50 protein-coding genes and 1 tRNA gene (1 of these 51 running past the window's edge) are annotated in these 57,671 nt (G+C 45.0%); 32 read left to right on the plus strand and 19 right to left on the minus strand.

The genetic code is table 11. The features are described 5' to 3' along the window. Positions 1–241 precede the first annotated feature (241 nt). The 4 genes from HDT28_08655 to dnaN form a co-directional block, all read right to left on the minus strand. Positions 242–916, minus strand: a complete 675-nt coding sequence (locus tag HDT28_08655) for a hypothetical protein (protein ID MBD5132637.1) — start codon at positions 914–916, stop codon at positions 242–244. A 68-nt stretch (positions 917–984) separates the two neighbouring features. Next, on the minus strand, positions 985–1,416 hold the full coding sequence (locus HDT28_08660) for a hypothetical protein (protein MBD5132638.1): 432 nt from the start codon (positions 1,414–1,416) through the stop codon (positions 985–987). A gap of 18 nt (positions 1,417–1,434) precedes the next feature. Continuing rightward, positions 1,435–2,553 carry a hypothetical protein gene (locus HDT28_08665; protein MBD5132639.1) on the minus strand — a complete coding sequence of 373 codons (1,119 nt, stop codon included), beginning with the start codon at positions 2,551–2,553 and terminating at the stop codon, positions 1,435–1,437. Between the two features lie 100 nt (positions 2,554–2,653). Further along, the gene (gene dnaN / locus HDT28_08670; GenBank protein MBD5132640.1) at positions 2,654–3,757 is read right to left on the minus strand and encodes a DNA polymerase III subunit beta; all 1,104 of its coding nucleotides are present in this window, start codon (positions 3,755–3,757) and stop codon (positions 2,654–2,656) included. Positions 3,758–4,096: 339 nt separating this feature from the next. Here dnaN and HDT28_08675 point away from each other — a divergent pair, with 339 nt between their 5' ends. Genes HDT28_08675 through HDT28_08685 form a run of 3 tightly spaced genes read left to right on the plus strand, consistent with a single transcriptional unit; the run spans position 4,097 to position 5,934 of the window. Continuing rightward, entirely contained in the window at positions 4,097–4,459 is a 363-nt protein-coding gene (locus HDT28_08675) for a metal-dependent transcriptional regulator (protein ID MBD5132641.1), read from the plus strand. Between the two features lie 22 nt (positions 4,460–4,481). Next, positions 4,482–5,693, plus strand: a complete 1,212-nt coding sequence (locus tag HDT28_08680) for a serine hydrolase (protein ID MBD5132642.1) — start codon at positions 4,482–4,484, stop codon at positions 5,691–5,693. Positions 5,694–5,703: 10 nt separating this feature from the next. Then, positions 5,704–5,934 carry a helix-turn-helix transcriptional regulator gene (locus HDT28_08685; protein MBD5132643.1) on the plus strand — a complete coding sequence of 77 codons (231 nt, stop codon included), beginning with the start codon at positions 5,704–5,706 and terminating at the stop codon, positions 5,932–5,934. A gap of 56 nt (positions 5,935–5,990) precedes the next feature. Here the strand turns inward: HDT28_08685 and HDT28_08690 are convergent, their stop codons facing one another. The 4 genes from HDT28_08690 to HDT28_08705 form a co-directional block, all read right to left on the minus strand. Next, positions 5,991–7,199, minus strand: coding sequence for a hypothetical protein (locus tag HDT28_08690; GenBank protein ID MBD5132644.1), 1,209 nt, complete (start codon positions 7,197–7,199; stop codon positions 5,991–5,993). A gap of 11 nt (positions 7,200–7,210) precedes the next feature. Further along, positions 7,211–9,202 carry a hypothetical protein gene (locus tag HDT28_08695; GenBank protein MBD5132645.1) on the minus strand — a complete coding sequence of 664 codons (1,992 nt, stop codon included), beginning with the start codon at positions 9,200–9,202 and terminating at the stop codon, positions 7,211–7,213. Then, positions 9,195–13,031, minus strand: a complete 3,837-nt coding sequence (locus HDT28_08700; protein ID MBD5132646.1) for an InlB B-repeat-containing protein — start codon at positions 13,029–13,031, stop codon at positions 9,195–9,197. The genes HDT28_08695 and HDT28_08700 overlap by 8 nt, the downstream gene beginning before the upstream one ends. 130 nt (positions 13,032–13,161) lie before the next feature. After that, positions 13,162–14,340, minus strand: a complete 1,179-nt coding sequence (locus tag HDT28_08705; protein ID MBD5132647.1) for an NADP-dependent malic enzyme — start codon at positions 14,338–14,340, stop codon at positions 13,162–13,164. 126 nt (positions 14,341–14,466) lie between these two features. On the opposite strand from HDT28_08705, the gene HDT28_08710 reads away from it, so the two are divergent. Then, on the plus strand, positions 14,467–15,357 hold the full coding sequence (locus HDT28_08710) for a LysR family transcriptional regulator (protein ID MBD5132648.1): 891 nt from the start codon (positions 14,467–14,469) through the stop codon (positions 15,355–15,357). A 115-nt stretch (positions 15,358–15,472) separates the two neighbouring features. Here the strand turns inward: HDT28_08710 and HDT28_08715 are convergent, their stop codons facing one another. Both HDT28_08715 and HDT28_08720 read right to left on the minus strand, forming a co-directional pair. Then, positions 15,473–16,123: a hypothetical protein gene (locus HDT28_08715; protein MBD5132649.1), complete on the minus strand. Its 651-nt coding sequence runs from the start codon at positions 16,121–16,123 to the stop codon at positions 15,473–15,475. Between the two features lie 12 nt (positions 16,124–16,135). Beyond that, positions 16,136–16,669 (minus strand): inorganic diphosphatase, encoded by a 534-nt coding sequence (locus tag HDT28_08720; protein MBD5132650.1) that lies wholly within the window; start codon positions 16,667–16,669, stop codon positions 16,136–16,138. Between the two features lie 186 nt (positions 16,670–16,855). Here HDT28_08720 and HDT28_08725 point away from each other — a divergent pair, with 186 nt between their 5' ends. Then, complete coding sequence (locus HDT28_08725) at positions 16,856–17,002, plus strand: hypothetical protein (protein MBD5132651.1); 147 nt, start codon at positions 16,856–16,858, stop codon at positions 17,000–17,002. Between the two features lie 1,203 nt (positions 17,003–18,205). Here the strand turns inward: HDT28_08725 and HDT28_08730 are convergent. Beyond that, a complete protein-coding gene (locus HDT28_08730) occupies positions 18,206–19,654 on the minus strand; it encodes a hypothetical protein (GenBank protein MBD5132652.1) in 1,449 nt (482 codons plus the stop codon). Between the two features lie 116 nt (positions 19,655–19,770). Between HDT28_08730 and HDT28_08735 the strand changes: the two genes are divergently transcribed. Continuing rightward, a complete protein-coding gene (locus HDT28_08735) occupies positions 19,771–21,027 on the plus strand; it encodes a hypothetical protein (GenBank protein MBD5132653.1) in 1,257 nt (418 codons plus the stop codon). 167 nt (positions 21,028–21,194) lie between these two features. Here HDT28_08735 and HDT28_08740 read toward each other — a convergent pair whose 3' ends face one another. Then, positions 21,195–22,073 (minus strand): ParB/RepB/Spo0J family partition protein, encoded by an 879-nt coding sequence (locus HDT28_08740; protein MBD5132654.1) that lies wholly within the window; start codon positions 22,071–22,073, stop codon positions 21,195–21,197. 177 nt (positions 22,074–22,250) lie between these two features. Between HDT28_08740 and HDT28_08745 the strand changes: the two genes are divergently transcribed. The 11 genes from HDT28_08745 (at position 22,251) to HDT28_08795 (ending at position 33,530) form a co-directional block, all read left to right on the plus strand. Further along, positions 22,251–23,816 carry a hypothetical protein gene (locus HDT28_08745; protein MBD5132655.1) on the plus strand — a complete coding sequence of 522 codons (1,566 nt, stop codon included), beginning with the start codon at positions 22,251–22,253 and terminating at the stop codon, positions 23,814–23,816. A 1-nt stretch (position 23,817) separates the two neighbouring features. Then, positions 23,818–24,465, plus strand: a complete 648-nt coding sequence (gene lepB / locus HDT28_08750; protein MBD5132656.1) for a signal peptidase I — start codon at positions 23,818–23,820, stop codon at positions 24,463–24,465. A gap of 32 nt (positions 24,466–24,497) precedes the next feature. Continuing rightward, the gene (locus tag HDT28_08755; GenBank protein MBD5132657.1) at positions 24,498–25,358 is read left to right on the plus strand and encodes a DegV family protein; all 861 of its coding nucleotides are present in this window, start codon (positions 24,498–24,500) and stop codon (positions 25,356–25,358) included. 1 nt (position 25,359) lies between these two features. After that, positions 25,360–26,013, plus strand: a complete 654-nt coding sequence (locus HDT28_08760; GenBank protein MBD5132658.1) for a 16S rRNA (guanine(527)-N(7))-methyltransferase RsmG — start codon at positions 25,360–25,362, stop codon at positions 26,011–26,013. 296 nt (positions 26,014–26,309) lie between these two features. Then, positions 26,310–27,662, plus strand: a complete 1,353-nt coding sequence (mnmE, locus tag HDT28_08765) for a tRNA uridine-5-carboxymethylaminomethyl(34) synthesis GTPase MnmE (GenBank protein MBD5132659.1) — start codon at positions 26,310–26,312, stop codon at positions 27,660–27,662. A 2-nt stretch (positions 27,663–27,664) separates the two neighbouring features. Then, positions 27,665–28,162, plus strand: coding sequence for an SsrA-binding protein SmpB (gene smpB / locus HDT28_08770; protein MBD5132660.1), 498 nt, complete (start codon positions 27,665–27,667; stop codon positions 28,160–28,162). 70 nt (positions 28,163–28,232) lie between these two features. Continuing rightward, entirely contained in the window at positions 28,233–28,526 is a 294-nt protein-coding gene (locus tag HDT28_08775; protein MBD5132661.1) for a hypothetical protein, read from the plus strand. A gap of 773 nt (positions 28,527–29,299) precedes the next feature. After that, positions 29,300–29,390, plus strand: a tRNA-Ser gene (locus tag HDT28_08780). A 301-nt stretch (positions 29,391–29,691) separates the two neighbouring features. Further along, a complete protein-coding gene (locus HDT28_08785) occupies positions 29,692–30,819 on the plus strand; it encodes a DUF4268 domain-containing protein (protein MBD5132662.1) in 1,128 nt (375 codons plus the stop codon). Positions 30,820–30,890: 71 nt separating this feature from the next. After that, positions 30,891–32,210, plus strand: a complete 1,320-nt coding sequence (locus tag HDT28_08790; protein ID MBD5132663.1) for a hypothetical protein — start codon at positions 30,891–30,893, stop codon at positions 32,208–32,210. A gap of 576 nt (positions 32,211–32,786) precedes the next feature. Continuing rightward, a complete protein-coding gene (locus HDT28_08795; GenBank protein MBD5132664.1) occupies positions 32,787–33,530 on the plus strand; it encodes a class I SAM-dependent methyltransferase in 744 nt (247 codons plus the stop codon). Positions 33,531–33,590: 60 nt separating this feature from the next. Here the strand turns inward: HDT28_08795 and HDT28_08800 are convergent, their stop codons facing one another. Genes HDT28_08800 through HDT28_08815 form a run of 4 tightly spaced genes read right to left on the minus strand, consistent with a single transcriptional unit; the run spans position 33,591 to position 35,652 of the window. Further along, positions 33,591–34,085 (minus strand): DDE-type integrase/transposase/recombinase, encoded by a 495-nt coding sequence (locus tag HDT28_08800; protein ID MBD5132665.1) that lies wholly within the window; start codon positions 34,083–34,085, stop codon positions 33,591–33,593. Between the two features lie 15 nt (positions 34,086–34,100). Then, the gene (locus HDT28_08805) at positions 34,101–34,751 is read right to left on the minus strand and encodes a transposase (GenBank protein ID MBD5132666.1); all 651 of its coding nucleotides are present in this window, start codon (positions 34,749–34,751) and stop codon (positions 34,101–34,103) included. A 12-nt stretch (positions 34,752–34,763) separates the two neighbouring features. Beyond that, a complete protein-coding gene (locus HDT28_08810) occupies positions 34,764–35,549 on the minus strand; it encodes a tyrosine-type recombinase/integrase (protein MBD5132667.1) in 786 nt (261 codons plus the stop codon). Continuing rightward, positions 35,491–35,652, minus strand: a complete 162-nt coding sequence (locus tag HDT28_08815; GenBank protein ID MBD5132668.1) for a site-specific integrase — start codon at positions 35,650–35,652, stop codon at positions 35,491–35,493. The genes HDT28_08810 and HDT28_08815 overlap by 59 nt, the downstream gene beginning before the upstream one ends. Positions 35,653–36,168: 516 nt before the next feature. Between HDT28_08815 and HDT28_08820 the strand changes: the two genes are divergently transcribed. The 3 genes from HDT28_08820 to HDT28_08830 are packed head-to-tail and all read left to right on the plus strand — an operon-like array spanning position 36,169 to position 39,453. After that, positions 36,169–37,089 (plus strand): glycosyltransferase family 2 protein, encoded by a 921-nt coding sequence (locus HDT28_08820; GenBank protein MBD5132669.1) that lies wholly within the window; start codon positions 36,169–36,171, stop codon positions 37,087–37,089. After that, a complete protein-coding gene (locus HDT28_08825) occupies positions 37,086–38,222 on the plus strand; it encodes a glycosyltransferase (protein ID MBD5132670.1) in 1,137 nt (378 codons plus the stop codon). Before HDT28_08820 ends, HDT28_08825 begins: the two co-directional genes overlap by 4 nt. Before the next feature lie 4 nt (positions 38,223–38,226). Beyond that, complete coding sequence (locus HDT28_08830) at positions 38,227–39,453, plus strand: aminotransferase class III-fold pyridoxal phosphate-dependent enzyme (protein ID MBD5132671.1); 1,227 nt, start codon at positions 38,227–38,229, stop codon at positions 39,451–39,453. Here the strand turns inward: HDT28_08830 and HDT28_08835 are convergent. After that, a complete protein-coding gene (locus HDT28_08835; protein ID MBD5132672.1) occupies positions 39,440–42,940 on the minus strand; it encodes a hypothetical protein in 3,501 nt (1,166 codons plus the stop codon). The two genes, HDT28_08830 and HDT28_08835, sit on opposite strands and share 14 nt — an antisense overlap. A 1-nt stretch (position 42,941) precedes the next feature. Continuing rightward, complete coding sequence (locus HDT28_08840) at positions 42,942–43,526, minus strand: hypothetical protein (protein MBD5132673.1); 585 nt, start codon at positions 43,524–43,526, stop codon at positions 42,942–42,944. Between the two features lie 616 nt (positions 43,527–44,142). Between HDT28_08840 and HDT28_08845 the strand changes: the two genes are divergently transcribed. Beyond that, positions 44,143–44,979, plus strand: coding sequence for a DUF1963 domain-containing protein (locus HDT28_08845; protein MBD5132674.1), 837 nt, complete (start codon positions 44,143–44,145; stop codon positions 44,977–44,979). A 207-nt stretch (positions 44,980–45,186) separates the two neighbouring features. Here the strand turns inward: HDT28_08845 and HDT28_08850 are convergent, their stop codons facing one another. Next, entirely contained in the window at positions 45,187–45,678 is a 492-nt protein-coding gene (locus HDT28_08850) for a GNAT family N-acetyltransferase (GenBank protein MBD5132675.1), read from the minus strand. 318 nt (positions 45,679–45,996) lie between these two features. Here HDT28_08850 and HDT28_08855 point away from each other — a divergent pair, with 318 nt between their 5' ends. From HDT28_08855 to HDT28_08905, 11 genes are all read left to right on the plus strand, one after another. Then, the gene (locus HDT28_08855) at positions 45,997–46,128 is read left to right on the plus strand and encodes a hypothetical protein (GenBank protein MBD5132676.1); all 132 of its coding nucleotides are present in this window, start codon (positions 45,997–45,999) and stop codon (positions 46,126–46,128) included. 109 nt (positions 46,129–46,237) lie between these two features. Next, positions 46,238–47,101, plus strand: a complete 864-nt coding sequence (locus tag HDT28_08860) for a GNAT family N-acetyltransferase (protein ID MBD5132677.1) — start codon at positions 46,238–46,240, stop codon at positions 47,099–47,101. 280 nt (positions 47,102–47,381) lie between these two features. Beyond that, on the plus strand, positions 47,382–47,846 hold the full coding sequence (locus HDT28_08865; protein ID MBD5132678.1) for an HD domain-containing protein: 465 nt from the start codon (positions 47,382–47,384) through the stop codon (positions 47,844–47,846). Positions 47,847–47,896: 50 nt separating this feature from the next. After that, positions 47,897–48,259, plus strand: a complete 363-nt coding sequence (locus HDT28_08870) for a hypothetical protein (GenBank protein ID MBD5132679.1) — start codon at positions 47,897–47,899, stop codon at positions 48,257–48,259. 70 nt (positions 48,260–48,329) lie between these two features. Further along, on the plus strand, positions 48,330–48,899 hold the full coding sequence (locus HDT28_08875) for a hypothetical protein (GenBank protein ID MBD5132680.1): 570 nt from the start codon (positions 48,330–48,332) through the stop codon (positions 48,897–48,899). A 148-nt stretch (positions 48,900–49,047) separates the two neighbouring features. Continuing rightward, on the plus strand, positions 49,048–49,707 hold the full coding sequence (locus HDT28_08880; GenBank protein MBD5132681.1) for a CatB-related O-acetyltransferase: 660 nt from the start codon (positions 49,048–49,050) through the stop codon (positions 49,705–49,707). A gap of 154 nt (positions 49,708–49,861) precedes the next feature. Beyond that, entirely contained in the window at positions 49,862–50,866 is a 1,005-nt protein-coding gene (locus tag HDT28_08885) for a hypothetical protein (GenBank protein ID MBD5132682.1), read from the plus strand. After that, positions 50,863–53,244 (plus strand): AAA family ATPase, encoded by a 2,382-nt coding sequence (locus HDT28_08890; protein ID MBD5132683.1) that lies wholly within the window; start codon positions 50,863–50,865, stop codon positions 53,242–53,244. Before HDT28_08885 ends, HDT28_08890 begins: the two co-directional genes overlap by 4 nt. Then, the gene (locus HDT28_08895) at positions 53,241–53,957 is read left to right on the plus strand and encodes a hypothetical protein (protein MBD5132684.1); all 717 of its coding nucleotides are present in this window, start codon (positions 53,241–53,243) and stop codon (positions 53,955–53,957) included. The genes HDT28_08890 and HDT28_08895 overlap by 4 nt, the downstream gene beginning before the upstream one ends. Positions 53,958–53,960: 3 nt before the next feature. Continuing rightward, positions 53,961–56,255 carry a hypothetical protein gene (locus tag HDT28_08900; GenBank protein ID MBD5132685.1) on the plus strand — a complete coding sequence of 765 codons (2,295 nt, stop codon included), beginning with the start codon at positions 53,961–53,963 and terminating at the stop codon, positions 56,253–56,255. Positions 56,256–56,316: 61 nt separating this feature from the next. Then, a protein-coding gene (locus HDT28_08905) for an ABC-F family ATP-binding cassette domain-containing protein (protein MBD5132686.1) crosses the window boundary here: on the plus strand, positions 56,317–57,671 show its 5' portion. The gene runs 268 nt beyond the window's last position; only the first 1,355 of its 1,623 coding nucleotides appear in the window; it begins with the start codon at positions 56,317–56,319; its stop codon lies off the right edge, out of view.

Below are 57,671 nucleotides of genomic sequence, written 5' to 3' on the forward strand. Positions count from 1 at the left end.
TAAATCGACAAACCCCAATTTCAGTAACCTACTTGACGAGTATTATAAATAGGCTTTTACTTTCGATATCACTATTGTATAATCGTTATCCGCGGGGAGATTTCTCGCAAGCTCGAAATAACAAGGTTATTTTACTTTACCCTCAACAAAAAAGCTGCATCGGGAGTATAAGCCCAATACAGCTTTTTTTAACACAAAGTTTTCTTCGCTTCCTTCTTGTTCACAAGAAGGAAGAAAAAACCTACTCTTTCGCTTCGATAAGCTCGGCGTTTTTAAGGGTCTGCTGCGTGATCACACGCGCGGCGACGGCGCACCCGACGGCGAGCGCGGTTATGAACATACCGACCAGCCCGATACCGTCGTAATGGATACACACAAAACTGAGCTCAAACAAGAATATGACCGCATTGATCGCAATAAACAGCTCGCTGCCGAAGTACGCGCGCCGCTTAAACCCGTTTTTCGGCGCATACTCTTTAACGATACGCTTGGCTATTTTATAGCGCAGCTTGATCATAATAAACAACCATATCGCGATCCCGACGAGCACGAACACCGCCCACATATACGCATAAGCGAGCGACGGAATATTATAGGTAACGTATTCCAGCCCGCCCTGCGGCAAAAGCAGCACGACAAATTGCAGCATAAACCCGATCACGCACAGCATAGTCCGCGCAAACGCCATGTCTTTGAGCTTTTGTTCGTCCTTATCCACGTAATAGTACGCGCCCGACAGCTTTTGCTTTTTGTCTTTCTTCTTAGCCTTAGTCGCGCCGTCGGCGGTTTCGACAGCCTGCGCCCCGTCCGCTTCGCCCACGGCTTCGTCGGTCGCGGTTGCGGTTTCCGGCTCGGGCTCGGGCAAAACGCCGTCATCCAGTTTTTTGTATTCGCTTGTATCGTGCGGATTTTTCATTATATACGTAATTTCTTTATTTTTTAAAAATATATTCGCCGAAGCAAACGCCTCGACGAACGGAAAGGCTAGTTACAAACCTTTTTGATAAGCGACTCCCAATACTTGGCTTCCTTGTTCTTGCCCTTGACCCGATAGTACGCGGAGAGCGCGGCGCACGCCGACTTGACCCCGTTCTCGGCGAGGTCTTCGAGCTCGCGCACCGCTTTTTCCTCGTTGGTTTCGAGCTCCATAGCGGCGAGCTTGACCGAGCAGTCCAACATTCCCACGCGCGCGCCGCGACGGTAGAATCTAGCCGCAGTCACGTAATCGCCGTCGGCGTGGCATTTGTCGCCGTACGCTTCCTGCGCCTGCGGCTGACCGAGGTATGCGGCAAGCAGAATATACTTATCCGCGCCCGCGGGATCGGTCGGGCGCAAATACTCGGCGTAAATGAACATCGCAGTCGGGTCGTTGGCTTCGACGCTCGCTATGAGTTTGTTAAGATCGGCCTGGTTCATGCTTAACGTTTTTTTGAGTTATGCGAAAAGCGCCTTGACAGCCGCTTCGGGCGTGGTCGCGGAAGCTTGAAGCGCGGGCTTGAAGATTTCCGCGAGCGCGCCGCCGAGCTCCGCCGCCGCCTTTGCGCCGAGCTTAACGCCGCCGATCTTGTCGTAGATGGGCTTGAACGCCGAAAGGTCGGTGGACAGCGCCGTGCCTTTTTCGAGCACGCTGAGAAGTCCCGAGCAGTCGACCGTTTCGAACACGCCGCACGCAGTGAGCGCATCGGTCTTGCCGATAAACTTGTTGGGATCGGTCACTTCGCCCGCGAAAACGAGATAGAACGTTATGCCGTCCTTAGCCGCGGCGGCAACGACGGGTTTAAGCCCCGCGGGCTCCGCCGCCTTAATGATCCGCGCAACCTCGCGCGCGACCGTGTTTTTGGCAATGCCGTTGAACGCAACGACGGGCACGGGATAATCGAGAATATCCGTTTTGACCGCGCCGCCCGAGATCTCGGTCTTGACCTTGGCGTGAGTGAGCGCACAGTCCGCGCAGGTCAGGTAGCCGTCGATATCGCCGACCGACTTAGCCGCGATCACGCCGCCGTAGGTCGTAACGTACGCCGCCATACGCGAAAGCGTATCGTCGGCGGTAACGTCGGGCTTTTCGAGCTCGGCAATGCGCCCCGCAACTGCGCGCGGGATATACGCGAGCGCTTCGCCCTTAACGTCGAGGGTAACGCCCCCCGCCGCCTCGGCGGTACGCACGTATGCGAGGTATCCGTCCTTAGCGACAGCTTCGCCTGCCGAAGCCGCGCCGCCGTTCGCGTAAAGCTCGAACAAGAAGTCGAACGCCTTGTTTTTGTTGCGCCCGAGCGCGTCGCCGAAATACATATTGACGGTGCGCGGCATGGGGAAAAGAATATCGCGGACCGCCGCCTTATCGGCAGCAGGGCAAGCCGCGGTAAGCTCGTTTAAGAGCGCGGCGAGATCGGCTTCGCCGTAGTCGGCGTCCTGATCACGCGATACCGCGCCCGCGCCGCATACTACAGACAAGCGGTTGAGCGTGTACAGCGCGTCGAGTTCGTCGAGCAAAAGATTATCCGTCGCATAGCTGACGAGCTTGTTTAATATAAGATTGATGTCGTTTTTCATAGTTCTCCTAAATTCAGAATTCAGAATTATTGACCGCTTTGCGGTGTTTTTATTTAATTCGTCCGCAATTCTTAATTATGAATTCTTAATTCTTAATTTATTACACGCTTCTTACCGGAAGCACGAGATAGATATAGTCCTCTACTCCGCCGACGGGCGCGACAACGCACACCGAGGTCGAGTTGGTAAGGTTGAGCACGACCGTCTCGCAGTTCATGCAATGCAGGAACTCGGTGAAGTACCGCGCATTGAACGAGATCGAAAGGTCGGCACCGTCGGTATTGACGGGAAGGTTTTCCTCGACGGTACCCGCCTCGCTGCGCGAGCTGACCGTCATGTTCGTTTGCGAAATATCGAACCGAACGAGGTTGTTGTTCTTCTCCGATCGAGCCATAAGCACCGCGCGGTCGATAGCGTCCTCGAACAGGTTTTTGGGAATGTACACGAGCGTGTCGAAATGCTGAGGAATGATCTGACGATAATTGACGAACGTGCCGTCGATGAGCCGCGTGGTGATCGTCGTCGCGTCGACCTGGACCATGAGGAAGTTCTTGTGAAGATTGAGCTTGACTTCGTCGTCAATATCGGTCAAAAGCCGCGAGATCTCCATGACCGCGCGAACGGGCACGGTAATGCTCGTAGAAGCAGTCGTCGCGATAATCGGCTTAACGCATTTGGCGAGCCGATAGCCGTCGGTCGTGACGGCGACGACTTCGCTGTCGTTGATTTCCAAGAGCACGCCTTTGAGCGTGGGGTGCGAATCGTCGGTGCACACCGAGAACGCAACCTTGTTTACGAGGTCTTTAAGATCGCAGCTTTTAAGCTCGAAGTGCTGCGTGTCCTCTATGCGGTTGACCTCGGGATATTGCTCGACAGGGAAGCACCCGAACTCGCCCTCGCTACGCTCGTAGTCGATTTTGAGCCGCGACGGAGAAGCGGTGAGCACTATCGTCTGCGAGGTAAGCTTTTTGACGAAATCGCCGAACAGCTTGCCGGGCACGACCGCCTCGCCCGTTTCAATAACGTTGGCGCGGATCATGTGCTCGATCGAAAGTTCGAGATCGGTCGCGGTCAGCGTGAGCGTGCCGTCGCTCGCCGAAAGCTTAATGCCTTCGAGCACGGCGTTGGTCGAGCGCGCGGGAACAGCCTTTATTACGCGTGCGACCGCGTCGCTTAAATCATTACCGTTGCATTCTACTTTCATTGGTTTTTTCCTCTCATGCTTTTTCTTTAATTATACTATACCTCGGGCGAATTGTCAATTATTGCGCGACCTGTCGATTAAGAATTTTGTCATGAGTGGGCAAAAAGAGATGATTATAATATTTCGAGCGGATTTCGGCGATAAAAGGCGGCAAAAATTCGCGCTCGTAGCGGCGCTACGCGCAAGAATTTTCGGCGTTTACGTCATTGCCGCCTTTTTGCCCGAAAGACGCCGAAAGATTTTTCATCACGATTTGCCCACTCATAGTTTAAAACCGCTTTACTTTGCGACGGCAAAATGCTATACTTAATATATTAGAAGAATTATCAAGGCGAAACCATGAAAATCCACGAATCGGAAGAAATGTACCTCGAAACGATCCTCGTTCTTAAAAGCGAACGCCCCGCCGTCCGCTCGATAGATATTGCCGAAAAACTCGGCTACGCCAAGTCGAGCGTGTCGCGCGGCGTGAGCCTTTTACAGGACCGCGGCTATATCCGCGTGGGTGACGACGGGTTTATCGAGTTCACCGCCGAGGGCGCGAAGAAAGCGAATACTATTTACGAAAGACACAACGTGCTGACCAAGCTTCTCGTTTCTATCGGCGCAAACCAAGAACTCGCCGAAGACAACGCCTGCCGCATAGAACACGTTATCGACGACGAGCTGTTCGATATTATTAAGAAGAAAATCGACGGCTGATTTGCCAACCGCAAGCCGTTTTATGAAAACCAAGCTGAATAAAAAACAAAAAACCCTTATAGGAATTTTAACGCCGATCATCGCATTGATTTTGGCGTTTTTAATTTTGTGTTTCGTGACTATGGGAATATACTCGCCCGCATTCTTGGGCAGAGTTCTTACGCATTTCGATTCGAGCGTAAACGATTATAAAATATTCCCCGAGCGAGTTATACAAAAGAGCGAACAGCCGTATTTATATGAAAAACGCATAAATGCCGCTATCGGCGAATTAACAGTCGACTACGGAAGCAAACAAAAAACTCTTAGCGAGTTCGTTAAAAGCACCGACACTTGCTCGTTTATAATAGTTAAAAACGATAAAATCGTTTACGAGCAATACGCAAACGGCTACGACGAAAACTCGATAAACACATCGTTTTCTATGGCGAAATCGGTCGTTTCGCTCCTGATAGGCAAAGCGATAGAGAACGGTTTTATCAAAAGCGTGAGCGAACCTATATCTAATTATATTACCGTGTTCCAAACCGAAGAAATCGGTAAAACGACGATAGAAGATCTACTTCTAATGCGCTCGAATATCGTTTACGACGAAGATAAATTTTTGTGGTTCGGCGACGACACGCTCACCTATTGGCACGACGATTTAAGAGCGCTCGCTCTATCGCATACAGACTTAACAAATGAGTACGGCGGCAGATTCAGGTACAATAACTATCACCCGCTGCTACTCGGCATTATTTTGGAACGCAGTACGGGCGTGACAGTTTCGCAATTTTTCGAGCGCGAAATTTGGCAAAAAATCGGCGCGGAGCACGACGCGTCGTGGAGCCTAGACGGCGATAAATCGGGTTTTGAAAAGATGGAGAGCGGAATAAACTTCCGTGCGGTCGATTTCATAAAAATAGGCAGTATGATATTGCGCGACGGGTTTTGGAACGGGTCGCAGGTTATAAACAAAGATTGGCTAGACAAATCGACTTTGTGCGATTTTCCTATAAACAAAACGGACTACGAAAATTCGTTTTTGGCAGGTAAGAATATAGGCTACAAATATATGTGGTACTCCGTTCCGTCCGAACAGTCACCCGATATAATCGCTTGGGGCAAGTCCGATCAAATACTGTATATATCGCCCGCCAACGACTTGGTAATATTGCGCACGGGCAAATCGGACGGCGGCGTACAAAATTGGGCGGAAACGTTACAAAAAATAATAACCGATATTAATTAAAGGAAGCTATATGAATATTCAAATAGAAAAGCGCGTCGGCAATAATATTCGACGGTTGCGTGAAAAGGCGGGCTTTACGCAAGACTATCTCGCGGCACAGCTTCAATTGCTCGGATGTGATATAACGCGAAGCGCAGTCGCCAAAATCAAAGTCGGGCAACGCCATATTTACGCCGACGAAATAATTCTAATCAAGCAAATACTCAACGTAGACTATTCCGATATTTTCGCGCAAAATTAAACTTCCGCCGTGACTTAGCGGAAGTTTTTTATTTCTTAATATTTAATTATTAATTTTTATTTCATTTCCAAACCGAACGCCGCTGAGATCTCTGTTGCAACTGTTTCTGCGTTCTTTCTTTGCGTTTCAAGGCCTGCGTGGTTATCCGCGCCGTCCTTGGCGTTATCGATTTCTATAACTACTATTTGCGAACGGTACGACAGCTCGTCGATAACGCTTTTGGCGAGCGCGCCGTTGCCCGTCGTTTTGCTGTTGCACGTCCAAGCGATATCCGCCGCAGGGTGCAGACCGTGTATACGGTCGAGCAGTGTTTTTACCGCCGTGCAGAACTCGTTCTCGGCGGTCTTGCGCTCGGCAGAGCCCTCGTCCAAAAGACTTATATGACTGTTCCAATCGTTGCCGCCGATATTGATTATAACTACGTCGGGCGAGCTGCTTTCGTGATCCCACTTGCTATCGGTAGGCGCGACCGATTTAGTCGAGCCGTCGGCGTTGTATTCGGCGGTCAGTCCCGTCGCTTCGTACGCGTCGATAAGGCTCGCCACGCCGCGGTAGCCCCACTTGATTCCCATGCCGCTGTTGCTTACAAACTCGCACTCGCCGCCGAACATACGCGCGGCAAGGTACCCGAACCCATACATTGACGACGAGTTCTCGGTCGTCCAGCTCTCGCCTTCCTTGCCCAAGCACCCGTGCCCCGAAATGCCCGAGCCGCCCAAAATCTGGAACTTGGGCGCGGAGCTTTTCTTGGGCTTAATAAAATCGCCGTCGGTCAATATCGACTTTACGGAAGTGCGCGAGTTTTCGGGCTCGCTCGCTTTCAGCACCATCACGGTATGCACCTTGTTTTCGTCCAGCCCGTCGACAACGGTCACCGTTTGAACGCTCTCGGTAAGCGGATAGACCTTGTAATAGTTCTCGTTCGAGTCCTCGATCTGCGTATCGCCCGAGCCGTCGACCGAAACGTAAAAATACGGGCGGTTGTACGCGCTGTCGGTATTTGTAGCGGTAAAGGTCACGTCCAGCCGAGTGCCGATAAACCGCACCTCGAACCCCGTAGCGGTATACGAGCAGTCGACAGTCTGCGTTTCGGCGTCGTACTCCGTCCGCCCCAACCATTTAACGTTGTTCCCGACGAGCCGCTTGCCGCTCAGCTCATTCATGGGTATAAGCGGATCGCTATCGCTTGCGCACGCGATAAGCCCCGAACACGCGAGCGCGCCCGCCGCCGCAAACGCCAAAATTTTATATAGTTTATTGTTCATAGCTTTGTCCTCTACAACGGCAAATACGTGACCGTATTGAGCATGGAGATCATAATAAATATCATGCAAGTGACGAACGCGCCGAGATACACTTTGCCCGTTTTGTTATAGAAATAACGGTTGTAAATGGGCAGAAGTATCATCATGGGCACGACGCCCCACAAAAGGTTTACGTACAGCCAGGTATCGGTCAGCCACACCGTGCCCGTCGCCGAGAACACTATGTATTGAAGCCCGATAATGCCGATAAGACCTATGCAGTTCGCCACGCACGCGATAGCAACGCTTCCCACCTTGCCCCAGCGCGCGTTGCGCATTGAGCAGTTCACGCGCACCGAGTTGGTGAAATAGAACAGGAAGAACAGCGGCATATACATTAGTGCGAGCACGAGTATTTTCCAGTTGGTATTGAGGAAAAGCGGGCGCACGCAAACGAAGAAGAACCGCGGGTCGACGTGGAATATGAGATACAGAACATCAACTATCGCGTAGAACGACACGAACGTTATAAACGCGAGAAGAAGATTTTTGAACACGTTGCTCGGCTTGTCTTTCAGGTTGATAAGCGTCGCGCCGCGCTTTCTGTGCCGTAGGAAGTGCGCCAATAGGAACAGCCCCATGCCGACCGCGGCGTTCATGACCGCCCACAGCATGACGGCGTTTGTCATGCGCTGCGGGAACAGCCAGGTCAAGCCGCCTTTGTTCTCCGACGGTCCGGTCGTGAACCAACCGGCGGCAAAGGTCGCCGCCCACTTGTACGCGAACAGCGCGAACACGGCGCAAACGGTGAAGATCCCCCAGAAAATGAGCTTATCGACTTTGCCGTCGTTGTGCCCCATGGGCTGAACCTCGTGCACCGCCGTCTTGAAAAACTTGGTGCGGAGCAGCAGGGTCGGGAACGCGAGCACGAACAGGAAAACGCCTATCAGCATAAAGCCCTGAAAAATCTCTTTCACCCACCACACCTGCGAGTAGGGCGAAACGCCGCTCGCCTCGATCGCGCCGTCGGTGAACACGTAGTCGAAGAACTCTACCACGTGCGCTATCGACAGATTGTCGTACGGTTGCAGTGCGTGGATGGTGCGCTCGTTGTGCACAACGCGGAATGTATGGTCGTCGGGGCTGCCGTAATAATCGTCGATGGAGACCTCGGTAACGAAGTTTTCTTCCGTGCCCTCGTGCAGATATATGCCCGAATTGACTATATTTATCGCCGACTTGGTGTAGCGCATATCGGAATAGTCGAGCGAGGTCGCGGCGTCCGCGTCGACGACGGTGCTCGTTCCCGAGTTTTGGTACGCGCCCTCGTCGAAGCGAGCGTACGCCACGCCGAGGTTGCACGCGAGGTTTTTGAGCGTTTTCATGTCCGAATCGGTAAACACCGAGTTACGCACGTAGCCCGAAATATACGCCGCCTGTATCCTTTGATTATTGTGCGTGCCGTACTTGCTCATGGCATAGATACAAGCGTTGCCGCCCGCCGAGTGCCCGGCAATGCCCACGCGCGAAAGGTCTATGTAATCGAAGTTGACGGGCGCGCCGCTCTCGTCGACCTCCGTCACGTGCTCGATTATCGCGAACAGCCCGTAGCCGACCTCGCTCGCCGTTTGGTCGGTAGTGCTCGACTCGCCCTGACTGTACGGATCGAGACACACGACCGCGAACCCGCGCCGCGACAGTTCGAGGTTGTACGCCGCCTGCGTTTCCTTGGTGCGCTGGTACCCGGGGCAAACGATAACGCACGGAACCCTGTTATCCGCGCTCGCGTTTTTAGGCTTGTACACGTCGGCGACCACCCAGGTGTCGTCGCCCGTTTTGAGCTTGAACGACTTAACGCTCACCCGTCCCCAGTCGGTATTTACGGCAAACGCGAACAGCGAACCGATAAGCAACAAGCATATAGCAAGCGCCAAAATAAACTTAGTCTTGTCTTTCCAAACGCCGATAAAGAATTTTTTGAGCCACGCGCCTGATTTTATAAAGAAGCTTTTAGCCTTATTCATTTTCGGTCGCCCCCGTCTGCATGAATTGATAGAACAGTAAAGCAAATTGGTTTTCCGCCGAACCGCTTATTACGCCGACTTTTCTATTTGTACTTGCGAAGAAACTTTCGGCAACATCGACTTTTGCTTTTTGAGTATCAAAAAGAGATTTATTGACTGCATTTCCACAAATAGCAACATTTACCTTTCCGTGAGTATTAACCGCCTCCGTAAATCCGGAAACATCTTTCCCGGTGACGATAACCCACTCTATTTGATCTGCCGTCAAGGACACTTGATTGACCGTTAAATATTGGTTAAATGCTTTTTTAAGGTTTTCTATTTCTGTTTCCGTAATATATATATCTTTTGCGGCTTCGCTTGCATTAGCGTGTATCGCCACAACCAATTTATATTCAGCTGTCGGCGGTTCTTCGCCTATCTCACTAAACCGCGCATAAAGGGGCAAAGCCTTGCTCGTGCTTAAATTCGCCAGCGCGGAATAGGTCGCCGAGGTATTAAGGAACGTTTCGCCCTCGACAGGTTCGGGATTGACCGACCAACCGTCGAACTTATAATCTTCTTCCGCTTCGAGAGTGTCAAGCGCAAGACTTCCACCCGAGAACACGAGCGCGGTATCTATTTTTTGGTCGCCGTTATAGAGCGTAACTTCTACGTAGTCGGGGCACATTATCTTTTGGGCTTCGACGGTTTCGAGGAATTCCGCGAACTTGGCAACCGCTTCGTCGCTACCGTTATAACCGACGTACAGCGTATCGTACTTTTTCTTCGAGTCGTTTTGGTTGGCGATAAACACGCTCGGGTGACTGCCGAATGATGAATGCAAATTGGTAGATTTGTACGCAAACGCCATGTTCGCGCCGGCTCCGGCATATTCGGTTATGAACGCATTGTTGTCGCCTGCCGTCAACTCGACCGTGGTCGATTTTCCGTACTTTTCTGCGTCGTAGAAAGATGAGTTCTCGAACGCCGTCACAAGCGTGTCCACGGTCGTCTTGTCTACGTATCTCGTCCATACGGCTACTTTAAGCGTGGGTAAAGTCGGCGCGGTGCTCTTTTCGGTAAACCGCGCGTACAGCGTTACCGCTTTTTCCTCTGCTATTCCCGCAAGCGTTGCATAGGACACGATTAAGTTATACAGCGTTTCGTCGTCCTGCGGCTCCTTTTCTTTCGCCCAACCCGCAAACTCCATATCTTCTTCCGCTTCGAGAGTGGTAAGATTGAGATTGCCGTTAGATAACACGAGCACGGTATCTAATTTTTCGTCGCCGTTGTAGAGAGTGACTTCAACATAGTTGGGGTTCATTATCTTTTTGGCGGTATCGGTCGCAATGAACTCTGCAAAGCTGCTTGCCACGCTGTCATTGCCGATTATGCCGACCTGTCGGTTAGCTACGTTGCCGTTATCTACGCGTATCACGCTAACCGAAACGTCCTCTCTTTGCCCGACGTCCAAATTGTTCTGACCGAACGAAACGTTATATTTGCCGTATTGCGCGTTGCCTGCTTTTACTGCCGCGGCGTAATCGTCTACGCCGTGTTCGGTGAGTACCGTATAGCGCGCGTCCTCGTATCCGTCGAAATACTGCGAGTTTTTGAACGCTTTGAGTAGCTCACCTACCATATCGCCGTCGATAAATCGACCGAAAACAGCCACGTTAAGCACCTTAGATTCGGGGCGCGTGCCGTTTACGTACACGGGATAAATGGTGACGGTCGAGCCGTACTCCGCAAGGTCCGCATAGCCAAGCGCCTCGCCGTAAGCAAAAGCTATCTTATTACCGTTCTTTAATAAGGTATAGCCCACCACGTAGCTCGTATCGGTATCGGGCGCCTCGGGAGTTATCTTGTTCTTGCTCGCCCTGCTCACCGAATAATCTATATCGGCTTGCCCGTCGATTTTGAGCACTACGTTTATCGTTCTGTCCTTGACCGCCGTCGTCACCGTAAATGTAGGCGATTTCGCCGAACGGAACGCGCTGCTTTCGCCGTTGAGCGTTGCGAACTGTTCTTCGCTCAACTCGGGAAGGGTATAATCGTCTGTCTTATATTGTTCCTTAACCGCCTCGGTGATCTCGATAGCGATATTGTTGTCGCCCACGGGCGCGGTCAAAGGCTTAGCGGCGTTGTTTACGATTTCGTTGTTCGTGCAAACGGTAAAGTCGCGGCTGTCGAGATTGTCGCTAAGGTAAATACTGTCAGTCGCCGACTTGGCAAGCTTATACGCCGCGCCGTCGTAGGCGTAAACGTTGGAAAGAGCGTAGCAATTGCTCACCGTCGCACCGTCGTTGGTCAGCCCGACGATACCGCCGACGTTCGCTGTGCCGCCTATATAGTTATGCGCAGTAATATTCTTGCGGTAATCGGCGGTCGTGTAGCAGTAGGTTATTTCGCCGCTGTTCTCGCCCGCAATGCCGCCCACGTTGTTATTTCCGTAAACGCGCATACTCGCAGTCGAGCATTTCGTAATTTTTCCGTCCGCCGTGTTGAACGCTACGATACCGCCGATATTGTTGTTTGCGCCGCCGCCCGTGCGCGAACGCTGGGCAAGAAGCCTGCCCGTCGCCGTGCACGAAATTATTTCGCCGTAGTTAACGGAAGCGATACCGCCCATATAGCTCATTGCCGAGGTGGACGAGCCGCTTTCTATCGCGTTGCCCGCGCCGAGCGTGCCGCCGTACGTGCAGTTTTCTATTTTTCCGTTGTTGATAACGGCTATGCCGCCCGCGCCCACCTTAGCGCGCGCCGAGCCCGAATACGTAGAGTCGGCTACCGAGCCGTTGTTCACGCCGACGATACCCCCCGCGCCGCCGACTATTCCGTTCTTGTCGCCGTCGAGCACGCCCGCCGTGCCGATACTGCTTTCAATGCCCGCAGAAACGGTGCAGTATTGAACTTTTCCGTTGTTCACGCTCGCGACTATGCCTACGCAGTTTTCGGCGGCGTCGGCGATACTGCCCGCGACCGTCAAGTCCTCGACTACCGCGTTTTCACCGAGCGTGCCGAAAAGACCGCAGCCGCCCGCGTCGATAGTTACCGTTTTGCCGTTGCCGTCGAGATACCCGTCGAACGTGTTGCCGACTATATCCTGCGCCAAAAGCCTTACGTTTAGATCTTTTTCTATCCTATAGTAATTGTCCGCGCCGATATTCAACCCGTTTATAGCCGCAAGGTCCGTGCCGTCGACTACGAGATAGGGGTTCGCCTTAGTGCCGTTGCCCTTAAAGTACAACTCGGTTTTAACGGTCTTGCCGCTCTCGCAGCTGACTTCAACCGCGTACACGCCGCCCGCGGGGATAACGGTAGGCGTAAATTCAAGTTCGTACACTCCGTCGTGGTTCTTGTACGAGGTGAAAGTAAGACTGCCGTCGGTTACAGCACCGCTCGAATAATCGTACTCGCCGCCGCCGATATACGTGCCGCGCATGAGCTTGATTTCGAAAACTGTGTCCTCGTCGATACCGCGCTGCAACCATACGACCGAGTTGGAAAACGCCTTCCGCCCCGCCGTGATGTTATCGGGCACGTTGGAAACGTACAAAAAGTTGGACCACAAAACGATATCGCCCGTCACGCGTTCTTTGGAAATATCGTAGGCTTTAACGCCATCCTCGTCGAAATACCAGCCGTCGAAAATATAATTCTCGTCGGTACGCTCGGGGGCGGCGGGCAGCTCCACACGCTTGCCGCGCTCCACTTCCACACGGCTGAATACGGTATCGCCGTCAATGAACGTTACCGTATAATACCGCTTTTCGTCCTTTGAACACCCCACCGCAAAAAGCGCGCAAAATATACAAAAGACGAGCGCAAGAATAATATTTCTCAATCGTTTTCCCCGCGTCATATTCACACCCCGAAAGATTAATTTGAGTAACTTCGACCCAACCGAAATTTCGCCGTTTTAGGCGTTTTTTCGATTTTTCGCGTTCGAATTTGCGAAAAAACGGCGTTTTTCGCTATTTTTTCAGTTTGGACACGCCCGTTTTGACTGCCGCTTCGGCGACCGCTTTCGCCACGCAGTCATGCGCTGTTTTGTCGTAAGCGTAAGGCAATATGTATTCGCGCGACAATTGTTTTTCGGTCACGCAATTCGCAATTCCTTCTGCGGCGGCGAGCATCATTTCGGTATTGACCGTATTCGCCCGCACGTCGAGCGCGCCGCGGAACAGCCCCGGGAAAACCAAAACGTTGTTTATCTGGTTGGGGTACTGCGACGAACCCGTGCCTACTATAAATGCTCCCGCTTCGAGCGCGGCTTCGGGACTGATCTCGGGCACGGGGTTGGCGCACGGGAACAGTATCGCCTTTTCCGCCATCGACTTTACCATGTCCTTAGTCACGCAGTTGGGACCGGACACGCCCACGAACACGTCCGCGCCTTTCATGGCGTCGGCGAGTTTTCCGCGAAGCTTCGCGCGGTTTGTCGTTTTCGCCATTTCTTTCTGTACGGGGTTGAGCCACTCCTCGCCCTCGCACACTATGCCTTTAAGATCGCAGAGCGTAACGTCCTTTACGCCGTAGAGCATTAGAAAGCGCGCTATCGATATGCCCGCCGCGCCCGCGCCGTTGACTACGACCTTGATTTTGGTCTTGTCCTTTTTGGCAAGCTTCAACGCGTTGATAAGCGCCGCCGTCATTACGATCGCCGTGCCGTGCTGGTCGTCGTGAAACACGGGAATGTCGAGCTCCGCTTTGAGCCGCGTTTCTATCTCGAAACAGCGCGGCGCGGAAATGTCTTCGAGGTTGATTCCGCCGAACGAGCCCGAAAGAAGCTTTATCGTGTTGATTATCTCGTCCACGTCCTTGCTCTTAATGCACAATGGGTACGCGTCGACGCCGCCGTACGCTTTGAACAACGCGCACTTCCCTTCCATAACGGGCATACCCGCTTCGGGACCGATATCGCCGAGCCCGAGCACCGCCGTGCCGTCCGTTATTACGGGAACGGTGTTCCAGCGGCGCGTGAGTTCGAAACTTTTTTCTATATCGTCGTGAATAGCCATGCACGGCTCGGCTACGCCGGGCGTGTACGCGAGCGATAACGCTTCGCGGCTGTCGACGGGAACGCGGCAAACCGTTTCGATTTTGCCCTTCCACTCGCCGTGCAATTTCAAAGACTGCTCTCTTGTTGTCATTTTTCCCTCCGATAATTTCACAAGAAATTTTGGTTTTTCTATTTACATTATACAATAAATCTATTATAATGTAAAATGATAATATGGTATGCTTATCATACACTAATTGCATATCACGGGGTTTATATGAACTACGACTACTACCGCATATTTTATTACGTTGGTAAGCACAAGAACATAACGCGCGCCGCCGCCGAGCTGTATTCTTCACAGCCCGCGCTCACCCGCGCCATACAGAACTTGGAAAGTGAATTAAACTGCCGACTGTTCGTCAGGACGAAAAACGGCGTTGAGTTCACCAACGAGGGGCAACGGCTGTTCGAATACGTGAACGTGGCGCACAACCAGCTGTTAAAGGGCGAGGAAGAAATAAGCCGAGCCGTAAGCGTGGACGGCGGAACAATACATATCGGTTCGTCGGTCACTGCGCTTCATAACTTTTTGTTCAACGTTCTCGACGATTTTCACTATATGCACCCCGGCGTTAAGTTCAAAATAACGACGGGCTCTAATAACGGCACGGTGGAAAAGCTCAAAACGGGCTTGATAGACCTTGCGTTCGTGTCCACACCGTTCAATAATTCCAAAGAACTTACGACCGTAACCGTCGCAAGCTTTAACGACATTCTTATTGCGGGAAACAGCTTCGGCTATCTTAAAGACAAGCGGCTGTCGCTGACCGATATAAAGAACTACCCTTTTATATGTTTGCGGCAAGGTATGCAGCTTCGTCAGTTCATAGACGATATATTCATAAAGAACGGCTTGACCGTTTCGCCCGATATAGAAACCGACGGCGCCGATCTTTTGGTGTCTATGATTTGTCATAATTTCGGGCTTGGGTTCGTGCCGCAAGGCATGGCTGAGGACGCTATCGAACGCGGCGAAGTTTTCAGAATCGAGCTCGACGAAGAACTGCCCGAGCGCAGTATTTGCATGGTGTCCGACCCTCACCACCCGCACACCAACGCTTCGCGAGAATTTTATAAAATCGTCAAAAATCGCATTCGCAGCTGACAAAAATTCAAAAAACTGCCCAAAAATCGCAAAAAATTTTATTTATCGTTATAGAGTTTTTGTCCAAACAAAAAGCCCGCTATATTCTCAAAAAAGAAGTAGCGGGCTATAAATATTATATTCTCAATTTTATTACATTTCTAAAATATTCTTCATCGTTATTCATAAAAGCAATCATATCTTCTATTGCTTTTTGATACCCTCGCGGATGCCAATGCGTACCGGCTTTTTCTTTCTTTTTAGAGAATTTTTTAATCCGTAAATATTGTAATGAAAATACGTATTCCAAAAAATCGTTTTCGTCCTCTTGATATAATAACATTTCACCGATTTGGGATTTCCCTGTTATAACCAAATAATTTACATCGGGATAAAATCCTAAATCCGTGGACGCTTGTTGAAGCTTTATCGGTAAATTCAATTCCACGCCCTTCTTATAGATATATTCAATATCGCTCATTGAATATCCAAACTCTCGTTGCTTTTTGATATTTATGATAAGCACCCAAAAATCGCAAAATTCACCCCAAATAATCTTTTTTCGAATTGGCGATTTTGCATTATCTATATCATCACACAAAGATAAAATGCTATTTAAATCAATAATATTTTCCTCAATGTAAAACGGAGTACCTTTTGAATTCAAACATATATCATTGGAAGTTGCCTGTGCATCATCCAAAATCGTTACTTGGGAATCAATGCCGAATATCGGTAAATATTTTGTAAGTGTTTCTTTATTTATTTCCGTAACAAGTTTTTTCATAAATTTTTCAAATTACTTTTTATCGTATTTCGTTTTATACTTGGCAATGCACTTGCGCACGATCTCGATCGCGTCGTACTTGTGCGCGATCTCTTTGACCGTCGTCTTTTTATGTTCGAGCATTTTATAGACCTCGAAGAAGTGCATCATTTCGTCGAACAAATGCTTGGGCAGTTCGTTGATATCGTAATAGCATTTGTAATTGGGATCGTCGACGGGCACGGCGATTATCTTTTCGTCGAGCGCGCCGCCGTCAACCATCTTTATAACACCGATGGGCGTGCAAGTGACGAGCGTCATCGGATGAATAGTTTCGTTGCAAAGAACGAGAACGTCAAGCGGGTCGCCGTCGTCCGCGAGCGTGCGCGGAATGAACCCGTAGTTTGCCGGATACACCGTCGAAGTATAAAGTACGCGGTCGAGCCGCAGTAAGCCCGTTTCTTTATCGAGCTCGTACTTGGTTTTACTGCCCTTGGGTATTTCTATAAGCGCTTCGAACTTCTGTTCGGTAATGCGTTCGGCTTTTATGTCGTGCCAAATATTCATAGTCGCCTCTTGTCTTTTATTTTCATTAATTATATCATTTTAATTTTCGGTTGTAAAATGATATTACGGTATACGGGCTATAACTTGGGCGCATGAATTAGTAAGTTATTTAAATAAGTATGTATACTTTCAACTATACCCGACCATACTAAACTTGCGTAAAGAAAAAAACAAGGGGGAAATAAAATGGCTAATACGAAAAAGACTGCTTCCAAGAGCAATTCGACGCGCTGCTGCGGCGCCAAGAAGTCGAACAATGACGTTCAGGCTAAGAGCACCACGAGCAAGTCGACTACTCGCACTCAAAGCAAGAAGTCTACGACCGTTAAATAAATTAGGCATGGTTTATCGAAGCAAGCTTCGATACCGCGCATTCCGTGCGCTCTCCACAGCACGCTGTGGAGAAACCTAATTTGTTCTCGGCGCATTTTTGCCTTTGCAAGCAAGCAAAAATGCTTCTCGAATAAAGTAAACTAATATTCTAATGGTTTACTACTTAGCGCCAAGACAAAAGGGTCCCACGTGTGCCATTTTGTTGAGGGAATGACCTCGGCGCAAATCCACACTAACTAAATTTTTACGCAACGATCAGCCGAGCCACGCTCGGCTTTTCGCTTGTATAAAAATAGTAAAAAATCTTGATTTGCTAAACCGTCGGTTTAGTTGAACGGTAGGGTATCCGAAAGTTTATAAACTTCATTAAAAATTTCGAATGAGCGCGCGACGAGTTTATGGGCGAATAAGGATGCGGGCGGGCATTAGTTACTAAAAAATATTTTTGGGCTATTATGGGTTGACGACGGTCATGCGCAAGGGTAATAATCCGTCATTCTGAGCAACGCGAAGAATCTCACTTTGATTAAACCTATCTTTTGAGATCCTTCGCTCACGCTCAGGATGACGGGAACAAAAGAAGTGTACAGTTTAACAACAGCCCATTAATCAACTCGGCGGGTGAAATCGCACGCTCAAACTTTTTCGCATAAATCTTGATTTACTAAACCGTCGGTTTACCGTCACGGTAGGGTATCCGGAAATTTTCTTTCTTCATGCAAAATTCTGTCTCAGACCGCCAAAATAGGGTTGTTTTGGGATGCAATCGGTCAAAGAGTGGGGGTGAGTTATTTCTAAACAACCTTGCGGCTACGCCAAAGATCCCTCGACGTTGCTCGGGATGATGATGGTTGATATTTTCTTTTTGATAATATCGTCATGACAAGCGCGGCTTTTAATTCATCATCCCGACCGAAGCGGAGGAATCCAGCGGAACCCGCGCACTTTAACGGAATACATTTAAAAGGGTAATTAAGAATTGCCCTCATCCGCCCTTCGGGCACCTTCCCCATGCCCCCCCCCAGAGGGGAAGGCTAATAATTGAGATCCTTTGCTCTCGCTCAGGATGACAGGAATAGGGCTTCGTTTGCTCTTTTTTCCAATAACAATTAAAAAGCCGTATCGTAAGTTACATATCGATACGACTAAAACATTTAACACAAAAGTTTTTTGGTTACTTTTTTGCCTAAAAAAGTAACAAGATTAAATCAAACAACGGATAAGCCCGAGCGCGCTCAGGAACGCATACTTAAACTTCTTAAACCCGTCGGCATACCGCGCGGTAACGGTATCGGATGGAATATACTCGTTATCCGCGCCGACCTCAACGCTGTTACTTACAAACTGCGTTTCGATATAATCGTTAAGCACCCCGTTGAACGCCTCGCCGTCGATCACGACCACGCTCTCGGTATCGATATGCGCGCTCCGCTCGTCAAGATTGAACGACCCGATTACGCTATACCTATTATCGACCGAGAACAGCTTAGCGTGCGTCTGGTCGTCCGTCATGTATTCGAGCAGGGTAATGCTGTTATTAATATAGTCCGCACGCGAATAATAATAGTCCGCATACGCCACATTCCGCGTATTATACAGCGAATTGGTTATGATTTTAAAACTTTTATTCGTTTGCGCTATCTCGCGGATCTCTTGTTTTTTATCATTTTGGAGCAGGGCGTACGGGGTAACTATGGTCGAGGTTTCGGCGTTTCGCATAAGATTGCAAACGGCTTGCCACACGATAGGGGATTTCTTTTTATCGCTTATCTTGTTCGATACGAACGTAACGCGGTCGACGGCTGTGCCCTGTTTGGAGTAGTCGACCTCGGCGTTTGCGAACTCGCTCTTGGCATAGAACTCTTTGAACTGTTTTTCGTACTCGGCTTTTTTGTTCTCGGCGAACTTCTTGGACTTGATTCGGCGGGAAAGATTATCGGTTATCACGTGCTCGAAGTACCGAGTTGCCTGACCGCTCGCGCCGAACTCGCCGCTATTCGTGATCATGACTTCCATATCGAAGTTATCGAGATACCAGGAGCTGCCCATATTCACGCCGCCGACTATCACTGTCTCGCCGTCGACAATCGTCACTTTATCGTGCATGAGCGTCATCAGTCCGCCCGGGTCGAGGATATTTGCTTCGTTAAAATAATACAGCTCGATATTATCGTGGCTCGAAACGATCTTGCCGAGCGCGCTAAGCTTGCCGTTCAGCCTACCGAACTTGCCGTCCAGCACTATCCTGACCTTGACTCCGCGGTCGGCGGCACGCACCAAAGCGGTAAAGAAATAAAACGCATAGTCCTGTTTGCGCACGTCATAAACCATAAAATCGACGCTCTTTTTTGCGTCCTCGATAAGCCGCAGCCTGCGCGCAAACGAGCTCGCGCTCGACGGCAACAACAGCGCACGTTCCTTATCTCTTTCGTCGGCTGCCTGCTGTTCAGCCGTCGCCGACAATGCCGCTCGCGTTATAATTACGTTATCGCGCTCGCTCACCGTCACGGTATCGGCGTACGGCAAAATCACGGCGAGCAAGAACCACAAAACCGACGCAACCAGGTAAAGCACGAGGGTAGTAACCACGAACCCGACGCGCAATCTCGTTTCGTATAAAGCGATAGCTTTTTTGCGATAAAGCGTTTTCATAAATAGTTCTTGAAATATTATACAGTACGGCAACAAAAAATACAAGCAATTTACGGCATTTGAATAAATACGTTTTTGCGGGCAATAATTTCATGTAACATTACGGAGGTAATATAATGAATCCATTTAACGAAAAACCGTGCAAAATCGAAAAGTGCGTAGCCGATTGGCGTAAGCTTTATCCCACCGCGTACGACAAGAACGCCACCGACGCGTACACTAAGGTTCGCACGATCCTGCTCAACGGCGCCGAGTTCGAGGAATCCTGGTTCATGCACCAGCTCGCGCGGCACACCGCCGACAACAATCTTCGCCGCGACGTCGCGTTCCTGCGCAGGCTCGAACAGCAACAGCAAAAGCGCATTTCGTACTTCAAGCCCAAGGACGAAACGCTGCTAGAAACGACCATTTCATACGAACAGCTTGCCGTCGACCTCACCGCCACGCTCTCGCAAACCGAAAGCAACAAGTACGTTAAAGCCGCGCTCGACTTCGCGCTCCTCGAAGACTTCGACCACCTTTACAGGTTCAGCGACCTACTCGAAATGGAGCAAGGCATAGCGGGCGAGAAGCTCGTCGGCTCGTACACCGAAATCATGCCGGGTCGCCCGACGATTGCCGAGCACCGCCACCCGTTCGACGACGTGCGCCGCCCGATCGCTCCCAACGCGCCGCTCGCGACCAAGCTCCACACCATGATAATCACCGCCGCCGAACAGCAAACCATGAACTACTATATGAACCTCGGCACGTTCTATCCCACGTCGGATATCGGGCGCAAGCTGTTCCTCGAAATCGGCATGATAGAAGAACAGCACGTAACGCAGTACGAATCGCTCATGGACCCCACCGCCACCTGGCTCGAATGCCTACTCATGCACGAGTACTGCGAGTGCTACCTCTACTACTCGGCAATGAGCGAGGAGACCGACGAGGTCGCGAAAAAGATTTGGACGTCGCACTTCGAGCAAGAGCTCGCGCACCTGCACTACGCCGCCGACCTTCTCCAAAAATACGAGGGTAAGGAATGGGCGCAGGTCATTCCCAACGCCGAGTTCCCCACGCTTTTGACCTTCAACGACAACTGCGAAAAGAACAAGCACTATATCCGCAATATCTTAAAGAACACCGTAAACAACACCTCGGTGCTCGAAGAATACACCGATTTGAGCAACGTGCCCGACGATTACGAATACTTTAAGTACAACGGCACGGTAAACAAAACTCCGTCCGCCGTCGCCAGCCACAAGGTGATAGACAACTATATAGCCGAGTTTGGCGAAGATTACCGCTTTACGGTGGCGGAACACCCCGTTAAAGCCCTGCGCAACCGCAAAGAGGACAATACCGAGCTCGCTCGCAAGAAGCAGTAAGGCGTTCCACGTGGAACATTTTTAACGCTCGCCGTTCGGTTTTTCGACTTATTATAAATCAATTCCCACAAATTACGGCAAAAATTGTTTCACGTGGAACAAAAATTGCCGCCCGACGATCTTTTTCGGGTGGCATTTGCTTTTAAAATTGTTTCACGTGGAACAGTTTATGCCTTGTAGTTTTGCTCCAAGTAACTGAGCATACTCTCCAAACGGCTGAGGTCGTCGGGGGTGTAGTAGTCTATAAATATGCGCCCCTTATTGTCGTTACCGAGCAATGTGACCTTGGTGCCGAACGTGCGCTGCATACGAACGACCATATCTTTGAGTTCGAGGCTTTGCTTGACGGGCTCCGCTTTCTTTTTGGGGTTTATAGCGTTCTTTACGAGCTTTTCGAAGTCGCGCACGTTCATTTTGTCGTCGCAACCCTTTTGGGCAAGCTCGAATTGAAGCTCGGGGTCTTGAACGACTACCAAGCAACGCGCATGACCTGCGGACAGCCGTCCGTCCTCTACAAGCTTTTGCACGGGGGCGGAAAGGTCGATAAGGCGCAAAAGGTTGGCGACGGTGGGGCGAGCCTTGCCGATACGCTCGGCGGCTTCTTCCTGCGTGTAGCCGTAGTCGTCCATAAGCTTGCGTATGGCTCGCGCCACTTCGAGGGGGTTAAGGTCCTCGCGCTGAATGTTTTCGATAAGCGACAGCTCGTCGATTTGCACGGGGGTGCATTCGCGAACACACACGGGCACGGAAATGAGCCCTGCGGCGGTGGCGGCGCGGTAACGGCGTTCGCCCGCGATTATCATGTACCGACCGTCTTCCTTGGGCGTGACGATAAGCGGGGTAATAACGCCGTGCTTTTTAATGCTCGAAACGAGGGCGGTGAGCGCTTCTTCGTTAAACTGTTTACGCGGCTGATCAACGTTGGGGTCGATATTGGACAGCAGCATTTCCGAGGTTTCGGTCGAGTTGATGACCGATTCTTCTTCGATATCGCTGAGTAGTGCGCCCAATCCGCGCCCGAGACCGCTTTTTCTTACCATAGACATAGTGTTTCTCCGTGTTTGATTTAATATAGTTTTTATATATTATAATAGTAGCGCTCAAATAAGTCAACCGATTTGGCGGCGCGTAAACTTGGTTTATGAGTTTCATATGACTTGACAAACGCATTTAAATGATATATAATTCATAAAAGCTATTTGCAAGAAGGATAGGTACACGGTTTGGATATTACAAGCTCCAACAGCCTTTGGAAAGATTACGACGTAGCGGCGCTACCGCTCAACGAGTCGGCGCTCTCGGGAAAAATCGAAAACGGCATTACCGTTCGCGAATATTATTTCGACGGCTACACCACTGTCGACGGCAGGGTGCGGGCTTTTATAAAGATTTACGAGAACGCGGGCGATAAGGGAACTATCCTGTACATGGGCGGCACAAACGGCGAATACGGTAGCGAATTCATATCGTCGTTCTGCGAGCGCGGCTACACCGTCGCCGTTCTCGACTATTTGGGAAAAACCGAGAGCCTTGCGCACTACACGCTTTATCCCAAGTCGCTCGAACATTGCAACAGCCGCGGCGCGGAAAAATTCGAAATTACGGACGACGCGCTGCACAGCCGCTGGTATATTTGGACCTGCCTTGCGCGCCGCGCCGCATATCTTCTTAAAACTAAGTACGGCGGCAAGCTTTTCGCGGTGGGCGAGGGGCTGGGCGGCACTTCCGTTTACAAGCTTGCGGCATTCGATGACGGAATAAGCGCGTGCGCTACGCTCCTTAACATTATTCCTGCTGTGTCGGGCGAGGGCAACGGCATGATAAACTATCACGCGTCGCTCGAAAACTACGCCTACGCGTCAGTCTGCAAGGTGCCTATGTACATGGCTGTCGCGTCTAATGCGGAGGACGGCTCTCTCGACGATATGTCGGAGCTTGCCGGCGACACCGCTTCGCTCAAATGTTTCAGAGTGATCGAACGCGCGTTCTCGTGCGGTATCGGCGCGGTATTCGGCGAGCTCGACAGCTTTTTCACTACGCAGTACGACAGACCGATAATAAAGCCCGTTATCAAGGCGTCAAACTCAGAGGGCAATCTGTATTTCAATATCACGCTCGGCAAGGACGAAGCCGACGAGAACCATTACGATCTCGACCTTTACGTAGCGTTCTGCATAGATATACCGCAGTACCGCAATTGGATGAAGCTCAAAACGATCGGGCTCGGCGACACGTTCATGGCGAACATCAACGTTTGCCAAGCCGATAAACCCATTTACGCGTTCGCAAACGTAAAAACAGGCGACGGCATGATCATATCCACGCCGATACTTTCGGTCCTGCCCAAATCGCTCGGCATTGCCGGGCGCGCGGGTGTAAGCCACCGCCGCATTTACGAGGGCAGTATGGGCATGGACGGCTGGATAGCCCGCCGCAACGGCAAGCTCGCGCTCGTAAAGGGTCCGTACGACATTGACGGCATAACGAGCGACAACGGCTCGCTCATAACATTCAAGCCGGGCGATCCGCTTTTCAGGGTTCCCGCCGACACTTTGCTCCAACTGATGCTCAGCGGCAAGCCGCAAACGATAACAGTCACGGTAAGCGACAAGCAAAACTCATATTCCTGCCAAGTCGAAATAACCAATACCGAGGACTGGCATAACTTCTCGCTGTCGCACATGAACTTCAAGAGCGCGAACGGTCCGCTTTTCGACTGGTCGCAAATACTTATTCTCGAACTCACTTCCGACGAAAACTTCGTAATAGGCTCAGTGCTTTGGGTATAGCATGAACAGTGAAATAAACAGCGGCGAAGCGCTTCTCGACCAAAAAGACAAGCAGTCGAACGGTTTTCTGTACGCGATTATTTTCTTTCTGGTTGCGGTAATTTTAGTCCTGCAATTTATCGCATTGCAGCCGATCGACGGCGAAAGCATGGAAAACACGCTTCACGACAAGCAGGTTTGTTTGGTCCTACGCGGTATTCCGTTCAAAACCAATCGCGGCGATATCGTCACTATTAATACCGCCGAAAAAGGCGAAGCCGATCATATAATAATAAAACGTGTAGTAGCAATAGAGGGCGATCGACTTATATTCATGACCGACGAAACGGGCACGTACGTGGACCTGTATATCTGCGAGAACGGCGCGGACCGCTTCACTCTCAAAGATGAGCCGTATATCCGCGAGCGTATGTTGGACTCTGCTTCCGTATATTCAAAAGTCACTATTCTTAGCTACACCTCGTCGCTTACCGAACTCGACGCTTCCGACGAAACCGCAATATCCGGCTTAACCGATTTCATAATCGAAGTACCCGATAACAGCATTTACTTCCTCGGCGACAACCGCAACGTTTCGCGCGACAGCCGCTATTACGGCACACGTACCACCGATAAAATAACGTCAAAAGTTATAAGCACACTTAATTAAATATATTTTTATAACTATTCACAGGTGAAGAAATGTCCGGAACGAACAAAGTAAAAATAACTACCGACAGCGCCGCCGATCTCAACGGGTTATTTAAAGAGCGCGATATCGGCGAAATGTCGCTTTACGTCACGCTCGGCGAAGAACACTTTCTCGACGACGTGGACATAGACCCGATCAAAATCTTCGAGCACTACGAAAAAACGGGCGAGCTTCCCAAAACGGCGGCGCGCTCGACCGAAGATTTCTACGAATATTTCAAATCGTTTACCGACGAGGGGTATGCCGTAATACATATAACCATATCGTCGGGGATCTCGTCCACGTACGAATATGCGCTGAAAGCGGCGGAACGGCTACAAAACGTGTTCGTCGTCGACAGCCTTTCGCTATCGTCGGGAACGGGCTTGCTCGCGCTTGCAGCCGCAGATTTACGCGATAACGGCTTAACTGCCCACGAAATAGTGAACGTGCTCAATACACGCAAAACCTCGATACAGGCTTCGTTTATGGTAAATACGCTCGAATTTCTGTACAAGGGCGGCAGGTGCAGCGGACTTTCGGCGTTCTTCGGCAAAGCGTTATCGATAAAGCCGGTATTACAGCTGATAAACGGAAACATCACGGTCACGCGCAAATATTTGGGTAACTTTAACAAAAACATACTGAAATACGTAGATTACACGCTCAAACAATACGACACCCCCGACAAAACGCGTATCTTTATCACGCACTCCCACGCCGACAAGGAATCGGTCGACGCGGTACGAAACCTTCTTATCGAGCGCGGCTTCGCGCCCGACCGCATCCACGAAACGATAGCCGGCTCCACGATAACCAGCCATTGCGGCAAAAGCACGCTCGGCATACTTTATATAAACGACGGTAAATAAAATGACGGAAATAGACAAAACCGAGCTCGACGCCTCGCACGGCAGGGCAATATTCAAACAGTTCCTCGACGAGAATTTCGACGACAAAACGCTCATTGACGAATTCGACAAGCTGACGGCGCTCTACTTCAAAGTAAACTCCGTAATAAACATTTCCGCGCTGAAAACGCTCGACGATATCTATATCAAGCACTACTTAGACAGCCTTTACCCCTACGCACACTTTTCGGGCGCGTGCTGCGACGTGGGTTGCGGCGGCGGCTTTCCCTGCCTTCCGCTCGCGATCGCGACAAAACTGCACTTTACGGGCGTAGAAAGCGTGGGAAAAAAACTAACTCTCATCCACTCGGCGGTCTCCGAGCTCAAACTCGGCAATATCCGCGCCGACTACGCGCGGTCTGAGGATCTCGTCAAGCTCGGGCGGAAGTACGACACGGTATGCTGTCGGGCGGTGGCGGACTGCGAAAAGTCGATAAAGCTATGCGCGCCGCTCGTCAAATCGGGCGGAAAACTCGTTCTCTACCGCACTCAGAACGACGATCGGGCAAACCAAACGATTGAAATATCAAACAACCTCACTCTGACGGATACTATTGACTATCTACTTCCTCAAACGGATATTAAGCGTAGACTGTACTTATACACAAAAAATTGACTACCGCTTAGCGCTTAGTAGTGTTAATATATATTATTTATTTGATTTTTATATAGGTTATAAGCGCCGTGTATATGTTCATATACCACAATTTATACAATATAAGCGGTTAAAACGATAATCATAATACAAGATAAACGATAATTAGAGTCCTTGTAAATGTTCATATAACCGTTCATGTTTCGTTCATATCAAAGATAACTGTTCATAACAAAAGTAAGATAAACATAAAAATCCGAAAAATCGAAGAATAAAAACCTACTTATCAACAGATTGTTCAAATCATTCCGTAACTTATGCACAATAGCAACGTAAAATCCCAAAACGATAAACCCGATATCATAGCGGCGCTCGCTACGCCGTACGGAAAGTCGGCGCTCGCCGTTATTCGCGTGAGCGGCGAGGGCTGTATTGGGTTTGTACAAAACTTTCTTAAACGCCCGCTCGAAGTAGGGCGGCTTGCCGTGAACACCTTTATCGACGGGCTGTTTACGGAAAGATTGATGGCTGTGTGCTACAAAGCGCCAAGGTCGTACACGGGCGAGGATTTGGTCGAGCTTTATCCGCACGGGAACATGACGATTTGTGACGCGATAATAAAATCGCTTATCGACGGCGGGGCGCGGGCGGCGGAGCGCGGCGAGTTCACCAAGCGCGCGTTCCTGAACGGAAAACTCGATCTTATGCAGTGCGAAGCGCTTGCCGATATAATCGACGCGCAGACCAAAGAACAGCTCGATTACGGGAACAAGCGGTTCGACGGTCGGTTTAAGGCGCTCGGCGAGGTGGAAAACCTTCTTAACAGGGCGCTTAGCTCGGTGGAAGCTGTACTCCATTACAGCGACGAGCTCGAAGACGGCGAGATAGATCAAGCCGTTATGACCGACGTTTACGGCGCGATCGATATAGCCATAAGCACGCTCGAACCCGAAATCGACGGGTACGCGGGTGGAAAAATAATAAACGACGGGTTCAAGATCGCCATAATCGGCGCGCCCAACGTGGGAAAATCGACGTTGCTCAACGCGTTGACGGACAGCGACCGCGCGATCGTCACCGAGATTGCGGGAACGACGCGCGACACCGTAGACGGCGAGTACGTGTATAACGACCGTAAGTTCGTCGTAACCGACACTGCGGGACTGCACGACGAAACGACCGACCGAGTGGAAATTATAGGAATGGAGCGCGCGAAACAGGCGGCGAAGCGCGCCGACGGAGTGGTTTTCCTGGTGTCGGGCGGCGAGAACGCGCCCAAAATCGAGAACGTAGCTAATTATATAGTGGTAAAAAACAAGTGCGACGGGCTGACCGACGTCGGCGTCGAGTATAAAAAATGCACCGCCGCGGACGGAAAACTTGAAATAAGCGCGAAAAACAATATAAATATAACCGCGCTCAAACAAAAGCTGTACGAGCTGTGTCCGCGCGATTTCGGCGCGATATGCAATCACAGGCAGTACGATTGCGCCGTAAGCTGTATGAACAGCCTGAAAGCGGCAAGAATAGAAAAATATAAGGCAGGCGGGCTGGAAATCGTCGCCGCGCTCTTGTACGAAGCGTATTCGGCGATTGAGCAGCTTTACGGCGAACAGGCGGACGAAAAGGTCATTGCCACCGTGTTCGAGCGGTTTTGCGTAGGTAAGTAGTCATGAAAAGCAAGGTAGAACGAAAAAACAAACAAAAGTCGGCGCCCAAAGAGAGCATAAAAACGGTCGCCGTCAATAAGAAAGCGGTGTTCGACTACTTCTTCGTTGAGAGTATCGAGGTGGGAATAGCGCTCGAAGGGTCGGAAGTCAAGTCGGTCAAGCGCGGCGACGTGTCGCTTCGCGATAGCTTTTGTCATATCGAAAACGGCAATCTCGAACTGAAAAACTGCCAGATCTCGCCGTACGTCAACGTGGGCGCGTTCCCGCCCGATCCGCGCAGGTCGCGGCGGCTATTACTTCATAAATCCCAGTTGAAACGGCTCGCAGGCAAGGCGGCGGAAAAGGGTTTTACCATCGTTCCCGTCAAAATGTACTTTAAAGGACGGTTCGTCAAGCTCGAAATTGCGCTCGCGCGCGGAAAAAAGAACTACGAAAAGAAGCAGGTCATCAAGGAACGCGATATAAACCGTACCGCTCAGCGCGAAATAAGCAGGTATTAACTTGACAAGTCCGCGCAAAATAGATATAATAAGTTAAGTAAACGAAAGCTTCGACATAGGAGAACAACCGATGATAGCATTTTTGTGTAACCCGTTCAACGACCCGAGCAGCCCTTGGTACTACGTGATCGGCGTGATATTCCTTCTTTTGATATTCGCCGCGCTCGCCGTGTATATAATCCTGTCGGGCAAGAAGAATAAAAAAGCGGAAGAAAATAAGAAAGACGCCGCCACTCCCGAAACGGAAGCGGGCGATAACGAAAGCGCGCCGCCGACCGAGGAAGCGGAAAAGCCGGAAGAACCCGAACCCGCGACCGAGCAAGCGGAAGCTACCGAAGAACAGCAAAAACCCGAAAACGAATAATTTATAATCGCAGCCACAACGGTTGCGATTTTTTGTGCCGAAAATCTTTTTTACGGCGTTCTCACACGGAATTTTACATGAAGAAGAGAAAACTTTATATACCCCACCGTATCGCTAAACTCACGGTTTAGCAAATCAAGATTTTTTATAAAAAGTTTCTTGCTTACTTCTTTGAAAAGAAGTAAGCAAGAAACTTTTAGTGTCGTGTGTTTACGAGGGTAAATTTTTTTGTTACACCCGATTAACTTCTTGGCGTTATTTATTGCTCAACACTTTTCAAGCCCTCCCTAATTGGGGAAGGTGGCACGAGCGTAGCGAGTGACGGATGAGGACATTTCTAAATCTATCCTTATTTAACCTTCCCCTCAGGGGGAAGGGGAACCGCTTCGCGGTGGATGAGGTGATAAATTGCAACCTTATTCTCTACCTCCCCCTTTGGGGGGAGGGGGACCGCGTCAGCGGTGGTGGGGGCATTATGGGATTGCTTGAAAAAGTTGGATATTGTAACTCACGTCCTTACCGTTATGCCGAGAGTGTAACCGCCCCCCCCCGCTCTCACACAGAAAATCCCATGCCGAGTAACTTTCCCCGATACCCCTACCGTATAACTAAACCGACGGTTTAGCAAATCAAGATTTTTTAACATGAAAGTAAAAATCAAAAAATTCCGCCGAAACCGAAAAAACACCTAAACCCGCGCGATCCCCGCAAAAACCAACCCCGCCAAAACGCTTGACAAACCGACCGTATTTTCATATAATAAAGAAGCAATTGGAGAAGTACCCAAGAGGCTCAAGGGGCTCCCCTGCTAAGGGAGTAGTTCGGTAACACGGAGCGCGGGTTCGAATCCCGCCTTCTCCGCCAAGTGGAACTAAGTTGAACCCCAGGTTTGGCTTAGTTTTTATTTTTAAAACGATATCATGTGTTTTTGTAATTTACAATCTAATTACATATTAAACATCCAAATTATTAGCGTGAACAGGCATCAACGATTTGTTATTGGTATTTAAAATATGTTTCATCGTGCTTTGTTGTTTGAATTCTGTAAATGTTATTTGGTTTAACATATATGCAGCGGATGTGAATGCGTCGCATGTTTTATAAATACTTGTTTTTATATTGAAAATATGTTAGACTAAATTAAAGTAATGCTAGGAGAATGAGTATGTATAAAATCAATCAACAAACTAAAACTCTTGAAAAAGTCGAAGAAAAAACATTTGAAGATATAAAATGCAAGGAACGACAGGACCTACAAGAATGGATTGTCAGCAATCCTGCGATATTAGGGGAAGATTTATTAATTATTCAAAAAGAATTTTCTGATTTTGAAAACACTAATGAAAGGTTGGATCTTCTGGCCTTGGATAAAAATGGAAGATTGGTTATTATAGAGAATAAAACTGATGATACAGGAAAGGATGTTGTTTGGCAAGCAATAAAATATGCATCATATTGTTCCACATTGACGACTGTTCAGGTGAGAGAAATTTATAATAAGTATATAAATAAATATGGAATAGATTTGAATGCCGAGGAATCACTTTTAGAATTTCTAAATACAGATAGTTTAGAAAATACTGAAATTAATCCGGCAAATAGTCAACGAATTATGTTAGTTTCTCATAAATTTAGACCGGAAGTGTTATCGGCAGCGCAGTGGTTATTGAATTATAAAGTTGACATCGCATGTATTAAAGTTATGCCATTAAAACATGGTGAAGATTTGTTTTTAGATGCGGACCAAATTTTGCCACAAATAGAGACAAAAGAATATACGTTAAAATTGGCAGAGAAGGCTATAGAATCGCAAACTCAGCAAAAATCATTGGCTAAATCCGAAAAATTAAGGAATGAGTTTTGGAAATTTTTTATACCGAAATTCAATACTAAAAGTAATTTATTTAGTAATATTTCGTTTGATAGAAAAGATCATTGGTTGGGGACTGCTGCAAGAATGTTAAGTGGAATCAGCTACAATTTTTTGATATGTAAAGATTATTGTGGTGTAGAGTTGACAATTGCAAATGGGAACAAAGAATTGAATAAAAAAGTATATGATGTTTTGTTTGCACGAAAATCCGAAATCGAAGATAAACTTAAAGAGTACGAATTGGAGTGGGAACGATTGGATAGTGCATGCATGTCAAGAATATGCGTAAGAAATAAAGAATTTTCGTTGTACAGAACAGAAATGTGGGATGATATTGGAACATATTTAACAGATGCTATGATTCATTTTGAAAAAGTTTTTAAGGATTATACTTCCTTGGTTAAGGCACAAAATAAATAGCTATTATAGATATGGAGTTTCGTTTTCAAATCTACAAGCATATTAATTAAGAAAAATTAGGTCGATATAAAATGAAATTATTATTTGAAAAAATCATTGACGCGGTGAAAAGCAAAAATATAACTATTCATAACTATCATGAGAGCGAGTTGTTTAATAAATTTGGGAATAAGCTTTGGGCAGATGTTCAGAGATTTTCAAAATATACTCCGGATGGTAGATATGAGAAAATAGTTTTCGATGAACTGGATAATGCGGTAAATAATCAACTGGATTATGATAATTTTTTAAAAAGAATTGAAAATAGTTTAGAGTCACTTTCCGTTCCTTGTCTTATATTAGTACCATTAAATTTTATTAACGATGATGATATAGCAACTGATTTGACACTTTCGAACAATATAAGATTGTTTAAAACAGACAAGCCTCAAATTGATAAGGGGATTTGGAGAACTAAAAGCAAAAAGTCAAATTTGGAAGAGTATTTTGAACATACGGTTTATGCCCAACTCTCGCGAGAGCATATTGTCACTGCAAAAGATAGAAATTTCTTTAATTACCCAATATTAACTATATTTGTGAATAATATAGATTGGAAGGTTGAGATTGAATCAGGTCGAATAGTGAGTGCAGCGTATGCATTTATTCGCATGATTGAATTTGATACTAAATTAGATTGCGGCGGTTGGGGATATCTGATGCGGGCGGAACATAATCCGGCGCATGTGTATGGAGTATATTATAATGAAACTCATGTGTCACCTAAACCGCCGTATGACAGTGGATATGGCTATTCGTTAAGATTTCAATGTTCGCCTATTCTGGATATTTCAACTAAGGATTTTATAAATAATAAGGCGCATTTGACTGAATTTACGACATTATTAACACAATATATAAATTGTTGTTTTAAGGATGAAAGACTATTATCACAGTTCTCTTTAACAAAAATCAGACGGTGGCAAAACGCTATACAAATGTATAATTCAGCATACGAGAACGCCTCAATTGAAAAATATGACGAGGCATTAGTTTTATTGCTCGTAATACTAGAGTCTTTATTTATTTCTAATTCCGGAAATAAAAAGGAAAAAGTAATTAAAGCGTTAGTGGATTTTTTTCAAGGCGATTCTAATTTTAGCGAAAGTCTTATTAGACAACTTATTACAAGTACATATAAGTTAAGAAACAAATTTGTCCATGAAGGAATGGGTATAGATAATGAATATGTATATTTGAAGTCATTAAATGATTATCAAGGCGAGGTTATGGGAATGAAACCGTTTGCACATTCAGAATTGGGATTAGTTTCAAAGCATTGTAGAGAATTGTATGTTTTATTTATACTTGTCGGTAGAGTTTTAAGATCATATACTTGTGAGATTTCTTAAAGCATTATTATCGCAATCATATTGTAATACTATCAAAATATTATTAATGATCGTAGTGCATCGTAAAAGATTGCGACATTAATATCGGTGTTCTATTTGCTCCTCACTCGTCCCGCCAGCGTAAGACGCACCCAATCGGGTGCGTTTTTCGTTGGCAGAAAAGGTGAATAAGGTAATGAGAAGTGCGCCGTAGTAAATATAAAAATAATATGAAAAAAATAGTCAATACAACTTAGCGGTTATGTTTTTTTCGGGCGCAAGTAACTTGCGTGAGTACTGCGGCAAAAATATACGTGCAAGCAAATATTTTTGCCTTGTATTGACTGCTAGGCGCTCGGCGTAGCCGAAGCCCGTGCGCGATATCCGCGCATAATCTCGCTGTAAAAGCTATCAGCGTCGGTTTAGTCGTTCGGTCATATCAAAAGCGGCGGGTGAATGATCAAAGCCGCGCAGCGGCGCACTTGTTATATATCAAGCACACGCCATAGTGCCAACCATTGTTTCTATGATATATATGGTCGAAAATACAAAGTTTTTGTGTTATAATAAACCTAATTAAGCGTTGGAGGCGAAAAAATGTCCAAACAAAATATTTACGATAACGATTCTTTTTTTGAAAATTTCAAAAATATAAGGGATAACGATATCAATTTTAATGATTTAATCGAAACACCCATTTTACTTTCATTGCTTCCGGATTTACATAATAAAAAGATTTTAGATATCGGTTGCGGTATGGGGCAGCACGCAAAGCAATATTCGGATATGGGTGCAAAGTCAATTTTAGGCATTGACATTTCCGAAAAAATGTTGGCTTACGCCAAAGAATATAACGGTGCGGACAATATAACGTATACTAAAATGGCAATGGAAGATATAACCTCATTGCAAGAACGATTCGACTTGATAACGAGCTCGCTTGTTTTTGATTATATAGAAAATTTCGACGAGATGATGAAACGTGCTTATAACTTATTAAACGGCGAAGGTCAACTGATTTTCAGTATGTCGCACCCGATGGTAACTGCGTTGGACGGAAAATATCCAAGATATACAAGCTCCGAAACAGGCGAGCGTATATATGCAAATATACGCAACTATTGGGTAGAGGGCAAGAGAAAAATAAAGTGGGTAGTAGATGATTACGAGCTATACCATAGAACTGTTTCAAGCTTGATAAACTCAATTATAAAAGCGGGTTTCATAATAACCGAATGTCAAGAGTCTCGAATAACCGACGATATGCGAAAGCGCTATCCAAACGTGTTCGGCGGTACAATTCATCTTTCGGATTTTATATTTTTCAGTTGCAAAAAATAATTCGATGCAATATGTGAACAGTACGACTTTTCATGACAAAAAAATTGTACTGTTCATTTTTTATTTATCGGTTTTATTCGCATTGGTTTCTGTTATTTGTGAAAAATACTCACTTTCGTTCTGATCGGGCGTTTTATATCCAAGAGCCGCATGCGGCCGGTAAGAATTATAATGCTCAATAAAATTTTTGACGGCATCAACCAAATAATCAAAATATTCAAAGTGACGACTATGTATGTCATCTCTTTTCATATTAGAGAAGAACGATTCTATAACGGCATTATCATAAGGTGTCCCACATTGAGAAAAAGACTGTTCAACTTTTAAGGTTTTCAATAACGAAACATATTGATCGGAAGTATAGTTCGCGCCTTGGTCACTATGAACTGTTAAGCCTTTAGGAAAATTTCTTTTTTCATAAGCGTTTTTGAAAGTGTTGACTGTAAGAGCGCTATTATTTCTAATAGACAATTCATAGGCAAGTATTTTTCGTGAAAATAGTTCCATTACAACGTAAAGATAATATCTGTTCTTGTCAATTATAATGCAAGTTATATCGCCAACCCAAAATTAATTTGGAGCAGATTGATTAAAATTTTGTTCAAGCTTATTCTTGCAATAGAATGACTTAGGTGCATCATCATTAGTATGCATTGGAGAATTGCGACGATTGCTTTTGAGATTAGGTGTTTTCATCAATGATGAAACTTTACCCAAAGATGTATGTACTCCAAGACTTGTGAGTTTTTGAAAAATCTTATTAGCACTGAAACGCCCGTCACTTTCGGCATGGATACGCGTGATTTGTTCTTTTAAAAACTTGTCGTGTAGCTCATATTGTGTTACTAAAACCCTACACCTGTCATGATTATAGAATGTAGCGTGATGAATTCCTATAACTCGGCACATCTGTTTTGTTGGAAATTGCCCATTAAGGCTATCCGCTATTTCCAATCGTTGCGTTAAGTTCGGGTTCAAATAGTTGTAAGCTTGATGCAAGATAGTGTGCTCTCGAGCAAGCTTTGCTAGTTGCTTTTGCAATGAAATTATTTGTGAGTATGAATACTTAGTATTTCTATCCGTATCTCGTCTAACTGAGAATAGCTTAATCCAGTTGTATAAGGAGGAATGAGAAATACCGAAGGTTTTACAAATTTCTTTTGTTGTTACACCATTTGTATAAGCATTTATTGCTTGTGAGCGTGTTTCTAATGAGTACATATTATCCACTATTTACAGCTTATTTCTGTAGTTGAATTTATTAAGAACTTGCTTTTTTCGTTGAGTTGTAACTTCGGTATAGATTTGTGTTGTTGCCACGCTTGCGTGCCCGAGTATCTCTTGAATTGAACGGAGATCAGCGCCATTAGCAAGTAGATTAGTGGCAAACTTATGTCTAAGATAGTGTGGGGTAGAGTGAAATGTAATTTTAGCTCTTTTCAAGTATTTTTTGTATATGTACTCTATACCATGTATGCTTACTGGGTTGCCATAACGGTTAACAAATAGATTTGTGCCGTTGTCTATTTTTCGTTCTTTGACAAGACAAATTACGCTATTCCACGTAATAGGAGAGGATATATAAAAAAGACGCTGTTTGCGCCCTTTGCAGAGTACTAGAAGCGCGCGTTCAGAAATTATGATGTCTGACAATTGGATTGCGGCAGCTTCACCTATGCGTATACCGGTGCTTATGAGCAAATCGATTAGAGCCGCATCGCGTACATACTCGAACTTAGCAAACGTTGTTAGTCTATCGTAATTAACAGCATCAAAGTAATTAAGTATTTTGGAAATGTCTTTGACGGCAAGAGTTTTGGGTAATTTGCGTTCTTGTTTGAATCGAAACTTGAGCTTTGCAGAGGGTGATCGGTCGATGACTTCGGTATCTATTAGATATGAATAGAATAATTTGAGCGTGATTATTTTGCGCTGAACAGAAGTATCTTTAAGTTTTAGCTTAGATGTTAGATGGGAGACAAAAGAACAAATATCGGGGGTGAAGAATATCTTGCTCATAAGCAAAGAACTGTCGTAGATCGCTGCGATACGCAGATAAAGTTTTATCCGATAAGTTTTTTGTGGCTTGCAGGTAGTTGATAAATTTAGACAAATAGTCCATAATTCCTCCGAAAAGTTGTTTTCTATTGCACATTATACCATAATGGACAAGTTACCTTCCTAATTTAAATGAAAAAGCAAAAGTGAGATTAATTCATGTATGTAAATGAAGTGACGCCTTATCACAAAATATTCCAGAGACAAACATAACGTAAATTACAAAAATTAAAATATTGTGTGAGATGGAAAAAAATTCGACATTTTTCGTGTAGATATAAATAAAGCCATATACTTAATTATTGTTTTGTAATGGTTTTGTGTATCCGTAATGAACCCATCTTTTGATTTGCTGCATTACCATCATTCTAATATGTGTCTGCTAGATGAGGATTTAAATTGGAAAGACGAGTTTCTTATGTTTCTAATATGATAACTTCTGTACATAAGTGTTTACACTAAGCAAGGTAAATTTGCTCACGAATACAAGACATATTCTTAGAGGCGCAATGCATCAATCGAAGTAAAAAAGGTCTTACAATAACTTGCAATTATTTTAAGAAAATGTAGGAGGAGTTGTATGGAAAATCCTAAAGTTAGCGTTGTAATGGCTAGCAGGAACAATATAAAGTATCTTTTTCGGGCAGTTGAAAGTATACTTTCTCAAAATTTTTCTGATTTTGAGTTCATAATACTTGACGATTTTTCTGACGAGAATTGCGTGGATGAAGTAAAGAGATATGCAGACAATCGTATAAAATTAATTGAATTTAAAAATCGTAACGGAATTGCGCCTTTACTTAATTACGGGATATCAATCTCAAAAGGAAATTATATAGCTATCATGGATAATGACGATATCAGTCTGCGTGATAGACTTAAATATCAAGTTGATTTTATGGAGAGCAACAAAGATATAGATATTTGTGGCACACGTTATTATAGAATTAACGAAGATGATAGCTTAATAAATTTACATAACGGCAAGTATACTGATGACGAAATAAAAACTGCCCTACTGCTTGGCGAGACTAGCATCCATCATCCGACAGCCATGATAAGAAAAAGTTCATTGATGAAATCTGGAATGCGTTATGAGCGTGAATTTAATATGGCGGAAGATTTTCGCCTTTGGTGCAAATGCAGTATCACAATGAAATTTGCTAATTTACCCATTCCGCTTTATAAGTATCGTGTACACCCCAGATCAACAAGTGTAGAGTATTTCAAAACGCAAAGGTTAATCGCAAGACAAATCCTAAAACAACACATGGAAAATTTAAAAATACCTTTTTCACCAAATGAGTTAAATTGTCATTATCAGTATTCACTTTCTTTAATTGAAGATTTAAAAAATATTTCATCAGAAGAGATGCTCTCATGGCATAAAAAACTTAAAGAATATATCTTTCTAAATAAATTATTCGATTACGATGTATTTGAATGCATTGCGAATGAAAAATTGGAAAAAGCATTGAATAAATTGGAGAAGTACCAATGAAACGAAGTCAATTTTGCTTAATTGTTCCTGTTCTACAAACGGAAAAAATTTTAAGATTGTTTATCGATTCACTTTTTAAGTCTTTACAATATACGTCAACTATTATTTTTGTAGATGACGGTTCGTCTCAAGCGTCAAAAAACATACTTTTGGATAGTAAAAATATAAAAAACGAATTTGTTGTCAGAATTGAGATTATCGAAAACGAAAAGCCCATGGGATGCGCAAAAAGTATAAATAAAGCATTGAAATTTTTACCAGATTGCGATATTGTTACGTTTTTAGATTCAGACTTAATACTTACTGAAGATTGGCAAAAGCATGTATTGGAGTCATTCGAAAATCAAAATATTGGTATAGTCGGTGGAATGTTGCTCTATCCACAAACAAACGGAATACAGTGCTGTGGAATAACGTTTAACAATTCAGTGGGAAGACATCTTTTTCTGAATAACAAACCCGAACTTATAGGGTTAAATGAAAATTTTGAGATTCAAGCTACAGTGTTTGCTTTCTGCAATATTACATATCCCGCCGTAAAAAAGGTGGGAAACTTAGACGAACGTTTTTTTAATGGCTATGAAGATTGGGATTACCAATTCAGAATAAGAAAGCATGGATGGATGGCGGTAACAAATCCACAGATTAAGCTTTATCATTGGGAAACAAGCTGCGGACCACACAGAACTTTTAACAGAAAAAGTAATCTTGGATTGTTTTGGAGCAAGCATTCGACATATGTGCAAAACGATATTTCAAAATATATTGACGACAGCATTGTTTACTTACGCGATAAATATATTGTTATTGATTTATGTGAAGGACGTGCCGAAATAGAGGCAATAAAACAAACATTGCTTGATGCGAATTTAATTGCGGAGTATCTTGACTTTTCTTATATTGTTTCCAAGGAGTCTATTTGGTTGTCACAAGTATTTAACAGCACCTTCTTTCTTAACAATAGGCCGATTATTTATTTGGTTGACAATTTTTTGAAACTTTTAGATAATCAATATTGGTGGAGCTTACGTTCACATATTTGCGATAAAGACGTAATAGTGGACTTATATGGTAATGTTTTGCCGTTTAAAGTATTAAGCCAATGCTTTTGGCCGGGAAGTAAAATCAGGTGAGCGAATGAACAAGTTTATAAAAAACAAATTAATATTCGAAAAATATAAAAACATTATTCCAGCAGCGTGCTCTACTTTGGCAAAAAGTCCCAATAGACTTTTTGCCGATTACAGCCCGTTTGTAATTCGTTCGGCTAATGGAGCATTTTTTATTGATGCTGACAACAATAAATGGATTGATTGTGAAATGGCGATGGGTTCTGTTGTATGGGGACATGCCAGAAAAGAAATAAATTCCGAGATAATAACCCAATTAAATAAAGGTTGTCATTTTTCTTTGCCGAGCATTAGAGAATATGAATTAGCGGATATTTTACTTAATCGATATCCAATGTATTCGTCTATAAAATTTTTCAAAAACGGTGCGGATAGCGTTTATGCCGCCGTAAAAGCGGCGAGATATTTAACTGGAAAAAGTGCCACATTATCTTTGGAATATCATGGTTGGTTAGACTGGTCGATTTGCGGTAGCTATAATGTAAAGCCACAAGATGTTGGGATACCTATGAGTTCAACGATAGATTATATTTATTGTTCAAAAGAGCAACTGCTTAATACCGTTAATGACAATAGAGATAGGCTATGCGCTGTAGTTTTGTGCCCCGCAAATTATTCGCCAGATTTATTGATGCAAGTAAAAAATTTTTGCAATAATTCAAATATACTTCTTATCTTTGATGAAGTAACTTCGGGAATAAGATTTGGATATGGTGGAGCGACTGTCGCTTACGATATTTATCCGGATTTTCTTTGCTTATCCAAAGGGCTTACAAATGGGCTACCGTTAGCGGTCGTACTTGGGAAAAAATACAATATGCTTATTATGGAAAAATTAAAGATTTCCAGTGCTCATGCAGGTGAAAATATATCGCTCGCGGCCGCAATAGCCTGTGAAAAACTTCTAGAAAAGAACAAAACATGTTGGCCGTCATGGAAAAATCAAACGAATAAAATCATCAGCGACATAAATGAAATTATTACAAAATTTCACGCAAAACTGTTTCTATCCGGAAATGCAGGCTGGTTCAGCATACGAAGTGATAGCAATGATTTTTGGTCAGATCCATTTAGAGAATATTTTGTTAAGTATTTGGCTACAAAAAATATTTACACTAAAGGATATATTTTGTTTAGCGATGCGCACACACAAAATGAAATTAATTATGTAGGCGAAAATATTTGCAAATGTTTAACAGATTATTGTAACGGTATTGAGCTTAATTCATTATAAAAAAAGTTATACCGTTTACATTTGCGGCAAGCATACTCGGAATATTATCATGTCTTTTGTCGTTAATGGATATTTGGGGTAATTCTTGGTGTAATATGTTAGCTAAAATATCAGTAGCCGGCGCCACCATTCTTTTAAAACTTAACGAGGTTTTTTTATTTAATTCAATAGCTGTCGAAAATAAATCGACGGCTTTCCTAGCATAATGAATACAATTATTATCTCTTTTGAAATGTAGAAATTGAGCCATATTCACATATGCTTTCCATTCAAGATTGGGCATGTTGCTAAATGTGGATTTATTTAGAGCTACCATTAGATCATTTAAACAATCATCATAGTTCTGCATATAGAAATGACACAAAGCTCTAATAGTTCTACATAAATATTCCTCATAAACTTTCGGGCGAAGGCGATAAAAATCAATTAATTGGTTTATCTTAATGATTATCGGAGTAACATCATTATTGTTTTTAATAGCATATAAAACCTCTCCAATTAATAATTGAGTTTCAATTAAAGTCTTTTCATGTTCAAGATACGGAATAGGATTATTATCAAAGCTTAATAAAATCTCCTTCATTTGGGCGGCTGGTTTGTCGTAATCCCAATGGAATTCAAGTGTCGACATTTCATAAGCAATATGGGCAGAAGAATACAAATCTCCACGGTGCGTTGCCGACAGTAAACAGTCTTTTTGTATTTTATATGCCAGACTAAAATCACCGGAAAACCAATAACAAACCGCAAGTCTAGCCTGTAGTTTTTCTTTTAAAAGGCTAATTCTATTATAGTGTAACTCATATTTCTTATCGTTAAGGCATCGGTCTGCTAATTTTATCCCTAACTCAGCTTTTTCTATTGAATCGTCAAATAACAACCTATCAGCTTGAATATTAGCATATTCTTGATAGCTTTTCAGATAACATAAAATGTTTTCTATACAATCTTCTTTAATGTTAAAAACTTTGTTTAGATATGACAATCCATCATTCCAATTCCCATTCCGCAAAATGAGTTCACATATCTCAAAATAAACTTCATATTTTAGTAGCTTTACAACACTCACGTTATCTTGAATTTGATCGATTATTTTATATGCCGCTAATCGAATATCGTCGGCTTGCGTCTCTTGTAATAAATTGAAAGCATCATTATAAATATTTTCATAATCCTTAATTGAGTATAATCTCTTCAATTCAATTATATTCAATTTATCATCATCATTAAGGCCGGGCATTGACGTATAAAAGCTAAAGCATTCATCGATAAGCGAATCGTTCTTGATATGGTACTCATTAAATGCATTTAAATAATGTTCATGTCTAAATTTAATAGTGTTTACGGAATTATTAATATCCTCAATGAATCCGCTTTGCTTAATTAAAAATTTATTGCTTTCAGTTAAATTCAATTTATCAATTATCCAATCATTCATTTGCGGTTTTATCTTATCATTCCATTTTGCCGCAATTACAAGTAATTCCACATATATTTTAAATTTTTTCTCATAATAATCTATTCTATTCTTTATAGTGGTAATTATATCACCTGAAAATAGTTCTTTATTAAAAGCTTTAAGAATAATCAGCTTATGATTATTATCAAATCCTAAAATCTTATTTTCTAACATAAGATTAATATTTTGTACAATGTGCATGGGAACACTATTCGAAGACTGAATTGTTTCATTTATAAAATCTTCAATCTTGTTGTTTAATGTTGAAGAAAATTGTGATTTAACAAATTCCTCACACATCTGTTTATTCCAAAACGGCAAATTTATGATATTCAAAAAGCCATTTTCTAGGAAATTTAACCAGTTATCAGGCGAATAGCTTAAATCGTTTTTTCTTAAAGTTTCACCGTCTCTACCCTCGAAAATAATAACCAAACGGTTTTCCAATAAATTTTGATGACGATCCAATATCCCCAGCGTTTCGTCAAGGATGCCAAAAAACTCCTGTTCTCCCCAATGCAAATCGCTTAGCCAAATTAAAAGCCTATTGTCGGCGGATATGGTCATAATTAATGTTGCAAGACATTCGGCAATCATTTTTTGGGATACTTGCTTTTTCCCCGAAAAATAATCTAACAAATGATTGTGCCATTCTTGTTCGAAATTCGTACGCAAAATATCTTTTAGAGTATTTATGGCCTGCTCAGCTCTGAAAATCGAAGACGAATCGGGAAAAATCAATTTATTGAATAGCCTGGTAATAACTTCACGTTCATGGATTTTATCTTTCGGATGCTGGACTGCAACGCAAGAAAAGCCATTTCCCGACGCGGCGTAAACTAGCTCGTTGATTATTGTGGATTTCCCCAGTCCGCCACATCCGACAATTGCGCAACACATAAAATTATTATCAATAGTTTTATTATTTTTAATAAAATTACTTAGTGCATTATATTCTTGAATATGCGTCGGCTCTATTAATTTATTAGGTAAAAATCCATTTAAAAAATGCACTTTTTGAAGCGCAACGGAAGCCATTACTTTGTCATTTTCATAGCATAGATCTATATTGCCTAAACCGTGCCGTCCTACTTGTGTGCCTCTAAAAACAAAGCTGAACTCTTTTTCTTGACCATACAATAATTCTGTAGATTTTTTTAAATGAACTCCCTTTGATCTCGTATCTGCCGCATTAAGCGGATACATGATTTGAATTGTGTTATTGGTATTAGGCCGCCACTTCAAATATAACCGAGAATCTAAGAACGGAAAATTATTAGCGACTGAAATCTTAATGCAAAAAGTCTCGCCAACTAAAAAAGTTTCCTCATCCATACTACTTACGTTAATATTAATATCCAGCCAATCATCACGCTGGTTGTTTATAAACGCTTCAAAATCTTCTAGCTCTGAATTAGTTATTGCATTTTTTAATATCTCTTTAAAATATGAAAAATTTAATTTCCAACTCTTTATTAATGTATTGCCGTTTAGAAGAGTAATATTAGCATAATCTTTTAATTCTGCAATATCACGACTATGTGAATTTTGTTCAATATCGTTATTTAATTTATTTATGTAGTTATCGTTATTTGTAGCAAGGATGAACAAAAACTGTCTTAATGTGCAATTATTGTCATCGCGCATACGCAACCAGGCACTTTTAAGTTTAAATAAATCTACCTTTACTTGCCCAATGCCATATCCGTTCCCTTCGGTATGCTTAACTTGCCCAAGAGATATTTCTTTAATAAAATTATTTGAAAAAGGAGTTTTGATAATTTTTTTAGAAGTACCGTATAAGTCAACTCCACCATCTTTTGATGCTCGTGTTATTTCCCATAAAATATTATTATCATATAAATTTAATGTCTCGGCGACTAACAATTCAAATATTTGAACCTTCGGCGACTTTTGGGCGCTTTTGCTGGACTTATCATCTTCAAGTATAGTTGTAATTGTTTTCCCCAATTTTTGTACAGGGACGTCCCTTGATAATATTTTCCAAATATCGTTCGGCTTATTCATGTTATTTGTGTTCCTCTATTATATTGACTATATCTTGCCAGTCTTTTGCTCGCAGCATAGTTAAATATTTAGAATATCTATTATATGATGTATCGTAGCATATGCAGCGATTAAAATTAAGCTCAAAAAATTGATCGAGAAAATAGGGTAAATCTTCTATGTAATAATCTATATTATGTTCATGAACAAACTCCGCTTTTTGCGTCACAGACATATATAACCGATCATATTTTATTTGACACATTTTCAACCAGTTCTCGGTTATTTCGCCCATTGATTGGCTTAAATTAAAACCATTAATATCGGTTTCCTCGCGGCCTGTTATAATCCAAATCTCATGTCCAGTGTTATGCAACTTATCAATTTTATCTACAACATCGCCGCGTAAAAAATCAGAAGTATTATAATACTCTTTAAAGAAACGTCTGCGAAACTCTATTTCGGTTTCTTTTGAAACGTTAAATATATGACGTATTTCGTATGTATTTAAATTGATATTATTAGATTGAAAAAATTTGGTGCCATATTTTAACTTAAAGCTCATAGTGTCCGTTAAAACACCGTCTATATCTATGCCAATCCTCATTTGCACTCCTATAACATTAAAATAATTGCAAGTTATTGTAAGAATAGTTTATATCAGCAAAAGGGAAATTCTATTTTATGAAAGGGGAGGCGAACAGGTATAAATATGAAAACCCATTTTAAAGATTATTTACAACAAATGCTGTGTATCGGAGATATATAATGTCAATGCACTAAATGAGAAAAAGCATACCAAATCCATCATCATATTTAAAAAGTTCAAATTCGGATGATGACGTGCCGCCATTAGTGAATAATACGAACCTGCGTAAAGTAGAGTTCGTATTTTTCTTTGCAAGAGAATATTTTAGAATATTGCTTCACACAAACCACCTATTTCTATGATTCAAACGCAAAAGCGCGATGAGCAAAGTTATTTAGCAATAAATCATATTGACAAAATAATATTTGAAAGATATAATTTAAATATGCTTTCGGAGGCATAACAAATGTTTGATAAAAAACGTGCATTGATGTGTTCAATAATATTATATAGTATAGGCACTATCGCGTTTTTAACCTATCTTATAGGCGTTGTCGCGCTTGACGCGTTCCCGTACAATTTCAGATTTACTCTACCTATATGGTTTATTATGTTTTATGGCGGCGCGCTTATAATGACGGTAGTATATTTTCGTTTAAAAAAGAAAGAAGCGTCGGCGTCGCAAAAAAATAACAAACAAAAACCCGAATTTACCGACGAACAGTTTAATGAGTGGCTTACCAAATTCGAGCCGTTTACAAAGTTGGGTGCGCAACTGACGGAAACAAAACGGAAAGGCTTTTCTAAGTTCGGCGGACTTCCGCTTGTTCCCGAAAATTTTGTCTGGCCGACGTGGAAAAACCACGCGCTGCCTTTTCTTTTACAAATTGATTTTTCAGAGATAAATGCAGACGGCAAGCTAAGTGGTTTTCCTAACTTGGGATTGCTGTATCTCTTTGCTGACAGCTATGAAATAAATGCCCCTAATTTTGAACGCGGCGAAGAAGAATTTGCTCAAGACAGAACATTCAAAATTCTGTTCTTTGACAATACCTGTAAATTGACAACGCCGACCAAGCCAGATACGCTTGAAATTGTATATAAAGAATTTTATGTATCTTCCAACATATCTAAAACATACCCGGACATGGACGATTGCGAAGAAGCGTTTGAAATATATTGCGATAGACCTATGGGCGGAATGGACGACGCCTACGATATGCTTCAATGGCAAAACACGGACAGTTTTATGATCGGCGGTTGGGCATCGTATGTTCAATCCGGCGGATACATACAAGGCTTAAAAGAAAACGAAAAAGACGAATGGACGCTACTCATGCAGATTGGTAGCGTGCAAGACGACGACAATTTTATGTGGGGAGATTGCGGAACATTGTATTTCTACATTCGCGTAAAAGACTTAAAAGAACGCAACTTTAATCACGTTAAGATGGATATGCAATGTACTTAAAACATATATCTTCTCTTAATTTGGGTTCGTATAAATAGTAAAACTCCCCGCCAACGAAAAAGGACACCGCAAATGGTGTTTGTTATAGGGAATTTTCCCTGTTGTAAAAACTAATAGCCCACTAACTTCTTAAGCGAAGTATAGTGGGCAATACTTTTTTAATGTTTAGCGATAAATTGGAATTTAGGCTAATCATATATATTTGTATCAAAACATATTGTAAAATGTAAATCCAACCACGTCTTTTTCTGTTGTGGAAAACGTATCATATTTTTTATTTGTATACTCGCTAATAACCTGTTTCCAAAAGTTCTGGGCAGGCAGGTTATTTGCCCACTGAGCTATTTCCCATCCGCCAGGAAACATATCAAAAATCTTTATAGAAGCTACCTTACCAACGCCCTTACGGCGGTATTTCTTCATAACAAAAAATTCTGCTATATTGTGTGGATTAGACAAATCATTATATTCACAGCAAGACCTTACTAAAACCAAACCTGCAAGTTTTCCATCAACTCTAATAAAGAAGGGATATCTTCCTTCCTCATTCCAATAGTCATCAATGCGTAGATAACCAAAGTATCCATATTCATTTATATCATCATCGGAAAACTCCGAAAAATCATACATATATAATTCCATCATCTGAATGAAAACAGATTTTTGTTCAATCAATATAGGTTCAATACTAATATTCATAAATTATATACGCTAAATTATTGTTTATCGCATAGTCATTATATCAAAACAAAACAAGAAAAGCAAGGATTAAACAACCTTGCTTTATATCGCTATTAAATACACCGTGAAGGTGTTTTTTTCGAGGCGGAGAAGGCGGGTGAAACCTATTGCAAAGAGTAAAGCAAAATTACTACAAACAAGAAATAAAGAAATATGTATAGAATAAAGTATGGAAATCTTTTGCGATATGTTCGCTAACCGCTTGGCGCGTGCGCCAAAGGTCGCTCGCAATTTCTACGGGCAATCCCGCCGTAAAATTAGCGGCGTTTCCTTTGAATGTCCGTTTCGGTTTCGGGTTTCGGTCATATCGAAAGCGGCGGGTACATGACCAAAGCCGCGCAGCGCTTGGGGGTTCCCCGAAAAACGCTTTACGTTTTTAGGGGATTGCGAGCGAGGCACTTGTTATAAATCAAGCCCCCGTCATGGTGGCATTTTATATTTTATACTTGCGTTTAGTATATAGATGTATTATAATGATTGTACGATAAACATTAATTTAACAAATGGAGTGGCATATATGTACTTAATTGAAAACTATAAAAATAACAAACGGTTTAATAGTCAATGTTACGAACTTCGCGATTTTCTTAAAGAGTGTGCCGATAACGGAGTGAACGAGCATTTTCATTGGGGGCGTTTCGATTGGATGATGACAAGTTCATATCTTGACGTGGATATGTTGCAAAAAAACGCTTTATTTAGGGATGAAAGCGGCAAACTCGTTGGCGCGGTGTTGTATGATATGGGCTTTCATGACAGATGGTATCTACTACATTCCATTTCCGATGAAAACCTTTTGAAGAAGATGCTTTCTTATGTGATTGAAACCGAAGGTGGCACGGCAACTGTAAAAGCAAATCTTGGTGATACGGTTCTTTGCAAGCTGCTTGAAAACGCTGGCTTTGAAAGGCAGTATGCGGAAAGCGTTCTGGAAATAGACCTGTCGCATGACCTTTCGTACCAACTTCCCGAAGGATTTTATCTTAATGGCAAGGATGTAGAAATTGATAAGTGGAAATGGTCGTTGGTGATATACCACGGTTTTGACCATCAAGGTATTCCGGAAGAAACAAGTGATGAAGTAAAAGAAGCAGAAAAACATCTCGATATTTCAGAATATATCAAAGTATTTGCAATAAAAGATGGAGAATATACCGCGCATTGCGGAGTGTGGTATGACGGTGGCAAAACGGCTTATATAGAGCCTGTCGTAACAGTTCCTGAACATCGAGGCAAAGGTCTCGGCAAAGCGGTCGTTTATGAAGCTATAAAGCGCGCAAAGCAATGTGGTGCTAAAAGAGCAATAGTGCTTTCAGACCAAGAGTTCTACAAACGTCTTGGAATGACAAAATCATCGGAAGTTGGTACATTTGTAAGATAAATTTCACTTTAATATAGAATATTCGTTTTAGGTTACGCCTTCTCCGTCATTAGTGAATAATGCGAACCTGCGTAAAGTAGAGTTCGTGTTTTTTTGTAAGAGATATTTTAGAATATTGTTTCACATGAACCACCCAATCTTATGGTTCAAACGCAAAAGCGCGACGAGCAAAGTTATTTAGCAATAAAATCATATTGACAAAAAAATATTTGAACGATATAATTTAAATAGTATAGCCATTATGGTTGTTATGAAATGTTGACTAAAAAGGATACAAGATATGAATAGAATAGAAAAGGTTCGAGAAGTAGTCGATAGTATAATATTGAATATGACAGACAACGGCGAAAGAAGGTGTGCTTATATACATTTATACGGTGTTGCACAAGCTGCCGCTCTTATTGCCGAAAAGAGAAAAGAAAACGTAGAACTTTCTATTATTGCAGCAATGCTACATGATATATATTCTTACCAAAATGGGGACTCAACAGATCATGCGCATAAAGGAGCAGTAATGGCAAAAGAGATTATAAATGAATTAAAAATATTCTCTTTTGAAGAAATCGAATTGATTTATTCGGCTATTTATCACCATAGCGATAAGAAGATTACAAATGGATCGTTTGACGAAATATTAAAGGATGCGGACGTGATACAACATATTTTCTATAATCCGTTATTTGAAATCAAGGCTCATGAACTGGAAAGATTTAATAATCTAAAAAATGAATTTAGGATGATTTAACAGCAGACAGTTTATCTGCTTTTCCCAATTAAAATTTGCGAGGGTATCAAATGAAAAAGAGAAGGCAACTTTCTAATAAAGAGACAAAACGAGGTGTGCTCTTTTGGCTTAAAGGGCATAAAGCGCCCAAGGACGATTCTCGCACCGATCTTGAAACGATCGTAGATGATTATATTAAGTGTATAAAATACTTACTGAACGGAAAAATAGTTCCCATTACCGGATTCAGAGACGAAGTGCATGAATGGCTTATGACCGACAGCGATGGAGACATAGACCTTGGCTTTATTCCGCACGACAATGGTGAACTGACGGAATGCCGTTATGAGATCGAAGCGTTAATAGGCGATAACGGATACGACGAAGACACTATACTTAAAGCGCTTAATGAAAAGATACGCACTATATCTTGAATATAAATTATGTTGACTTTTTTTATCTAAAATGTTATAGTTTTTAATATTGATTTTAAGGAGAAAATTCGTGGGATTATTTGACTTTTTTAAAAAGAAAAAGAAACAGCCGAAAACACATAAGGTTACTTTAAACTATGACGAAATAGAAAAAAGCGCCTTGGAGAAAGACGGCGGCATAAATACCGTATTGATCAACGGTATAGAGTTCGTTATAAAAGAGGACGTGCTTTTTTCTGCATTTGGGCATTTTAAGGCAAATGCGTACGGAACGGTCGACGGTATTCAAGTAAAAGTCGACATGACCGACAAAATGTTTCTCGATAACCACAAAGACATTAAACCCGAATACATTGAAAAAATCGCAAATCTTTTGCAAGATTTTAAAAATCGTTATGATGTGATCGTCGATAGAATTTCTACCGAAACGGCGAACTATCTCAATGCCCAAAAATTACGCGACGAGCCGTATACGCAAAAGGAAGTAAAAGAAAATATCGACACTAAAAACATAACGGTCTTTTTTGCCAAAGATTGCGCATTTTGTGCATGGTTAGACGACGACTCCGTTTTTTACAGCGAGTACGAAGACGGACAATATAAAGTAGAGTTTAACAACGACGAAGAGGATGATATATAAATTATATCAAGGCTTTTAAAACTTTATATTAAAAATTTGTTTTAAACAAAACGCACTGACGAGAGCACCCGATCTGAATCCAAGAGGAACAAATCGGGCGCTTTTTAAAAGCTTGAAAAATCCAGTTATCTTTGATATAATAATAAATATGAAAAATATCCCCGACGCAAATTCCATATTCCCCAATGAATACAAAACGTCTTGCTTTATTAAAAACGTAGTAAAAGCTCCGAATATAATTATAGGCGATTATACTTATTATGACGATGACGTAGCGGCAACTGAGTTCGAGCGAAACAACGTTCTATTTAATTATCCCGAATTCGGCGATAAGCTGACTATCGGCAAATTTTGTCAGATCGCGCAAAACGTAAAGTTTATTATGGGCGCGGCAAACCATAGGCTGTCAAGCGTTACTACTTATCCGTTCAACGTGTTTGGCGGGGCATGGCAAGAAAATACGCCGCCGCATTTATCGCAGCTACCGTTTAAGGGCGATACGGTCATTGGTAACGACGTATGGATCGGGCGCGAAAGCGTAATTATGCCCGGTGTAAAAATCGGGGACGGTTGTATAATAGCGGCATATTCCATAGTAACGAAAGATATAGAGCCGTACAGCGTTGTCGGCGGTAATCCCGCAAAATTCATAAAAAAGCGGTTTGACGACGAACTTATCGAGCTATTACTGAAAATAAAGTGGTGGGATCTTGCACCCGAAAAACTCGTAGAAGTTTTGCCGCTGTTATGCGAAACTGATTTAGAAAAGGTGAGACAGGCATTAAAATCAATGCTTGGTCTATTATGATATTGCCATGAATTTATATCACTATTTCGATAAAAACAATAAACTGTTTATGAGCTTGCACGAGTAAATGCGCGTTTGCCGCAGGGAAACGCGGGCGGCGATAGCCGAAAGACAAAAGCTTGCTTTTGGCGCATTTAAATGTTATAATACTAATATGTACGGTGTTTACGGCGATATAATAAGCGCGGCGGAGCGTGCGCTCAATAGCTTCTCGGCAACGGAGGAGCTGTTGGAATATCCCGAAGTTCAGGCGGACAAAGCGTATTATTTGTCCGTCTTATCCAAGTACAACGATCTTAGATCGATAAAGGACAAGCTCGAAGCTTTGACTGCCGCCATTGCCGATCAGAAAGCCGCTTCGGCGTTGCTTGCCGAAGCACTGTCAGAGCCCGATCGAGCGGCGATTTACGAGGAGATTTCCGCGTTGAAGCGAAAGGCCTCGGTTGCGGCTACGGCGCTTTCCGACGCGCTCGGGTGCAAGCACGTAGTCGAACGCGCGTATTGCAGATTTAAGCTCGGCGAGGGTTCGTCCAAGCTCGGCACGGCGTTGTTCGCGCTAATTAAGTTCGACTTATCGTCGCGTGGGGCGAAGATAGAGGACGAAAATACAATTTCCCGCGGCGGAAGCGTCAAGGAAATATCGTTCGTTGCGGAAGGCGCGGACGTGATCGCGCGGCTAAGTCCGCTTTCCGGCGCGCACAAGGTTTATTCCGGACAATCGCGGAGCGACGAGCTGTGCTTTGCGGTAACGCCCGCGGCGGTCGTCGAAAAAGTAGTCGAGAGCGATTTGCGTATCGACCTGTTTCGCTCGTCGGGCGCGGGCGGTCAGCATATCAACAAGACGGAGACGGCGATACGCGTTACGCATTTACCTTCCGGACTTACCGTTGTATGTCAGGACGAGCGGTCGCAGCTCCAAAACAAGAAGCGCGCTTTGGAAACGATAGAGAAGCGGCTGAAAGAGCGAAGCGAACAAGCCGAGAAAAAGCGCATGGAAGCGGATATTGCCGCGCAGCATTCCCGAAAAAACACGCCGATCACGTTCGACGCGGACGGTGGCATGTTTACAGACGCGCGGCTTAAAGTGTTTACCGATGTTCCGTTTCCGCTCTCCGCCGAGCAGTTCGCGGCATACCTAAACGGGCTTATAGCACTATGATAAAACTCACGGCAAACACGAATAGAATAGCGTTGTCATCGAGCCGTCGCGCGTACAAAACCGAGGGCTTTATTTCGCTTACGCGCCGAGTGCTTGCTATCGACGCGTTCGTGTCCCGCATTGCCGAAAGCGTTTTCGGCGCGGACGAGCTTGACGCGGGGTGCTATTCCGCGCAGACCGAGGACGGGGCGTACACGCTGTTCTTCCGCTACGGCGGCGGAGATGAGCGCCTTAGCGGCGGGGATCTGGTTTTTTACAGGTTTATCTGCGAGAACGAGAACGACGGCGGAACGGACAGGCGGCTGGGCGAATATCTTTCGGCGCACGAAAAGATCGCGCTTATCGTGCGCGAGACCGACGACGGCATTACCGACGTCGACCTCACTCGGCTGTATCTCGTATCGGGTGCGGACGGGATCGTCAACTTCCCGTACCTCAACGAAACGCAACGCAAGATCGTCGAGACCGAGGACGCGAATATGCTCGTTCAGGGCGTTGCGGGCAGCGGCAAGACCAACGTTTGCGTTGAAAAGATAGTTTATTGCGCTTGCCGAAGCTATCGCGGCGCGGTGCTCTACACAACTTTTTCGCGCGGACTTTTGACCGAGACCAAAAGCCGAGTAGAGCTTTTCACAAGAAATATCGACGATTTTATTTATGCGTATGAGCACGGGCGAGTGACCTTTCTTGACTACGACCACAAAAAGGCGGTCGAGAACAAGCTCGGCATTATTTTCTCGGTCGACGAGGACGGCGAGATAATTTCCGCGTTAAAGCGCATTTCGGCGTTTCTCAAAGAAAAGGTGGAGTATCTTCTTATAGAGGATATTTACGCGCAGGCGTTCGATAAAAAGCGCGTTGCGGGCGAGAGCGTTTTCCTTAACGAGTATCTCGGTTCGGGAAAAAACTATCGGCTTTCGGGCGCGCTCGAAAAGATCAAGCACATTGCGCCCGAGATAATCTACAAAGAAATTTACGGTATGATCTTCGGTAAGTATGAGCTCGACGCGCCCGCCGATATGATGGGCAGGGACGAGTATGCCGAGGCGCGCAAAGACAGCTTTACTCGGCGCGAGTGCGACGTTATTTATTCGGTTGCGACCGACTACGCCGAGTTCCTGCAAAAGCGCGGTTATACCGATAATAATATCATGAGCCGCGAGCTTCTGCGCGAAATTTCGTCGCCCATGTACTCGGTGGGCGTTATCGATGAGGCGCAGGACTTTACGCAGGTAAACCTTTGTCTTATGAAAAAGCTGTGCCGCAAGCTGTTCTGCGTGGGCGACGCGCTGCAAATGATCAACCCGTCGTACTTCAATTTCGGGTACTTAAAGCGCCTAATGTACGGCGACGTTACGGGCGTTGACGAGCTCAAACACAACTACCGCAGCACCGCGACGATAGAAAAGATCGCCGAAAAGCTGGGCGAAATGAATATGCAGAGGTTCGGCACGCACAGCTTCGTGCTGCGCGGCGAGAGCGTGCCGTCGCCGTTGCCGTCCGCGGCGGTGCTCGTCAAGGACAAGAGCTTCGCGTACTCGCTCGGCGAAAAGCGGTTCGAAAACGTCACCGTGATCGTCGCTTCGCAGCAGAAAAAGGAAAAGCTTCGCAATGCTTTGGGCAAGACCGAGATCCTTACCGTCGCCGAAGCGAAGGGTTTGGAACGCCACACCGTAATACTCGTCGACGTTCTGAGCGACAACGCTGACAAGTGGCGGTATCTACGCGATATGTCGCTCAACAGAAAGACCGCCGACGAGAACTCCGTTTTTCGGTACTACTTCAATCTGTTCTACGTCGGCATATCCCGTGCAAGGCAGTATCTGTTCGTTGCCGAGAGCGACTGTCCGCAAACGTTCGACGCATTATTTACGGAGTGCTTCGAGCGCAAGAACAAGGAAGCGGCGCTCGCGTACCTTAAAGACATTGCGGGCAGAATAGAGATAGACGACGACGAGTTCGTCGAGCGTATCGAAAAGTTCTGTTCGTTGGAGCAGTACGAAAACGCGCGCTCCGCCGCCGACAGGCTGTCGTCCGACGAGCTGCGCAAAAAGCAATTAATTTATATATCGATACACGAGCAATACTTGCGCTACGGAAAGTTTCGCGACGCGGGCGTAGAGTACTGGCGGCAGGGCATGGACGCCGAAGCGCGCGAGATGTTTACGCGCTCGGGCGATCAAAAGCTGTTCCCGCTCATGGACGCTTGCGCGAAGGGCGGCGGGGCGCTCGATCCCGATATAGTTCAGTTCTATCCGCTTGTCGACGACAACGACGTGGCGAAGAAGATAATTATAGACACGCTCGACAAAGACAGTCGGGAAATAGCGGAAATGTTCAAATCGGCAAATAACGTTTTAAAGAGGAAAAGGCAATGAGCGATAACTCGATCAAGGAACTTATAGACAGTTTTATAGCGTACCGCAATCTGATTGCGCCCTTGCAGGACAGTCTGCATTCGGTGAGCAAGACGTACGAGGAAATTCGAAACGACCTCGACGCGCTTACTAAAAACTTTTCGGGCAGTGCGATGGCGCAGCTCGACAAGGTCCATTCCACGCTCAATGCGCAGGCTAAGAGCGGGCAGGAGCTTGGAAAAAGGATCGAGGAATACTCGGCTTCGGGCGAGCGGTATGCGAAGGCGGTCGAGGAGATGTCGGCGCGGTTTTCGACCGTTGCGGACAGAATTTCGTCGCTCGTCGAGATCGAGAACGCCGCGCAGAGCCAGCTTGCGCGGATAGACGCGCTCATATCCGAAAAGCGTTCGTCGTACAACCTTAAAGAACTGCAAAAGTCGCTCGACGGCTACACCGCTAATGTTGAAAAAATAAGCGACTTTATTAATAAGGATATAGCCGAGGTCTTGAAGGATAACGCCGACAAGATAGAAGCTATCCGCAAGGAAAACGAACAGCTGTCGGCGGCGGTTGCGGCGCAGGGCAAGGATATAGCCGCGCTCGTTACGGAGTTCGCCAAAACGAGCGAGCTGCTCAAAAAGTCGGTCGAGGGCAGTACTGTCAACGAGCAGTATCTTTTCGACGCGTTCGACAAATGGGCGGCGGATAGAAAGGTCAAGATCAAAAAGCAGTAGGGTATGGCGCGATCGACCGAACAACGCTTGCTTCAAGCCGTAAAAACCGACGACGTAAGAGAGTTCGACGGTTTGGCGGAAAATGCGCGGATAGGTGAATACCGTCTGGGCAGATTTCCCGTGCTGTCGTTGCTCTACCTTTATAAAGCGCGAAAAATTCTTGCGACGCACGAGCTCGAGCTTTTGAAGATCTCGCGCTACGAAAAAAAAAGCGAGCCTGCGGAGCTGTCGAGAAAGTTTTCGGGCGCGGCGGGGAAATGCTTGCGGCTTTATTACGACGAGGTAGTGTCGCCGCTCGAAATGCTGTTGATCCTCGACAAGACAAGGCGCTTGGCGCGCGTGTATAAGGACGCGGCTAAGACCGAACAGATCAAATCTCGGCTTCAATCGATTTATTCTATAAAGTACGCGCTGTCCGTTAAGTTCGAGGGCGAAAACATAATTATAGATAAACGCCCGTTGAGTTATAGGGAAAAGAAGAAGATATTTATAGCGGGGGTGTGCGCTGCGGTAGGCGTAGCCGTAGTCGTTTGCGTGCCGACGATTACGGTCTCGCTTCTTTCCGAACCTGCCGCTCCCGTCGTGTACGAGGTGATGCGGCTGAGCGATATAGACTTTTCGTCACAAAACGAATACGTGTTGAAGCGCGATATCGTATTGAGCGAAGCGGTCGAAGAAATGAATTGCAAGATCGGCGGCGAGGGACATAAGCTGATTTTGGGCGACGGCGCGGCTATCGGCACGCTTAACGGAAGTCTGTCGGGAGTTACCGTCGACGGCGCGCGCGGCGTGATATTCGATACCGTTTCGGCGGGCGCGCGGGTAGCCGACGTTACGGTAAATGTCGACGCCGATATCGAAACGGACGAGAATTCCGCGCTTGTCGCGATCGTCAACTACGGCGAGTTCGACGGCGTTACGGTCAACATTAAGGGAAGCGTTAAGGCTATCGAGTCGGATGACGAAAACGTTATCGAGACGGCGTTCGGCGGAATGGTCATGAACAACGGCGCTATATATAATGACAAAACGCAAGAAGCCGATTACGGCGTTATCAAAAACTGCACCGTCAATTATTTACAGTTCAAGCTTGTCGGCGAGGCAAGCGCCAACGCAAGCTTCGGCGGAATCGTCGGCTTTAACGACGGCTACTTGCAAGACTGCACCGTTACGGGCGAAATAGTTTCCGATACTTTCGACGTCGCGGGCGTGTGCGTCGTGAACAACAACGAACTTTCGAACTGCGTGAACAGTGCGGATATAGCGCAAACCGCGTCGAACATGGATTGGAATCCCATTACTTGCGGCGTGGTTTTGACCAATACTTATATGGTCAAGGGTTGCAAGAATACGGGCAAGATTTCCGCGGCTTCGACTTACGGGTCGGCGAGCGACGACGGACGAAATGCGATCGCGGCGGGTATTGCGTATTATAACAATTTCTATTATCAGTATACCCCGTATATCACGAACTGCGTAAATTCGGGCGAGGTTGAAAGCTCCGCCGCGAACGGCAGCGCGTATGCGGCGGGCGTGTGTTACGCGTCGAACGGCGGGATAGAGTTTTGCAAAAACAGCGGCTCGGCAAGAGCGGAAGCGGGGAACGGTTACGAAGCGTTAGGCGGCGGGATCGCCGATTATGCGTACGGGTATATTTATAAGTCGGTGAACGAGGGCGACGTGTATGTTTCGGGCAGCGGCGAGGCGTATGCGGGCGGAATATCTGCGCTCGCGCGTGCGCAGTTTTTGTACTGCGTTTCTAGCGGGGATATTACCGTGACCGCGAAAACCGCTCGCGTGGGTGGGATATACGGCGTGAGCGAGATAGATACCTACGGTAAGGGCACTGCCGAATATTGCATAAGCGAAAATCGATTGGATGTTACCGCTATAAACGGCGGCGCAGCGTACGTCGGCGGGATCGCGGGGTACGTGCGCGAACAGCTGTTTACCGTCAGCGGCGGTAGGGCGTTCTTCGGCGGCGGCGTTACCGATAGCTGTTTCGTCGGCGAGTGTGTCAAGCCCGACGACGTATACTTCGGCAATATCGTCGGTGCGTGTGGGGCTAATATCTACGAGAGCAATCTGTATTATTCGGGTGACGTCGAACTCCATAATTTCAACGGCAATTATTACGTGGACAATTCGTTCATGGCGTTCGGCGCAACGTTTGCCAACTCGTCGGGCGGCGGACTCGTGACCGACGTGTCAGATAAAGGCGCGACTTCCTTGCCGACGGAGGAAGTCAAAACCACCGAAACATACAAGACGATTTTAAGCGAGCTGCAAAAAAATTGACACGGTATCATACGTTTGTTAAAATAATAAAAATTACGGTTACGGTTAAAGGCTTTAATTAATGAAAGGACAGGATCTATCTCTCGCGTTCGGCACCGAGGTCATATACGATGATGCGGAATTCTTTATAGGCGATAAGGACAAAACGGGTATCGTCGGGGTGAATGGCGCGGGGAAAACGACGCTGTTCAAGGTCATACTGGGCGAGCAGGAGCTCGATCGCGGCAAAATTTTTACGGGCGGAGCACGGATCGGGTATCTGCCGCAGGAGATCGATTTTGCCGACAAACAAAAAACAGTTTGGGACTATCTGTTCGACGCGCGCCCCGTGCGCAAGATCGAAGCGGAACTCGATACTATTTATGCTACGCTCGAAACGGCGGGCGAAGCCGAGCAAGCGGAGCTTTTAAACCGAATGGCGGAGCTCCATGCCTGTCTCGACGGTTACGACGCGTATAACGCCGAGAATATTTTGCTCGAGCTTATTTTCGATATGAAGATAAACGACGAGCTGCTCGACATGAAGCTCGGCGATCTTTCCGGCGGGCAAAAGTCCAAAATAGCTTTTGCGCACGTGCTCTTTTCCAATCCGCAGGTTCTGCTTTTGGACGAGCCGACCAACCACCTCGACGCGACCACCAAGGAGTTCGTTACTAACTATCTAAAAAACTATAAGGGTTCCGTCCTGATAATAAGCCATGACGTCGATTTCCTAAATGCGGTCGTAAACAAAATTTTGTTCGTAAATAAGGTAACGCATAAGATCTCGGTTTACGACGGCAACTACACGGCGTTTAAGCGAAAATACGCGCAGGAACAGCTCCTTAAAGAACTGCGTATCACCCAGCAGGAACAGGAGATCAAGAAGCTTTCCGATTTCGTTTTGAAAGCCAAACAGGCGTCGCGCACAAACCACAACCTCAAAAGAATGGGGCAGGACCGCGAGATAAAACTCAAAAAGGCGATAGAAGCGCTCGAAAAACGCGATAAAGATTATAAGCACGTAAATCTCCGTTTGGAACCGAAAACGTCGAGCGGCAAGGTGCCTTTGGAAGTGCGGAACCTAACGTTCGGGTACGACGGCAAACAAAACCTGTACGACGGATTGTCGTTTATACTCAATCCCGACGAGCGGTTTTTGATCGTCGGCGAAAACGGTGTGGGCAAATCAACTCTACTAAAACTTATAATGGGGATATTGCATCCAAAAAACGGCGAAATAGTTTTCAGCAAAAAAACAGAAATAGCTTATTACGCGCAGGAGCTCGAATTGCTCGATGAGAATAAAACCGTGCTCGAAAACACCGAAAGCACGGGATATACCGATATCCAGCACCGAAATTTGCTGGGCAATTTCCTGTTCTCGGGCGATTCGGTTTTCAAAAAGGTTTCCGTGCTGTCGCCCGGCGAAAAGGC

The organism is Clostridiales bacterium (assembly GCA_014799665.1).
Classification (GTDB): Bacteria; Bacillota; Clostridia; order Christensenellales; family Pumilibacteraceae; genus Anaerocaecibacter.

Coding starts and splice junctions, on each gene's coding strand:
- HDT28_08870 (MBD5132679.1), top strand. CDS start 47,897: ATGAAAAAGAGAAGGCAACTTTCTAATAAAGAGACAAAACGAGGTGTG.
- HDT28_08785 (MBD5132662.1), top strand. CDS start 29,692: ATGTATAAAATCAATCAACAAACTAAAACTCTTGAAAAAGTCGAAGAA.
- HDT28_08865 (MBD5132678.1), top strand. CDS start 47,382: ATGAATAGAATAGAAAAGGTTCGAGAAGTAGTCGATAGTATAATATTG.
- HDT28_08775 (MBD5132661.1), top strand. CDS start 28,233: ATGATAGCATTTTTGTGTAACCCGTTCAACGACCCGAGCAGCCCTTGG.
- HDT28_08840 (MBD5132673.1), bottom strand. CDS start 43,526: ATGAGGATTGGCATAGATATAGACGGTGTTTTAACGGACACTATGAGC.
- HDT28_08850 (MBD5132675.1), bottom strand. CDS start 45,678: ATGAATATTAGTATTGAACCTATATTGATTGAACAAAAATCTGTTTTC.
- HDT28_08790 (MBD5132663.1), top strand. CDS start 30,891: ATGAAATTATTATTTGAAAAAATCATTGACGCGGTGAAAAGCAAAAAT.
- HDT28_08740 (MBD5132654.1), bottom strand. CDS start 22,073: ATGTCTATGGTAAGAAAAAGCGGTCTCGGGCGCGGATTGGGCGCACTA.
- HDT28_08830 (MBD5132671.1), top strand. CDS start 38,227: ATGAACAAGTTTATAAAAAACAAATTAATATTCGAAAAATATAAAAAC.
- HDT28_08705 (MBD5132647.1), bottom strand. CDS start 14,340: ATGACAACAAGAGAGCAGTCTTTGAAATTGCACGGCGAGTGGAAGGGC.
- HDT28_08720 (MBD5132650.1), bottom strand. CDS start 16,669: ATGAATATTTGGCACGACATAAAAGCCGAACGCATTACCGAACAGAAG.
- HDT28_08725 (MBD5132651.1), top strand. CDS start 16,856: ATGGCTAATACGAAAAAGACTGCTTCCAAGAGCAATTCGACGCGCTGC.
- HDT28_08815 (MBD5132668.1), bottom strand. CDS start 35,652: ATGGACTATTTGTCTAAATTTATCAACTACCTGCAAGCCACAAAAAAC.
- HDT28_08820 (MBD5132669.1), top strand. CDS start 36,169: ATGGAAAATCCTAAAGTTAGCGTTGTAATGGCTAGCAGGAACAATATA.
- HDT28_08825 (MBD5132670.1), top strand. CDS start 37,086: ATGAAACGAAGTCAATTTTGCTTAATTGTTCCTGTTCTACAAACGGAA.
- HDT28_08860 (MBD5132677.1), top strand. CDS start 46,238: ATGTACTTAATTGAAAACTATAAAAATAACAAACGGTTTAATAGTCAA.
- HDT28_08665 (MBD5132639.1), bottom strand. CDS start 2,553: ATGAAAAACGACATCAATCTTATATTAAACAAGCTCGTCAGCTATGCG.
- HDT28_08810 (MBD5132667.1), bottom strand. CDS start 35,549: ATGAGCAAGATATTCTTCACCCCCGATATTTGTTCTTTTGTCTCCCAT.
- HDT28_08660 (MBD5132638.1), bottom strand. CDS start 1,416: ATGAACCAGGCCGATCTTAACAAACTCATAGCGAGCGTCGAAGCCAAC.
- dnaN (MBD5132640.1), bottom strand. CDS start 3,757: ATGAAAGTAGAATGCAACGGTAATGATTTAAGCGACGCGGTCGCACGC.
- HDT28_08855 (MBD5132676.1), top strand. CDS start 45,997: ATGTCCGTTTCGGTTTCGGGTTTCGGTCATATCGAAAGCGGCGGGTAC.
- HDT28_08890 (MBD5132683.1), top strand. CDS start 50,863: ATGATAAAACTCACGGCAAACACGAATAGAATAGCGTTGTCATCGAGC.
- HDT28_08835 (MBD5132672.1), bottom strand. CDS start 42,940: ATGAATAAGCCGAACGATATTTGGAAAATATTATCAAGGGACGTCCCT.
- HDT28_08710 (MBD5132648.1), top strand. CDS start 14,467: ATGAACTACGACTACTACCGCATATTTTATTACGTTGGTAAGCACAAG.
- HDT28_08795 (MBD5132664.1), top strand. CDS start 32,787: ATGTCCAAACAAAATATTTACGATAACGATTCTTTTTTTGAAAATTTC.
- HDT28_08845 (MBD5132674.1), top strand. CDS start 44,143: ATGACGGTAGTATATTTTCGTTTAAAAAAGAAAGAAGCGTCGGCGTCG.
- HDT28_08695 (MBD5132645.1), bottom strand. CDS start 9,202: ATGAATAAGGCTAAAAGCTTCTTTATAAAATCAGGCGCGTGGCTCAAA.
- HDT28_08675 (MBD5132641.1), top strand. CDS start 4,097: ATGAAAATCCACGAATCGGAAGAAATGTACCTCGAAACGATCCTCGTT.
- HDT28_08685 (MBD5132643.1), top strand. CDS start 5,704: ATGAATATTCAAATAGAAAAGCGCGTCGGCAATAATATTCGACGGTTG.
- HDT28_08760 (MBD5132658.1), top strand. CDS start 25,360: ATGACGGAAATAGACAAAACCGAGCTCGACGCCTCGCACGGCAGGGCA.
- HDT28_08880 (MBD5132681.1), top strand. CDS start 49,048: ATGAAAAATATCCCCGACGCAAATTCCATATTCCCCAATGAATACAAA.
- HDT28_08735 (MBD5132653.1), top strand. CDS start 19,771: ATGAATCCATTTAACGAAAAACCGTGCAAAATCGAAAAGTGCGTAGCC.
- HDT28_08805 (MBD5132666.1), bottom strand. CDS start 34,751: ATGTACTCATTAGAAACACGCTCACAAGCAATAAATGCTTATACAAAT.
- lepB (MBD5132656.1), top strand. CDS start 23,818: ATGAACAGTGAAATAAACAGCGGCGAAGCGCTTCTCGACCAAAAAGAC.
- HDT28_08900 (MBD5132685.1), top strand. CDS start 53,961: ATGGCGCGATCGACCGAACAACGCTTGCTTCAAGCCGTAAAAACCGAC.
- HDT28_08715 (MBD5132649.1), bottom strand. CDS start 16,123: ATGAAAAAACTTGTTACGGAAATAAATAAAGAAACACTTACAAAATAT.
- HDT28_08680 (MBD5132642.1), top strand. CDS start 4,482: ATGAAAACCAAGCTGAATAAAAAACAAAAAACCCTTATAGGAATTTTA.
- mnmE (MBD5132659.1), top strand. CDS start 26,310: ATGCACAATAGCAACGTAAAATCCCAAAACGATAAACCCGATATCATA.
- HDT28_08755 (MBD5132657.1), top strand. CDS start 24,498: ATGTCCGGAACGAACAAAGTAAAAATAACTACCGACAGCGCCGCCGAT.
- HDT28_08895 (MBD5132684.1), top strand. CDS start 53,241: ATGAGCGATAACTCGATCAAGGAACTTATAGACAGTTTTATAGCGTAC.
- HDT28_08690 (MBD5132644.1), bottom strand. CDS start 7,199: ATGAACAATAAACTATATAAAATTTTGGCGTTTGCGGCGGCGGGCGCG.
- HDT28_08655 (MBD5132637.1), bottom strand. CDS start 916: ATGAAAAATCCGCACGATACAAGCGAATACAAAAAACTGGATGACGGC.
- HDT28_08730 (MBD5132652.1), bottom strand. CDS start 19,654: ATGAAAACGCTTTATCGCAAAAAAGCTATCGCTTTATACGAAACGAGA.
- smpB (MBD5132660.1), top strand. CDS start 27,665: ATGAAAAGCAAGGTAGAACGAAAAAACAAACAAAAGTCGGCGCCCAAA.
- HDT28_08885 (MBD5132682.1), top strand. CDS start 49,862: ATGTACGGTGTTTACGGCGATATAATAAGCGCGGCGGAGCGTGCGCTC.